General features: G+C 40.6%; 53 protein-coding genes and 8 tRNA genes (1 of these 61 running past the window's edge). 36 read left to right on the top strand and 25 right to left on the bottom strand.

Annotation, left to right across the window (positions count from 1 at the left end; translation table 11 throughout):
- From IMPJCBKJ_RS18465 to IMPJCBKJ_RS18450, 4 genes are all read left to right on the top strand, one after another.
- On the top strand, positions 1-433 hold the 3' portion of the coding sequence (locus IMPJCBKJ_RS18465) for a response regulator transcription factor (RefSeq protein WP_138600015.1). Its footprint begins 242 nt before the window's first position; 433 of the gene's 675 nt are visible here — the last part of the coding sequence; its start codon lies off the left edge, out of view; it ends in the stop codon at positions 431-433.
- Positions 433-1842, top strand: a complete 1410-nt coding sequence (locus tag IMPJCBKJ_RS18460; RefSeq protein WP_138600014.1) for an ATP-binding protein — start codon at positions 433-435, stop codon at positions 1840-1842. Before IMPJCBKJ_RS18465 ends, IMPJCBKJ_RS18460 begins: the two co-directional genes overlap by 1 nt.
- 75 nt (positions 1843-1917) lie before the next feature.
- Positions 1918-2106, top strand: a complete 189-nt coding sequence (locus IMPJCBKJ_RS18455) for a DUF3185 family protein (RefSeq protein ID WP_054553751.1) — start codon at positions 1918-1920, stop codon at positions 2104-2106.
- A 66-nt stretch (positions 2107-2172) separates the two neighbouring features.
- Positions 2173-4347 (top strand): exonuclease domain-containing protein, encoded by a 2175-nt coding sequence (locus tag IMPJCBKJ_RS18450; RefSeq protein ID WP_166341514.1) that lies wholly within the window; start codon positions 2173-2175, stop codon positions 4345-4347.
- A gap of 40 nt (positions 4348-4387) precedes the next feature.
- Here the strand turns inward: IMPJCBKJ_RS18450 and queC are convergent, their stop codons facing one another.
- A complete protein-coding gene (queC, locus tag IMPJCBKJ_RS18445; RefSeq protein WP_268795049.1) occupies positions 4388-5068 on the bottom strand; it encodes a 7-cyano-7-deazaguanine synthase QueC in 681 nt (226 codons plus the stop codon).
- 122 nt (positions 5069-5190) lie between these two features.
- On the opposite strand from queC, the gene queE reads away from it, so the two are divergent.
- Positions 5191-5856: a 7-carboxy-7-deazaguanine synthase QueE gene (gene queE / locus IMPJCBKJ_RS18440; RefSeq protein WP_138619883.1), complete on the top strand. Its 666-nt coding sequence runs from the start codon at positions 5191-5193 to the stop codon at positions 5854-5856.
- Between the two features lie 163 nt (positions 5857-6019).
- On the opposite strand, the gene bcp is transcribed toward queE, so the two are convergent.
- A complete protein-coding gene (bcp, locus tag IMPJCBKJ_RS18435; RefSeq protein WP_138600011.1) occupies positions 6020-6499 on the bottom strand; it encodes a thioredoxin-dependent thiol peroxidase in 480 nt (159 codons plus the stop codon).
- Between the two features lie 10 nt (positions 6500-6509).
- A complete protein-coding gene (locus IMPJCBKJ_RS18430; protein WP_138617785.1) occupies positions 6510-7043 on the bottom strand; it encodes an ACT domain-containing protein in 534 nt (177 codons plus the stop codon).
- A gap of 368 nt (positions 7044-7411) precedes the next feature.
- Between IMPJCBKJ_RS18430 and bamC the strand changes: the two genes are divergently transcribed.
- Positions 7412-8473, top strand: a complete 1062-nt coding sequence (gene bamC, locus IMPJCBKJ_RS18425; RefSeq protein ID WP_054553745.1) for an outer membrane protein assembly factor BamC — start codon at positions 7412-7414, stop codon at positions 8471-8473.
- A 71-nt stretch (positions 8474-8544) separates the two neighbouring features.
- Complete coding sequence (locus IMPJCBKJ_RS18420; protein WP_138600010.1) at positions 8545-9912, top strand: YjiH family protein; 1368 nt, start codon at positions 8545-8547, stop codon at positions 9910-9912.
- A 33-nt stretch (positions 9913-9945) separates the two neighbouring features.
- Here the strand turns inward: IMPJCBKJ_RS18420 and IMPJCBKJ_RS18415 are convergent, their stop codons facing one another.
- Positions 9946-10092, bottom strand: a complete 147-nt coding sequence (locus IMPJCBKJ_RS18415; protein WP_082389286.1) for a DUF2897 family protein — start codon at positions 10090-10092, stop codon at positions 9946-9948.
- A gap of 39 nt (positions 10093-10131) precedes the next feature.
- Complete coding sequence (locus IMPJCBKJ_RS18410; RefSeq protein ID WP_166341512.1) at positions 10132-10668, bottom strand: acyloxyacyl hydrolase; 537 nt, start codon at positions 10666-10668, stop codon at positions 10132-10134.
- Between the two features lie 234 nt (positions 10669-10902).
- On the opposite strand from IMPJCBKJ_RS18410, the gene IMPJCBKJ_RS18405 reads away from it, so the two are divergent.
- Both IMPJCBKJ_RS18405 and IMPJCBKJ_RS18400 read left to right on the top strand, forming a co-directional pair.
- Positions 10903-11496: an ABC transporter substrate-binding protein gene (locus tag IMPJCBKJ_RS18405; RefSeq protein WP_138600008.1), complete on the top strand. Its 594-nt coding sequence runs from the start codon at positions 10903-10905 to the stop codon at positions 11494-11496.
- Between the two features lie 300 nt (positions 11497-11796).
- On the top strand, positions 11797-13134 hold the full coding sequence (locus IMPJCBKJ_RS18400; protein WP_138600007.1) for an ankyrin repeat domain-containing protein: 1338 nt from the start codon (positions 11797-11799) through the stop codon (positions 13132-13134).
- An 84-nt stretch (positions 13135-13218) separates the two neighbouring features.
- On the opposite strand, the gene IMPJCBKJ_RS18395 is transcribed toward IMPJCBKJ_RS18400, so the two are convergent.
- Genes IMPJCBKJ_RS18395 through IMPJCBKJ_RS18375 form a run of 5 tightly spaced genes read right to left on the bottom strand, consistent with a single transcriptional unit; the run spans position 13219 to position 16754 of the window.
- On the bottom strand, positions 13219-13674 hold the full coding sequence (locus tag IMPJCBKJ_RS18395) for a DUF2069 domain-containing protein (protein ID WP_054553740.1): 456 nt from the start codon (positions 13672-13674) through the stop codon (positions 13219-13221).
- Complete coding sequence (gene wrbA, locus IMPJCBKJ_RS18390; RefSeq protein WP_166341510.1) at positions 13671-14225, bottom strand: NAD(P)H:quinone oxidoreductase; 555 nt, start codon at positions 14223-14225, stop codon at positions 13671-13673. Before wrbA ends, IMPJCBKJ_RS18395 begins: the two co-directional genes overlap by 4 nt.
- Positions 14225-14572 (bottom strand): arsenate reductase (glutaredoxin), encoded by a 348-nt coding sequence (gene arsC, locus IMPJCBKJ_RS18385; protein ID WP_054553738.1) that lies wholly within the window; start codon positions 14570-14572, stop codon positions 14225-14227. The genes wrbA and arsC overlap by 1 nt, the downstream gene beginning before the upstream one ends.
- Before the next feature lie 54 nt (positions 14573-14626).
- The gene (locus IMPJCBKJ_RS18380) at positions 14627-16087 is read right to left on the bottom strand and encodes a M48 family metalloprotease (RefSeq protein WP_054553737.1); all 1461 of its coding nucleotides are present in this window, start codon (positions 16085-16087) and stop codon (positions 14627-14629) included.
- Between the two features lies 1 nt (position 16088).
- The gene (locus IMPJCBKJ_RS18375) at positions 16089-16754 is read right to left on the bottom strand and encodes a hypothetical protein (RefSeq protein WP_054553736.1); all 666 of its coding nucleotides are present in this window, start codon (positions 16752-16754) and stop codon (positions 16089-16091) included.
- A gap of 155 nt (positions 16755-16909) precedes the next feature.
- On the opposite strand from IMPJCBKJ_RS18375, the gene IMPJCBKJ_RS18370 reads away from it, so the two are divergent.
- From IMPJCBKJ_RS18370 to IMPJCBKJ_RS18360, 3 genes are all read left to right on the top strand, one after another.
- Positions 16910-17128, top strand: coding sequence for a hypothetical protein (locus tag IMPJCBKJ_RS18370; RefSeq protein ID WP_054553735.1), 219 nt, complete (start codon positions 16910-16912; stop codon positions 17126-17128).
- The gene (locus IMPJCBKJ_RS18365; protein ID WP_054553734.1) at positions 17121-18188 is read left to right on the top strand and encodes an AI-2E family transporter; all 1068 of its coding nucleotides are present in this window, start codon (positions 17121-17123) and stop codon (positions 18186-18188) included. The genes IMPJCBKJ_RS18370 and IMPJCBKJ_RS18365 overlap by 8 nt, the downstream gene beginning before the upstream one ends.
- Positions 18189-18306: 118 nt before the next feature.
- The gene (locus IMPJCBKJ_RS18360) at positions 18307-20562 is read left to right on the top strand and encodes an aminotransferase class V-fold PLP-dependent enzyme (RefSeq protein WP_166341508.1); all 2256 of its coding nucleotides are present in this window, start codon (positions 18307-18309) and stop codon (positions 20560-20562) included.
- 72 nt (positions 20563-20634) lie between these two features.
- Here the strand turns inward: IMPJCBKJ_RS18360 and IMPJCBKJ_RS18355 are convergent, their stop codons facing one another.
- Positions 20635-21666 carry a LacI family DNA-binding transcriptional regulator gene (locus IMPJCBKJ_RS18355; protein WP_138600002.1) on the bottom strand — a complete coding sequence of 344 codons (1032 nt, stop codon included), beginning with the start codon at positions 21664-21666 and terminating at the stop codon, positions 20635-20637.
- Positions 21667-22014: 348 nt separating this feature from the next.
- On the opposite strand from IMPJCBKJ_RS18355, the gene pgi reads away from it, so the two are divergent.
- The 5 genes from pgi to IMPJCBKJ_RS18330 all read left to right on the top strand — a co-directional run bounded on the left by pgi (position 22015) and on the right by IMPJCBKJ_RS18330 (position 31121).
- Positions 22015-23661, top strand: a complete 1647-nt coding sequence (gene pgi, locus IMPJCBKJ_RS18350; protein ID WP_138600001.1) for a glucose-6-phosphate isomerase — start codon at positions 22015-22017, stop codon at positions 23659-23661.
- A 270-nt stretch (positions 23662-23931) separates the two neighbouring features.
- A complete protein-coding gene (gene zwf / locus IMPJCBKJ_RS18345; RefSeq protein WP_166341506.1) occupies positions 23932-25404 on the top strand; it encodes a glucose-6-phosphate dehydrogenase in 1473 nt (490 codons plus the stop codon).
- Between the two features lie 5 nt (positions 25405-25409).
- Positions 25410-26120 carry a 6-phosphogluconolactonase gene (gene pgl, locus IMPJCBKJ_RS18340; protein ID WP_054563611.1) on the top strand — a complete coding sequence of 237 codons (711 nt, stop codon included), beginning with the start codon at positions 25410-25412 and terminating at the stop codon, positions 26118-26120.
- Between the two features lie 818 nt (positions 26121-26938).
- Positions 26939-29533, top strand: coding sequence for a TonB-dependent receptor (locus IMPJCBKJ_RS18335; RefSeq protein WP_166341505.1), 2595 nt, complete (start codon positions 26939-26941; stop codon positions 29531-29533).
- A 76-nt stretch (positions 29534-29609) separates the two neighbouring features.
- Entirely contained in the window at positions 29610-31121 is a 1512-nt protein-coding gene (locus IMPJCBKJ_RS18330; RefSeq protein WP_166341503.1) for a tryptophan halogenase family protein, read from the top strand.
- A 37-nt stretch (positions 31122-31158) separates the two neighbouring features.
- Here IMPJCBKJ_RS18330 and IMPJCBKJ_RS18325 read toward each other — a convergent pair whose 3' ends face one another.
- Positions 31159-31869, bottom strand: coding sequence for a DUF6445 family protein (locus tag IMPJCBKJ_RS18325; protein ID WP_166341501.1), 711 nt, complete (start codon positions 31867-31869; stop codon positions 31159-31161).
- A 243-nt stretch (positions 31870-32112) separates the two neighbouring features.
- Here IMPJCBKJ_RS18325 and IMPJCBKJ_RS18320 point away from each other — a divergent pair, with 243 nt between their 5' ends.
- The gene (locus IMPJCBKJ_RS18320) at positions 32113-32817 is read left to right on the top strand and encodes a SapC family protein (RefSeq protein ID WP_138599996.1); all 705 of its coding nucleotides are present in this window, start codon (positions 32113-32115) and stop codon (positions 32815-32817) included.
- A 125-nt stretch (positions 32818-32942) separates the two neighbouring features.
- Positions 32943-33977, top strand: coding sequence for an isoaspartyl peptidase/L-asparaginase (locus IMPJCBKJ_RS18315; RefSeq protein WP_166341499.1), 1035 nt, complete (start codon positions 32943-32945; stop codon positions 33975-33977).
- A 68-nt stretch (positions 33978-34045) separates the two neighbouring features.
- On the opposite strand, the gene queF is transcribed toward IMPJCBKJ_RS18315, so the two are convergent.
- A complete protein-coding gene (gene queF, locus IMPJCBKJ_RS18310; RefSeq protein ID WP_166341497.1) occupies positions 34046-34891 on the bottom strand; it encodes an NADPH-dependent 7-cyano-7-deazaguanine reductase QueF in 846 nt (281 codons plus the stop codon).
- A gap of 59 nt (positions 34892-34950) precedes the next feature.
- On the opposite strand from queF, the gene syd reads away from it, so the two are divergent.
- A complete protein-coding gene (gene syd, locus IMPJCBKJ_RS18305) occupies positions 34951-35490 on the top strand; it encodes a SecY-interacting protein (RefSeq protein WP_166341495.1) in 540 nt (179 codons plus the stop codon).
- Between the two features lie 61 nt (positions 35491-35551).
- Here the strand turns inward: syd and IMPJCBKJ_RS18300 are convergent, their stop codons facing one another.
- The 3 genes from IMPJCBKJ_RS18300 to IMPJCBKJ_RS18290 all read right to left on the bottom strand — a co-directional run bounded on the left by IMPJCBKJ_RS18300 (position 35552) and on the right by IMPJCBKJ_RS18290 (position 36977).
- Positions 35552-36325 carry a Zn-ribbon-containing protein gene (locus IMPJCBKJ_RS18300; RefSeq protein WP_054553724.1) on the bottom strand — a complete coding sequence of 258 codons (774 nt, stop codon included), beginning with the start codon at positions 36323-36325 and terminating at the stop codon, positions 35552-35554.
- Positions 36325-36591, bottom strand: coding sequence for a hypothetical protein (locus IMPJCBKJ_RS18295; RefSeq protein ID WP_054553723.1), 267 nt, complete (start codon positions 36589-36591; stop codon positions 36325-36327). The genes IMPJCBKJ_RS18300 and IMPJCBKJ_RS18295 overlap by 1 nt, the downstream gene beginning before the upstream one ends.
- A 155-nt stretch (positions 36592-36746) precedes the next feature.
- Positions 36747-36977: a DUF2789 domain-containing protein gene (locus IMPJCBKJ_RS18290; RefSeq protein ID WP_036969581.1), complete on the bottom strand. Its 231-nt coding sequence runs from the start codon at positions 36975-36977 to the stop codon at positions 36747-36749.
- Positions 36978-37124: 147 nt separating this feature from the next.
- Between IMPJCBKJ_RS18290 and IMPJCBKJ_RS18285 the strand changes: the two genes are divergently transcribed.
- Positions 37125-37772, top strand: a complete 648-nt coding sequence (locus tag IMPJCBKJ_RS18285; RefSeq protein WP_166341493.1) for a GNAT family N-acetyltransferase — start codon at positions 37125-37127, stop codon at positions 37770-37772.
- Between the two features lie 697 nt (positions 37773-38469).
- Here IMPJCBKJ_RS18285 and IMPJCBKJ_RS18280 read toward each other — a convergent pair.
- Complete coding sequence (locus tag IMPJCBKJ_RS18280) at positions 38470-38769, bottom strand: DUF3301 domain-containing protein (RefSeq protein WP_062569953.1); 300 nt, start codon at positions 38767-38769, stop codon at positions 38470-38472.
- Positions 38770-39798 carry a DUF3549 family protein gene (locus IMPJCBKJ_RS18275; RefSeq protein WP_138617764.1) on the bottom strand — a complete coding sequence of 343 codons (1029 nt, stop codon included), beginning with the start codon at positions 39796-39798 and terminating at the stop codon, positions 38770-38772.
- 106 nt (positions 39799-39904) lie between these two features.
- On the opposite strand from IMPJCBKJ_RS18275, the gene IMPJCBKJ_RS18270 reads away from it, so the two are divergent.
- The 11 genes from IMPJCBKJ_RS18270 to msrB all read left to right on the top strand — a co-directional run bounded on the left by IMPJCBKJ_RS18270 (position 39905) and on the right by msrB (position 50409).
- On the top strand, positions 39905-40219 hold the full coding sequence (locus IMPJCBKJ_RS18270; RefSeq protein ID WP_166341491.1) for a YqcC family protein: 315 nt from the start codon (positions 39905-39907) through the stop codon (positions 40217-40219).
- A gap of 1 nt (position 40220) precedes the next feature.
- The gene (gene truC, locus IMPJCBKJ_RS18265) at positions 40221-40994 is read left to right on the top strand and encodes a tRNA pseudouridine(65) synthase TruC (RefSeq protein ID WP_166341489.1); all 774 of its coding nucleotides are present in this window, start codon (positions 40221-40223) and stop codon (positions 40992-40994) included.
- Complete coding sequence (locus IMPJCBKJ_RS18260) at positions 40981-41427, top strand: flavodoxin (RefSeq protein WP_166341487.1); 447 nt, start codon at positions 40981-40983, stop codon at positions 41425-41427. The genes truC and IMPJCBKJ_RS18260 overlap by 14 nt, the downstream gene beginning before the upstream one ends.
- A 117-nt stretch (positions 41428-41544) precedes the next feature.
- Entirely contained in the window at positions 41545-42276 is a 732-nt protein-coding gene (locus tag IMPJCBKJ_RS18255; RefSeq protein WP_063706992.1) for an RNA methyltransferase, read from the top strand.
- A gap of 60 nt (positions 42277-42336) precedes the next feature.
- Complete coding sequence (locus IMPJCBKJ_RS18250; protein WP_166341485.1) at positions 42337-45735, top strand: AAA family ATPase; 3399 nt, start codon at positions 42337-42339, stop codon at positions 45733-45735.
- 33 nt (positions 45736-45768) lie between these two features.
- Positions 45769-46497, top strand: coding sequence for a cell division protein ZipA (zipA, locus tag IMPJCBKJ_RS18245; protein WP_166341483.1), 729 nt, complete (start codon positions 45769-45771; stop codon positions 46495-46497).
- 82 nt (positions 46498-46579) lie between these two features.
- Positions 46580-48601, top strand: a complete 2022-nt coding sequence (gene ligA, locus IMPJCBKJ_RS18240; RefSeq protein WP_166341481.1) for an NAD-dependent DNA ligase LigA — start codon at positions 46580-46582, stop codon at positions 48599-48601.
- Positions 48594-48938, top strand: a complete 345-nt coding sequence (locus tag IMPJCBKJ_RS18235; protein ID WP_054553712.1) for a DUF3392 family protein — start codon at positions 48594-48596, stop codon at positions 48936-48938. Before ligA ends, IMPJCBKJ_RS18235 begins: the two co-directional genes overlap by 8 nt.
- Entirely contained in the window at positions 48935-49423 is a 489-nt protein-coding gene (locus tag IMPJCBKJ_RS18230) for a DUF2919 domain-containing protein (protein WP_138599985.1), read from the top strand. Before IMPJCBKJ_RS18235 ends, IMPJCBKJ_RS18230 begins: the two co-directional genes overlap by 4 nt.
- 9 nt (positions 49424-49432) lie before the next feature.
- Positions 49433-49885, top strand: coding sequence for a hypothetical protein (locus IMPJCBKJ_RS18225; protein WP_166341479.1), 453 nt, complete (start codon positions 49433-49435; stop codon positions 49883-49885).
- Positions 49886-49965: 80 nt separating this feature from the next.
- The gene (gene msrB, locus IMPJCBKJ_RS18220; protein WP_166341477.1) at positions 49966-50409 is read left to right on the top strand and encodes a peptide-methionine (R)-S-oxide reductase MsrB; all 444 of its coding nucleotides are present in this window, start codon (positions 49966-49968) and stop codon (positions 50407-50409) included.
- Positions 50410-50427: 18 nt separating this feature from the next.
- Here the strand turns inward: msrB and IMPJCBKJ_RS18215 are convergent, their stop codons facing one another.
- The 7 genes from IMPJCBKJ_RS18215 to IMPJCBKJ_RS18185 all read right to left on the bottom strand — a co-directional run bounded on the left by IMPJCBKJ_RS18215 (position 50428) and on the right by IMPJCBKJ_RS18185 (position 56223).
- Positions 50428-52377: an ATP-binding protein gene (locus IMPJCBKJ_RS18215; protein ID WP_054553708.1), complete on the bottom strand. Its 1950-nt coding sequence runs from the start codon at positions 52375-52377 to the stop codon at positions 50428-50430.
- Entirely contained in the window at positions 52374-53735 is a 1362-nt protein-coding gene (locus tag IMPJCBKJ_RS18210) for an extracellular solute-binding protein (protein WP_138599981.1), read from the bottom strand. Before IMPJCBKJ_RS18210 ends, IMPJCBKJ_RS18215 begins: the two co-directional genes overlap by 4 nt.
- Positions 53736-53755: 20 nt before the next feature.
- Positions 53756-55390, bottom strand: coding sequence for a response regulator (locus tag IMPJCBKJ_RS18205; protein WP_166341475.1), 1635 nt, complete (start codon positions 55388-55390; stop codon positions 53756-53758).
- Positions 55391-55723: 333 nt separating this feature from the next.
- Positions 55724-55799, bottom strand: a tRNA-Val gene (locus tag IMPJCBKJ_RS18200).
- Between the two features lie 101 nt (positions 55800-55900).
- A tRNA-Val gene (locus tag IMPJCBKJ_RS18195) sits at positions 55901-55976 on the bottom strand.
- Between the two features lie 52 nt (positions 55977-56028).
- Positions 56029-56104 (bottom strand) — tRNA-Val (locus IMPJCBKJ_RS18190).
- A gap of 43 nt (positions 56105-56147) precedes the next feature.
- Positions 56148-56223, bottom strand: a tRNA-Val gene (locus IMPJCBKJ_RS18185).
- A gap of 643 nt (positions 56224-56866) precedes the next feature.
- Here IMPJCBKJ_RS18185 and IMPJCBKJ_RS18180 point away from each other — a divergent pair.
- The 4 genes from IMPJCBKJ_RS18180 to IMPJCBKJ_RS18165 all read left to right on the top strand — a co-directional run bounded on the left by IMPJCBKJ_RS18180 (position 56867) and on the right by IMPJCBKJ_RS18165 (position 57508).
- Positions 56867-56942 (top strand) — tRNA-Ala (locus tag IMPJCBKJ_RS18180).
- A 39-nt stretch (positions 56943-56981) separates the two neighbouring features.
- A tRNA-Glu gene (locus IMPJCBKJ_RS18175) sits at positions 56982-57057 on the top strand.
- Between the two features lie 130 nt (positions 57058-57187).
- Positions 57188-57263, top strand: a tRNA-Glu gene (locus IMPJCBKJ_RS18170).
- A 169-nt stretch (positions 57264-57432) separates the two neighbouring features.
- Positions 57433-57508, top strand: a tRNA-Glu gene (locus tag IMPJCBKJ_RS18165).
- The last annotated feature ends 163 nt before the right edge of the window (positions 57509-57671 follow it).

The raw sequence follows: 57671 nt of genomic DNA, 5'->3' as shown, positions 1-57671 counted from the left end.
GCAAGAACCAGAAGACAGAGTGAAAGGGTTACTCACCGGGGCCGATGATTACCTGACCAAGCCATTTTCGTTTGATGAGCTGCACGCAAGGTTATTAAATTTAATGCGTCGCGGCGGCCTGAAAACAATCAGTGATGTGATCCGCATCGATAACTTGGCTTTAAATTTACAATTAAAACTCTTGCAAGTTGATGAAACTGTAATCGATTTAACCCCCAACGAATATAAAATAGTCGAGTGTTTGTTTAGTAACCAAAATAAAGTGATCACTGCTGAAAAGTTAAGTACTTATATTGCAGGGCAATATGACCTAGTTTCAAAAAACTCTATTGAAGCGCATTTATCCTCAGCGCGTAAAAAGGTGAGGGCAGCAGGTAGTGAACTACCTATTCAAACTAAGCGTGGTTTTGGTTATATCATTCAAGGAAAATAATGAAGTCAATTCGCAGTAGGTTAGTAACCACATTATCGATTACTATAACGGGGCTAGTGCTGAGTATTTTAGTTGCTACTGATATCGCCGTTGATAGTTGGATTGATAACGAATTTAATCGTGGTATGAAATCCAAAGCCGGTATGCTTATGTCATTGATTGATATTGACGAAGAAGGAATTGATTTTGATTTTTCAGGGCTGTTTATGCCTGAGTTTTCTGGAAATACAGAAACTGAGTATTTTCAACTTTGGTCGCAGTCTGGCGTGTTCGCGCGTTCAGAAAGTTTGGATCTTTTCTCACAAAAGAGCTTACCTTTAGAAAAAATTAAACTGGGCGAGACAAAAATCATCAATATCGAGTTACCTGATGGTCGAAATGGCCGGGTTATTTATACTCGCTTTATACCGCCTTTAGACCTAGATGATGATGAAGACCTCACTGAAGGTGTTAACACCTCTTTGCAACAACCCATCACGTTAGCTTATGCGGCTTCATCAGAAGAAGTTGATTTTGTTTTATGGCTAATCGACGTTATTTTTGTTGTTTCTACTGTGTCGGTAATTGTATTCATTCGTCTATTTGTGCGTAAATCAGTCGACAGTTCTCTAGCGCCGCTGAATAAACTAAACCGGGATATTAGCCAGCTGAGTATTGCTGATAAAAATGCTGTAATCGCAATAGAAGAACCTGTCAAAGAGTTGCAACCCATTGTTGATAGCTTAAATGCTTTTATCCAAGAAAACCGCCAGCTTTATTTTCGAGAAAAACGCTTAACCTCAGATATTGCTCATGAGTTAAAAACGCCGATTGCTGAGCTTATAAATATGGCTGAAGTGGCCATTCGTTTTCCAAATGAAAAAGAGCTTGAGGAAGACTTCAAACCCGAAGTGCTAAAAATTAGCCAGCGCTTAAAGAGTATTGTGTCGAACTTATTACTACTGCATAAGTACAGTGATGAAGCACTCCCAAAGCAAGATGCATGTGATTTAAATCAGGTTATTTTGCGCACCTTAGAAAAGTGTGATTTAGAGCGGGTTAAGTTTGAGTTTCAAGATGATATTCCTGCCGTTGTCAGTAACTTATTTGCCCTTGAATCAATTATCACCAATCTTGTAAATAACGCAAAACAATACAGCCCCGATGAGAGCATCGTGACTGTAAGCACGCTATTGAGTAAAGATGATAAGTTGTATCTCTCTGTTACAAATGAATTAAAAGTCCCATTAACAGAAGACGATTTGAGCCAGTTATTTGATCCACTCTGGCAAAAAGACAGTGCCAGAACCTCTAATGATAACTTTGGGTTAGGCTTATCTATTGCCAAATCGTTAAGTAAAGCAATTGATGCTGAACTTCAGGTGTCGTTAAGTGGGCAAAACATAACCTTTAGTTTGATTATTTCTTAAGGCTTTGCAGGCGTTTAATATGTGTGCAACACTGAGGTTATCAAAAAGAAATTAATAACAATAAGGAACAACACGATGGGAAAAATTATAGGTATTGCTTTAATCGTTATTGGTGTGGCGCTAGCCGTATGGGGATATAACGTTTATGATTCTGCAAGTGCGCAAATTAGCCGTACTTTTAGTGGTGATACACCAATTGAAGCTTGGCTCGGTATGGTCGGGGGCGCAATTTGCGCAATTGTGGGTATTTTAAAAGTTAAATAACCGCAAACATTGAAATCAATTAGCTAATACCTGATACTGTGTTTATATACAGTGTCGGGTTTGGCTATGAAAACACAATTACCAGCAAAATATTATTTAAGTCACTTCTTTGAGCTTGCTGAATTTATACAATCTCAGTGCAAGCATCTGCTTTTAGAAGAGCAGCAGTCATTTCTTGAAAAACTCCTTCAGCTTGATGAGCAAAGCTTATGTACTTTGCTGCGTATTTTTTCTCGAAAGCCAAAAATCGTTGCGTTATCATCTTTAAATTATGAAGAGATACCCAATCTGCACGGTGCTATTTTTAAGCTAAAGCAGCAAGGGCTGGTGGCACATCCTAGCAGCGATGAATTAGATCTATTGCTTGAGCATTTAACCAAACCAACCCTGTTAACCTTATTAGCGAATGATGAGTTAATGGCGACTAAACCTGATTACAAAAAGTCAGCCAGTAAACAGCGCTTGACCCAACTGTGTAAAGAGCATATTGATCGCAACCACAGTGAATTAGAGGCGTTGTTTAGTCAGTTCGTGGTCAATAGCCGTTGCCAGTATTATGAATACTTTGAGTTTTTACATAGCGGCCGACTAAGTGGCGGCGATATCAATCATCAAAATCGTTTTGTGATGCGTGATTTAGGGATTGCAAAAGTGCGAGCTGATGTGAATGAGAGCATCTCTCGTTTTCAAACGCTAGCCGAAGCACAAACGCATTATCAATTAAATAAGCTGCGAATGCAGTTCAAAGAAAGTGACTCAGAATCACAGTATCAAAATTTAGCCCAAGCGCTTTTAGCCATTAGCTGCGAAGATGAATTAGCCCAGAGTATCAAAAACAAGTTACTGATCCGCTTGTATAAACAGCTTAAAGAGCATGACTTAGCATTTGCATTTGAATTACTTGAGCACAGTGAAGGCAGTAGTGAAGCGCAAGAGCTTGCAATTCGCCAGCGTTACAAACAAGGTGATAAAAGCTGGGTTGAACAAAAGCTTGAGCAAATTATTCAAGACCCACTTGATGATGGCATTTTGTATTTTGCAGAGGACTTTTTACAGCGTAAATATAATAAGCGACAACGCTCACGTTTAACACAAATGCTCATTGATACCGAGCATCAATTAGAGGTTGATGATATTTACCGTGGCGATGTAGAGCAAGGAGTGTGTGAGCATTATCAACAGCTTGGTAATACGGTATTTTTTACCGAGAATAATCTTTGGTTGAGCTTCTTTACCTTAACGTTTTGGCAAGAGCTCTTTATAGAGACCCCGCACCCGCCATGTAATGAATTTGATCTTTATCCAAAGGTGTTGCTGGCTGATTGTTTTTACACAGTGCAACAAACACAAATTGAGCAAAAGCTGGCAAAATTCACTAGTAATGAAGCTTTATATAAATATATTTGCAAAAACGCAGGGCAGTTTTATGAAGCCCCCAATGGTGTTTTCATGTGGCACAGCGATATGTTAGAGCCGCTAGAGGTATTAATAAAACACAGCTCCCTTACAAATTTAAAAGCGCATTTATTGCAAATGACAAAAACCTTTAAGCAGCTCAAAGATGGCTACCCAGACTTGATGGTGTTAAAGGGGGATACACTCACCTTTGAAGAAGTGAAAGCCCCTGGCGACAAATTAAGACGCAACCAACTTGTCAGTATTGAGGTGTTAAAACAACATGGCTTTGCAGTAAATATCGTTGCGGTAAATTGGTTTAATGATCCGAATCGTATTTACAGTGTGGTGGATATAGAAACCACCGGCGGCGTACAAGGTAATAATAAAATTACCGAAATAGCGGTTGTGCAGTTACAAGCGGGTGAAGTAATCAATCAATGGGCGAGTTTAATCAATCCTGAGCGTAGTATTCCTGCTTTTATCACCAAGTTAACGGGGATAAACGCCGCTATGGTTCGTGATGCGCCACGCTTTGCAGAGGTTGCCGATACACTGCGCTCACTATTAAAAGGCAGTGTATTTGTTGCTCATAATGTGAATTTTGACTTCGGCTTTATTCGCAAAGAATATGGTGCACTTGGGCAAGGCTTTAAAATGCCAAAGCTATGTACTGTAGTTGAATCACGAAAGGCATTTCCAAAGCTTAAGTCATATTCGCTTGGTAACTTAGCGGCACATTTTGAATTGAAGTTAACGAATCACCATAGAGCGTTAGCTGATGCAACTGCCACAGCAGAGCTGTTAAATCTGATTCAACAAACACAATCAAAAAAGGCGAGTTAAACTCGCCTTTTAAACTTAACCTGTCCTATTCTAAATAAGATTATTCGTATTCGATAGGGTCAGTAACGTTATTTAAAGCAAAGGCTTCTAAGCGCTCTTGGCAAGCACCACATTTACCACAGGCCTTGTCGCGGCCGTTGTAACAGGTCCACGTTTGGCTGTAGTCAAGACCCATTTTTAAACCGTCTGTCAAAATGTCGATTTTGGTATTGTTTAAGTATGGGCTGAAAATTTCAACAGCGTCGTAGTTGGCAATACGGCAAACATCATCCATTTTTTGTACGAACTCAGGGCGACAGTCTGGATAAATTGCATGATCGCCTGAATGGGCACCGTAATAAACTTTACTAGCTTTTAAAGACACCGCATAACCCACAGCCAGTGAGAGTAAAATCATGTTGCGGTTAGGCACAATTGTGCTCTTCATGCTTTCTTCTTCGTAGTGACCTTCTGGTACTTCGATATCATCAGTTAGTGATGAGCCACCAATTAATTGGTTGATCGCTGAAATATCAACAATCTTGTGAGAAACACCTAACTTTTCACATACTTGAGCAGCTACTTTAAGCTCTTTAACATGACGCTGGCCGTAGTCGAAAGACAGGGCATACACTTCGTGGCCTTGTTGCAGGGCTTTATTTAATACGGTAAATGAGTCCATACCGCCGGAATAAATCACAACTACTTTTTGCGTCATATCTGTTTTGCTCTTACTTTTGATAGAGGTTTACTTCAGGGCGCGATATACTACACGGCTCGGGCCTAAATAACAATTTTTGCGCGTGTTTTTGGTTTTTTTGATGGTATGTATTTTATACCCTTGCGTCGTAAGTGAGATGTCTTTTGTACAAAATTAACGAAGTGTTTGAAACAATTCAAGGTGAAGCGAGTTTTACGGGTACACCTTCAATCTTTTTACGTTTACAAGGCTGCCCAGTGGGTTGTGCTTGGTGTGATACCAAACAAACATGGGACGTTGATAATGTATATAAAGTGTCACTTGATGACACCGTTGAGAAAAAAGCAGACTCAGATCATTGGGCAGAAGCAACTGCGGAGCAAGTGTTAGCGCTATTTAAAGAACGTGGCTACAACGCAAAGCATGTGGTGATCACCGGTGGTGAGCCTTGCATGTACGACCTAAATCCAGTGTGTGAATTATTACACGCAAATGGCTATTCGACTCAAATTGAAACCAGCGGCACATTTGAAATTTTAGTCCCTGAGCAGACATGGGTGACTGTATCCCCAAAAATTAATATGCGTGGTGGCTATAAAGTATTACGTAGTGCAATGCAGCGCGCTGATGAGATTAAACACCCAGTGGCAATGCAAAAGCATGTGGAAGAGCTCGAAGATTTATTCTTAAAAACAGGTGTGAATCCACGTTTAGTGTATCTACAACCAATTAGCCAAAAGATCTCAGCAACTAAACTTGCTATTGAAACCTGTATTGCAAAAAACTGGCGTTTATCGGTTCAAGTACATAAATATTTAGGAATTAGCTAGGGTTTAGCCGTCAGCCGTCAGCCGTCAGCCGTCAGCCGTCAGCCGTCAGATCTGTGATCTGACCCCGATAAAGTAGACACGGGGTTTAATATTTCCAGTTAAAAACAAAAAAGCGTTGCACCATGGCAACGCTTTTATACTATGTTTTTGTAACTCGTAACTATCAATTCTGCGCTAAATAGTCCAACACCACCTGATGATGGTCTTTGGTTTTGAACTTATCAAACACATGTTTGATTTTACCGTCTTGGCCTACAAGGAAGCTAATACGATGAATTCCTTCGTATTCTTTACCCATAAACTTCTTGTAACCCCAAATACCAAAGGCATCAGCAATCGCGTGATCTTCGTCGGCTAATAAATCAAAGTTAAGCTCTTTTTTGGTTTCAAAATTCTTTAAACGCTTGATTGGATCAGGGCTGATACCTACAACACGTGTATTTAATTTAGCTAGCTCAGCTTTTTCATTACGTAAGTTTTCTGCTTGCACAGTGCAACCTGGTGTTGATGCTTTAGGGTAGAAATAAACCAGCACTTGCTGCTCTTTTAAAAGATCAGCGAGTACGATAGTTTCGTCATTTTGATTTTGTAAACTAAAAGCTGGGGCTGTGTCGCCTGCTTGTAATGGATTAATTGTTTTCATGCTTTGCTCCTTAGCGAATGCGTCTGAAAATATAATCTACGTTCAAACTACGAGAAAGATCTTCAAAGCTCACTTTAAAGTTATCAATATCGACTTCAACAGGAATATTAAACTCAAGTTCACAGCGCATTTTAAGCTCGTTATCTTCATCATAAGTGTCTGATTTAAGAGAACAAATGCTGATGTTGTTATCAGCAAAAAAGCGCGTAACTTTACTTAATGTTCCTGGTGTATCAATACCTGTGTATTCGAGGGTGTAACCGGCACAAAATTCACATGCAACATGACTTGCAGTGCGTTTCATCATGGTTAAAAGGCCTAGCTCCATTCCTTTAGTTGGCAAAGTATGTTCAATGCGGCTAATTGCCGACATATCACCTGCTAGTAGCATGATAAAGGTGAACTCGTTGCCCAAAATAGCAATGCGACTGTCAATTATATTGCAATGGCAATCACTCACTAACTGAGTTAATTCGCTGACGATACCGGGTCTATCTTCGCCAATCGCAGTGAGTACTATCTGATGATTTGTAAAAGCAGTCATGGAATTTTAAATACCTAGTAATTAACAATACCAATGGATATAAGCTTGATTAAGCTTTAATTTCACGTGAGTTTAATACCGCACGGCGGCGAAGTTTAACATAATTTGCTTAGTTAACGATAGCGACGATTAATTAAGCCGTGAATAAAGTGCGCTCTTTCTTGTTTTTAGGGGCATCAGAAAGTACCATAGTTAAAATTTTGCAAGGCGATAAGCATTCAAACACGTTACGCTAGCCCAATCTATTCGGGTTTTTTGCATAAAAACAAGAAATGTAAAGTTAAAAGTGATTTTACAGTGAACCAAATCGGTATTACCCACTCATATATTTGTTAAAAGAATTAAGGGTTTGCTAAGGAGAAATATCTGTGCAGTATTGGATCTCAAAGGCGCTTGCTGTAAGCGTAGTGGTAAGTTTAACTGGGTGCGGTGTATTTACCGACGAAGCGCACCACAAACGCAATTATCGTGCTAATCAACCAGTCAAAGCACCTGAAGGTTTAGCGCAACCGGCTCAAGATCCGACATATAAAATGGACGTTGCGCAATATGACAATAACCCTGAAGCGAAAAACTACCGTCCGCCAGCACAGGTTATTACCATTGCTCAAGGTAGTTGGGTAGAAGAGGGTGACAAAGATGCGCGTGTTTATTTTGATAAAAACGACGGTATTGTTGATTTAGACGAGTTTATTTGGGACTCGATCCACGCCGTGTTGAACGAAAAAAATACTTCTGCAATAAAAGAAGATAAGCTTTTAGGAAGTGTTGAAACAGATTGGTACACAATTATAAAGCCAGAAGATGGTTGGTTTTGGGAAAGCGAAACCGAAGTATCACAACAACGTTTCTTATTTACTATTGAAGAAAAATCGCACCAACGTACTGCGTCATTAAATGCTAAGTTAGTAGATTATAAAAGCGATAGTCAACCACTTACACCGCTTTTACAGCAACAGTTAGAAGTGCGTGCGTTAAACCAAGTTGTCGCTGAATTTGATTATCGCTATCGTCAACTTGAAGTTGAAATGCGCAAAAAGCAAGGTGTTATCTCGTTAGAGATGGGGTTTGATGACAAAGGGAATGCAGCTTTAGTGACTGAGCAGGACTACTTTGCTGTGTTTGAGCGTTTTTCAGGTTTCTTAGAGCGCTTATCTTTCACTATTGTAGAAATTGACCAAGATCGTGGTTTGATCACGGCTGATTATAAAAAGCCAGAATCAAGCGTATGGGACTCAATTTGGGGTGAAGAGTTAGCTGAGCTGCCAATTGAAGATGGCCAATATCAAATTCTTGTTAGTCGCACTAAAGAAGGTGGCACAAGCTTAACGTGGATGGATTCTGCAGGCACAATTCTTGAGCCAGGAACAATGAATGATCTCCAGCAAGCATTAGAGAATGCACTGCGTCAGCGCGGTATTAATATTTAATAATTATAATAGTTAAAACCACCACAAAAAGAGCTTAGCCGCTCTTTTTGTGGTTTTTACAGGTTGAAAATATGTCTAACTTAAACACAGCCCATCGCAGTGACTTGCGAACCTTGTTTACCTTTTTCGTTCCCTCACTTATAGGTGTCTTCTTGTTTATGACGCCGGTACCCATAGGTGAGGCAATGACCATTCCGATTGCTGTTATGGCAAAAGCTGTGCAGGCGTGGATAGCTCCTTTCGCGCTTGGTTTAATTACGAGCATTGTTTGCATTACCGGTATTTTATCTTTAGTGATAAAGTTGTTTAAACCCCAGCCATTACTTAAGTTCTTTATAATTAAACATTTATTTGATGTTAGTTGGTTGTGGTTGAGTGTTCGTTTATTAGGCATGGTTTTTATCGTTTTGACCTACACAAAACAAGGGCCAGAAATGATTATTTCCGGTAATACCGGTGCACTGGTTTTAAACGACTTGTTGCCAGTGTTGTTTTCTGTGTTTGTTTTAGCGGGCTTACTATTACCGTTATTATTAAACTTCGGCTTGTTAGAGCTAGTCGGTACCTTATTAACTAAAGTGATGCGTCCACTTTTTGGTGTGCCAGGTCGCAGTGCGGTTAACTGTGTAGCATCTTGGTTAGGTGATGGTAGTGTGGGTATTTTGATGACCGCTCGTCAGTATGAAGATAAACACTATACACAACGCGAAGCTGCCATTATTGGTACTACTTTCTCTGCAGTATCAATCACCTTTTGTTTAGTTGTTATTGGCCAAGTAAAGCTTGAACACTTGTTTGCACCGTTTTATTTAACAGTGTGTTTGGCGGGTTTTGTTGCGGCATTAATTGTGCCTCGCTTACCACCATTACGCTTCAAAAAAGACCTATATTTTGATGGCTCAGAGCCAGATAAAGACGCAGAATCAGTGCCTGAAGGTAAAACATTAGTCTCTCATTCACTTGATGTGGCGCTTGCTAAAGCACGCACTGCACCGGGTTTTGCTGGTACAGTGAAAGAAGGTCTACATAACGCCTTTGATATGGTATTCGCTGTGTTACCTGTCGTTATGGCTGTGGGCACATTTGCCTTGATTATTGCTGAATATACGCCAATTTTTGAATATATGGGCAAGCCGTTTGTGCCATTTTTAGAGCTATTACAAGTACCTGAAGCTGAGGCCGCAGCACAAACAATTATGGTTGGATTTGCTGATATGTTTATTCCGTCAATTCTTGCAGCGGGTAGTATTGAAAGTGATGTTACACGGTTTATTATCGCAGCAATGAGTGTGACGCAATTGATTTATATGTCGGAAGTGGGAGCACTGCTTTTAGGTAGTAAAATTCCGGTTAATATTATCGAATTGTTCTTCATCTTTATTTTAAGAACTTTAGTGACATTACCGGTGATTGTCTTAATGGCACATTGGTTAGTTTAATCTTAGCTAAAGCATTAAATAGAAAAGCCCTGATTATTCATCAGGGCTTTTTTTATCTTCATTATCATCGCTTTTAGGTACTTTGAAGTCCATTTTTGCTGCATGTTTTAGCAACATAAGGTTACCAATTACTACACCAAACACAGCAACAACAATGGCTATAATTTGCCAAGTTTCCATCTTGAAATCCTGCCGATATACACAGCGATATAGTAGCACTTAAAATCGTCTTGCATAAGACAGTGAAATAAAATCAAGGCCAGGGTTAGGGCTCTTGAAACCCGCATTTGAGTAATGTAAATATCTAAGTGCTAAGGTTGAGTTGTCACCTAAATCTGCAACTAGACCCAATCTATCTTCAAACTGATAGTGAGTACTAACGTTTTTGCCTGCAAAACGGGTGTCGTCCAACAGTGAAACGCCAATCCCAAACTCCACATAAACAGGCATGTTTTTCACATTAAACACAGGGTATTGGATCACCGGAGACATAGCTAACACGATATTAGTTTGATGTTTGTTGTCTTTGCCATACTGCCAAATATTAAAACTAGATTCGAAGTACAAACGGGCGTGTTGCAAGGGCAACTTTTCATTGGGTACATGGTACTGATAGGCCAGCTTTAGGCCTTTTACATCACCTTCACCTTGAATGTAATCAATGGCATAACCATGAATTGATGCAGAATAACTTGGTGCTGCTAAAAGAGCAGCTGCACTCAAAATAAGTGTTTTTAATGGCTTTTTAAATTTCATTTCGGTACTTCTCATTATGTCGATGAGCAAGTAAATAAGGTGGTGCTTGGGGCTTTTCAATGTGCAAAAAAACACAGAAGCTGTGCACATTCTTATATTTCTTAGCAATTAGCTGAAAACTATGGAAAAATTCGATTGGTGCTTAATTGGCATTAAAACGGTGTCGGATTGTTTCTTTTTTTATGGATTTAATATCGGTATATTAGCGAAAATTTTCGTTTAGAGGTGAATACGATGACCAAACTAGTTAACTCATTTTTGCTAATTGCAGCATTTTTTGCCGCATCTGCTTTTGCCAGTGAAGACCGCTCGCCTAAGCAATTATTAGAATCAGTCACTGCTGATTTATTTGTTGATATCGCAAATGTAAATGCGAAAGGTGATGCAAGCTCAGAAGCAATGGCGAATATTGTTGAAAAACGCTTATTACCACACATGGATATTAAGTTTGTATCGTATAAGCTTTTAGGTAAGCACATTAAAGGTCTGCGCCGTGAACAAGCCGTTGATTTTATTGCTGCGGTTGAGCATTACTTAACAGTGACTTATGCTGGCGCGCTAATGAAATACACAGGCCAAAAAGTAATTTTTGATCAATCACAACTAATCGACGATGGTTATGCAACTGTTAAGACACAAATTGTTGATGACAATGCGCCAGCCATTGATTTGCACTTTAAATTACGCCAAGGCAAAGACAAGCAGTGGAAAGTATACGATATTGTTGCTGAAGGTATCTCACTGTTAAGCGCAAAGCAAAAAGAAGTGCTGCAGCGCATTAGCCAAGTTGGCATTGATGAAGTGACACATGAATTAGCAAGTAAGTAAGTCAGCTAAAAAGCGCGATTACCTTCACCTCATCGGGCTTTTTAGTTACTTTCAGTCTCCAACCAAGCAGTGAGTACCGTCCATGTGCCGCTGCTTTTCTATTTTCTTTAAAAATCACCTACTTTGCGCTAGCACCTGTAACCCTCTGTGGTAGAATCATACTACTTTTCTTGTTTACCAGAGTATCTGTCAGATACTGTGTTATTGATGACAATATTAAGCAAACTGTCAGTTAAATTTTGCTATAACTAATTGCTTAATAAGACATCGAATAATGTGCAGCGGAGTTGTGTTTTTTTAATGGAAAATGTACTGATTTGGCCAAAGGAATACCCGTTACTGATCAAAGGATTAGCTGAGCAAAACGGGGCTTATATTTTAGACGCTTTAGAAGCTTGGCCGGCATGTCGTTCTACTAATGAAGATGACGGTGTGTGTACGACGGTTCTTCCGCCTATTTATTACCTTACTTGGTTGACTCCTCTTGAACCGTTTGAAGAGTGTTATTTCCAACACATCTCTGAATTTGATGAAGCTGCGCTGCATTACATTAATGCTATGAAAGCGCACTTTTTAGAAAACGACTACACCCCTGAGAGTCTTGTTTTAATGTTATGCCAGCGCTTAGAGAAATACGCTAGCGCATTTGCTCAATCGGCTGTTAAAACACCTATAACTTTGATTCACCAGTTATTTAATCGGCGCTATTTCACTGTGATAGAACATGTGCTTAATCACGGTGCAAAAATGTCTGCGGACGATGTATTAGAACTGTGGACCGAAGTTGACTTTAGAGAGCGCTTTAGTGGTTTTATCCCTGATTCAGTGGCTGATCTTGAATCATTAACGGCGCTTGCAGCTGAAAAAGTTGCTCACGGTGAAGATTACTTCACCTTACTAAAACTTGTATCACCTGATGTTGATTCCGCATCGTTACTTGAACAAGCTTTACTTGCTCATTTAAGCCACGAAAATGCAAAACAAACCATGGCAAAGCGTTTTATTGAGCAAGGCGCAACAGGTGCATTAGCTGACGAAAACGGTAAAACAGCCTTTATGTGGGCAACCGAAAAAGGCTATGTGAATGTGGTTGAGACAATACTTGAACATCAAGATAAGAAGGCCCAAGACAACAAAGGGAATACAGCATTACATTACGCCGTATTAGCCGAGAATGGACCTTTACTGGTGTTGCTTTTAAAAGCGGGCTATGACTTTAGAGTTCGTAACAACGATGGTCTAAGTTGCTACCGATTAGCTGTAAGCATTAAAGCAGATAACTTAGTTAAATGCCTTGAGCATGACTTTGGTATTAAAGAGCTTTCGCCAGAAGGGCAGTTTGATCGCGTTAAAAAAGTGCACTTACTCCACGCGATTGTAACTGTGTTACTACCTGTGCAGTTGTTCTTCTTTTTTGACAATAGCATTGCTATTAAAAGTGAGTTAACGCTGGGCTTTACATTAGTTTCTATCTTATGCTTTTTCTTTGCTACAAGTTTAAAACGCTGTGCGCTGTACCCGCATATTCGTCATCCATGGGGGCTGTTTATTTTAAGACTGTTTTCACTATTTAGCTTAATTGGCCAAGTGGGTCTGGCAAGTATTGTCGCGCTAGCCACCTTAGCAGAGTTGGTGTGAACGCATAAAAACTAAATAAAGTGACATAAAAAAACGGCAACCTTGGTTGCCGTTTTTTGTTTTACTTAAGCTAAACGAAAGTGCTTATTTATCGTGCTCATGTGCCGCTTTTTCTTCGGCCAGCTCTTCTTTTAATTTACGTATCTTAAGGCCAAGCTCTTGTCCGCGATGGCGAGCATAATAAGTGCAACCAATAAACATCAGACTGGCAAAGATTAACTCAAGTAATACCCAAATCAGCTGTTCTTGTGCGACCCATAGTAATGTAAAACCATGGATAAAATAGAACATCACGATAAAGTTTGCCCACGCGTAGGTATAAGGCTTATCTTGAATAATCCCTTTTAGTGGTAATAGAAGAGGGAGTATATAAACAACAAAGATAAAGCCGTTACTGTGGCCTTCTCTTGGGGCAATTAAAAACAACCAAACTGGCATTAAAATTAATAAGCCGATATAACCAATCAGTGCAAAACGTTGGAATCGTTTAGTAATTGGCTTTTTGGCAACAGGCTGATTTAGCTTTGGTTCCAAGCTCATTGTAATTTACTCGTAATCAGTGCCAAGCGTTTTCCAACACTTTGGCAAATTTTAATTTCGTCTTTACTTAACACATTGCTGTTATTGCTACCGGCCACATGAGTCGCACCGTATGGCGTACCACCAGTTTCTGTTGCTAATAATTCAGGTACCTCATAAGGCACACCGAGTAACATCATACCGTGATGTAACAACGGCAGTGATAGATTCAACAAGGTAGCTTCGTTACCACCGTGCATACTGCTCGATGACGAAAATACACAAGCAGGTTTATCTATTAGCTGACCTTTAAGCCATAGATCACTGGTGGTTTCCCAAAAGCTTTTTGCTTGTGAGGCCATCATGCCAAATCGAGTAGGGGTGCCAAAGGCCAAGCCATCACAATTAATTAGATCATCTTTGCTGATCACAATATCGTGTGGCTGACGCTTTACAAACGTGCGCAATAAAGCAGTTGCTCCTTGTTGCTCAATCGACTCGGCTATCTCATGTGCCATTGCTTCTACAGAGCCATGGCTTGAGTGGTAAAGCACAACAATGTTTATAGTCATTAAAGTACGCTTAATACGTTTTCTGGTGGACGACCTAGAGCAGCTTTGCCATTATTTTCAACAATTGGGCGCTCGATTAGCTTTGGATTGGCAGCCATTGCAGCAATTAATTTGTCTTCGTTTTGCTCGTTTTTAAGCTCAAGCTCTTTGTAGATGTCTTCTTTAGTACGCATTAATTCACGCGCTGAAGTAAAGCCCAATTGGCTAATTAAGGTCGCAATTTGCTGCTCATTAAGTGGTGTTTTTAGGTATTCAACAACACTTGGTTGTACGTTATTGTTTTCTAGTAGGGCAAGTGTTTCACGCGATTTTGAACAACGTGGATTATGATAAATAGTCACAGACATGGTGTGTTCTCACATTTAATAATTTGGCTTATTTTAGGGCAAGCGCCGCGAGACTTAAAGTCTCGCAAGCTCTTTTTGTAATTGACGGTATTGCGTGAGTAGGGCTTTTAAACGTTGTTGTTTAACTAATTCTTCAGGCTCAACAAAGTTTAGTGCTTTTTGAATTTCATCAGCTGCCTTTAAATAAGCACCATATTGGGCCAGTACATTGGCATGCGCTTCATGATAAGAAGCCATATTCTCTTGCTTTTTGTAGACATCAGCAATCAGCTCTTTGGCAAGGTTGTTCTCAGGTTTTGCTAACAAGTAAGATTTTAAAATACGTTCAGCAAGGTCAAATTGTTTTGCTTCCATCGCAGCATTTGCATAGTTTAAGGCAATTACCTGATTGTTAGGTCTATCGATATCTAATTTAGCTAAAAATTCCACCGCTTCATTCGCTTTACCTTGCGCAATGAGTAAGTCGGTGTGTGTGTCTATATAAAATAAGTTCTTTGGATCTTGCTCTAGTAATGGGTTCAAAATGCTGGCTGCTTCATCAAGCTTTTTTTGATCCAACAAGCTAATACCCAAACCATATTTAAGTGCAGTGTCGTTATGAACGGTATTTTCACGCATTAATTTACGAAACAAATCTTCAGCTGCTTTGGCTTTTTGATGATAACGAGCAATAACACGGCTCTTAGCTAAGTTAAACTCTAGGCTATCGGAGTAGTGCCTTTTTGGATACTGCTCGGCACGTAAGCGCACATCAGAGACACGGCTTTCTGGCAATGGGTGAGTCAGCAAAAATGCGGGCGGCTTATATTTGTAGCGAATTTGTGCAGCAAGTTTAGTTAAAAACTCGCTCGATTGGCGAGGATCAAACCCAGCATTATTTAAGGTCTGCATACCAATACGGTCTGCCTCTTGTTCAGCAGCACGACTATGAGTTAATTGACTAAACGCCGCTTGTGTCTGGTTTGCTGAGATAATTGCAATACCAGCATCAGGTGCAACAACGGTAGCTAAAATACCAGCAATCATACCAGCGATGGTTAACGCGCTGTTATCTTGCTGTTGTTGAATACGACGCGCTAAATGGCGCTGTGTTACGTGGGCAATTTCGTGCCCAAGTACTGAGGCAAATTGACTTTCGTTATCGGCTTGTGCCATGAGCCCTGTATGCACACCTACATGACCACCATAGAACGCAAAAGCGTTGATTTCAGGGTTATTAACCCAGAAAAAAGAAAATGGAAAACGAACATCGTTGGCGTTTGCGACTAAACGGCGGCCCAAAGTGGTCAGATACTCATCAAGAACAGGGTCATTGACAACGGGTGATGAGCCACGAATTTGCATCATCATCACTTCACCGATTGCTTGTTCTTTTTCAATCGGTAAGGCTTGTAATGCCGAGGTCCCTAAATCGGGCAGCTTAAAGTTAGTTTGTGCCTTCAACGGCTCACTGTGCAATATCGAAAATGTCAGTAATGCACTACACAGTGTAATAAAGGCTAATTTTAGTCGCATCTTATTCCTTGTTGATTTGCTCACCTAACATGACTTTTGCTAAATCTATTTCGTCGCTGCATGCTCGGCTGTCTTTTTCGCACAATTGATAGAAATCTTTTATTGTGACTCCATCTAGCTTAACAACGTTCAACTCCCGTTGTAAAAAAGTTATGATTTTATGCGCTACTTTATGAGCATGCAGAATTAAGGCTTTGTCAGCTTTGTCACCTCTTTCAAAGTAAAAAGCGATGAATTTATGAAGCTGGTTAAAACGAATAAGGTTTTTCATGGTGTGCGGATCCCACACCTTAAATTCCATAAAGCGGTTGTCTTTGATGTATTGGTCTACCGTCACATCTTTTGCATAAGGGTAGGCCCATAATTCGAAACCTCGGTCCGTAAAGCTTTGATGCAAAGCAATGCGCGGTTTTTGCTCACAGACAATTTCGCCCATGTCGGTTTCATGGCCACCTAATAAATCAAGGTTCCAGTTGCGTGGGTCAATTAATTGTTTAACGGCATTATCAAAACCGTGGTCTAAAATCCCTTCAGATTCGCTAACCGATGATGCGACCATATGATAAAAAGGCGGCAGCTCGCCCCAGTTTATTTGTTTTTTATACCAGTTTATCTCTTTAAGAGTTGGATTCGCAGGTAATTGCGCTTTATTATGCGAGCCAGGCATCAGGTTTCCTTTACTACCAGTTATTGAATAAGGATAAACTATTGTTTTGCGTGTTTTAAGAAAAAAATGAGTTGTTTCTCATTATAAAGACTTATTTTAGCAAGGTGCCTACATCTTATACTTATTATTCATATTAATAACGCAGTTGATTCGCTATGTTAACGGTTGATTTAAGGGACTATAAGTGCCCTCAACAATTTATTCAGTTTAAATTAGGGTTGAATAAGGCAGTATCGGCTCAACAAGCCGTGACTTTTACATTTAATGCTGCTGAGGCAACGGACGATATGCAGCGATTTTTAGAAAAACATCATTACCATTTTAAAATTGACCTAGAATTAGGTGTGCTAACAGTGGAGCCCATTCGTGTTTGAGTATGTAAAAGCCTGGTACGAAAATAAATTTTCTGATCCCCATTCAGTAACCTTGTTGTTATTGCTTATTGCAACCTTTGCATTTTTCTACTTTTTTGGTTCGTTAATCGTTCCAGTTTTAGTTGCCTTGGTGATTGCCTATTTACTAGATTGGCCTGTTGCTCACTTAGAAAAGCTGGGTTTGAAACGGTTTACCGCAACGATTCTAGTTATGCTGGTATTCAGTGGTTTGATGATTATGATTATTGTCGGCATGGGGCCTGTGCTTTGGCAGCAAACCAGCAATCTAGTTCAAGAAACGCCTTATATGATCGAAAAAGGTAAAGCACTGCTGTTACATCTTCCTGAAGATTACCCAAGTTTGATTACTGAAGATCAGGTTAAATCAATTGTTACCAGTGTTGAGACCAAAGCTATTGAGTTTGGTCAGTTGGTGCTATCGGTGTCATTAACTTCGATAAAAGACGTTGCAGCTTGGCTGATTTATCTTATTTTAGTGCCGCTCTTAGTATTCTTTATGCTTAAAGATAAATTAGAGCTCACGCAAAGTGCTGAGCGTTTATTGCCTAAGCAACGTCGCTTGATCATTCAAGTTTGGCAAGAAATGAATCAACAAATCATGAATTATATTCGCGGTAAGGTATTTGAAATTTTAATTGTTGGTACTGCATCTTTTATCGCTTTTGCAGTGCTTGACCTTCGCTATGCGGCTTTACTCGGCGTATTAGTTGGCTTGTCTGTGCTTATTCCATTTGTAGGGGCGGCATTGGTAACCATTCCTGTCGCTGCAGTGGCGTTATTCCAGTTTGGTTTAGAAACACAATTTTGGACTATTTTAATCATCTATGGCGTGATCCAAGCACTTGATGGCAATGTGTTAGTGCCGTTATTGTTCTCTGAAGCGGTAGATTTAAACCCAGTGTTCATCATCGTTGCAGTATTGTTTTTTGGCGGTTTATGGGGCTTTTGGGGCGTGTTTTTCGCAATACCGCTGGCTTCTTTAGTAAAAGCGCTTATCAATGCCTGGTCTTCTAAGCAGGTTGAGCTAATAGAAAATTAGCTTAGTCTTAAAAAGTATAGAAAACGCACTTTACTGACTAATTGATTATTATAATTTAGCCGTGAAAAATGTAAAATAGGTTATAAGATATATCTTTTAGTAATATGGTGCGTTTTTCATGGCAAATTTTTACCTTCCTGACGATGCTAATCAGCAAATTTATTTAGATGCGAATGCAACGACTCCTGTACTTCCTGAAATTGCCGATGTGGTTTCGCACACGATGCAAGTCTGTTTTGGTAATCCATCAAGCTCTCATATTACGGGTATTCAAGCAAAACACTTATTAGAACAAACACGTAACAAAGCACGTGAAGTCATTGGCGCTACCGACGGCGATATTTTATTTACCTCGGGTGCAACAGAAGGTATTCAAACGGCGGTTGTTTCAACGCTTATTGCTGCAAAAAATCATCAAATCGAGAATCCGGTATTACTTTATGGGGCAACAGAGCATAAAGCGGTGCCAAATACCCTAAAACATTGGAACAGTGTACTTGATATCAACGCGCAGGTATTAGCTATTCCAGTAGATAAAAACGGTATTTTAGATCATGAGTTTATTCGTAAACATGCTGCGAATGCACTGATGATTTGTACTATGGCAGTAAACAACGAAACCGGTATATTCCAAGATTTAAGCGCTATTGAGCAAGTTATTCGTAGTGAAAACAATAATGTGGCTTGGATGGTTGACTGTGTACAAGCATTAGGCAAAACCAACTTAGCACTAAGCCAAACAACCATTGATTACGCCCCATTTTCTGGCCATAAATTGTATGCGCCTAAAGGCATTGGTGTACTTTATATTCGTAAAGGCAGTGCATATACGCCATTTATTGCTGGCGGCGGCCAAGAAAGCGGTATGCGATCTGGTACCGAAAATTTACCGGGCATTGCCGGTTTGAATAAGCTGTTCTCGTTATTGCTTGATAAACAAAACCAGACTTTTAAGCCAATTGAGCAGCTACATGCTTTTCGCGAGCAATTATTAGCTGCATTAACAGACACCTTTGGTAGCATTACGTTCAATCACAGTTTTGAGCATTCGGTGCCAACAACGTTGAACTTTGCGGTGAACGAATTAACCAGTAAAGAAGTGATGGACTTATTTGATGCTGCGGGTATCCGTGTAAGTGGCGGCTCGGCATGCAGCTCAGGTGCAAATCGTAGTTTTGTTTTAGACGCGATGGGAGCCAGTGATTGGCAAAGTGAAAACGCGATACGTATGTCGTTTGGCCCAGCTGTTAACCAACAAGAGATTGATTTTGCTTGCGACAAAATACGTTCTTTAAAACCGATTCTAGAAGCAAACTGCTTAGTGGTATCTGATAGTACATCGCCGCAACACGAAGTGTGTGCGATTGGCTTAACACAACTTCGCCATCAAGCAGCGTGCTGCTGGCTTTATGTCGACAGTGATAAAAGCGCTGTGGTGATTGATCCTATCATTGAGCTTATTCCACGTATGGCGAAAATTGTCGCGACACAAGGCCTAACAGTAAAAGCGATTATCGATACCCATAACCACCAAGAACGTTTATCGGCCCGTTGTTTATTATCAAAAGAGCTCGCAGAACGTTATGTTGCTAATGAGATAGACGAACTTGGCTGGCCAAAAGATTCAGCAACCATCGAATTAAGCGATGCGCGCTTAACTAAAGTAGCAACACCAGGTCACAGTGACGATAGTGTTAGCTATTTATTATCAGATACGCAAAGCGGTGACATCAGCTATTGCTTCTGTGGTGATTTAATCTTACCAGGCGGCTTAGGTAACACTGCAATTAGCGGTGGTGATGCTGTGAAAATGGCTCAGTCTTTAAAGCAGCTTGCTATGGTAATACAAGATTCAACGGTGATTTGTTCTGGTCATGATTATCAGCAGTGTTTTGCTATGGATTGGCATGCGCAAAAAGCAACGACGCCGTTACTTGCGCAACTATTAAGTGAGCTAGTATCAGATGATGAGTTTGTTGAATTAAAGCAACAAGCTGATGAGCAAAAGCATACTGTAAGTCATTCTCTATGTGGCTATGTTGAAACACTTGAAAGTGCGCCGATGAAACAGCTAGTCGCAACCGATGCGAAATCAATGTTAGATGATAAGGCAACTTACCTAATTGATACACGTGAACCGTATGAGCATGGAGCGAATAATTTAGCAGAGTTATTCACTGTTGCTGAGAGCAAAGTGATTAACATTCCACTCAGTCGTATGGCAAACGCTATCGTGCAAGGACAGCTTGAGAAAGACCATAGTTATATTTTGGTTTGCCGAAGTGGTAATCGTTCTAAGCAAGCGGCAAACAACTTGTCGCAGTTAGGGTTTGAAAACGTTTATAACTTAAATGGCGGTTTAGCATTGCTTTAATGTTTAGTAATTAGATATAAATCAGTCATTAAAAAAGCCGCTATAGAGCGGCTTTTTCGTAACTTGTATAAATTAGGCCGTTGTAGGGCCTGAGCTTTCCCGTACTACTAATGAAGGGGTAAAGGTCGTGATGATGTCTTTATCTTGATTACGTGCACCACGGGTTTTTCTAAACAGTAAACGGGCTGCATGCTGCGAAATTACATCATTCGCCTGATGTGCTGTGGTTAGTTTAGGCCAAGTCTGACGCGAGAACGGTGAATCTTCGAAGCCCGTAATTGATAGCTGCTGTGGAATTTCGATACCCATTAAGCGTGAGGCGAATAACGCGCCCGCTGCCATTTCATCGTTACCGCCAAGTAGGGCTGTGATGTTTTTCGGGTTATTCTCACCTAACAATGCTTTTGCGCCTTCTACACCTGATTCAAAAGAATACTGGCCTTCGTAGATGAGCGCGTCATGCAATGGAATGCTGTGATCTTTTAACGCGGCCTGATAACCCTCTAAACGTTCAGTTGTTGATTTATGCTCTTTGTCACCGCATAAAAAACCAATATTTTTATGGCCAAGCGACAGTAGGTGAGCGGTGATTTCGTACGCTGCTGCGTAATCGTTCACATAGATACAAGTGTCTTGGTCTTCTTCAGTAGGGCGGCCAGAGAGTACGCGTACATAATGAATGCCCATTTCATCTAGCATATCGATAATGCTATTTTGCTCTGACAGCGGTGGCGTTAATACAAGGCCAGCTAAGCGAGAGCGCTTGATCATGGTTTTAAAGTCTTCTTCCATGTTGCCATCCAGATAGTTACATGGATGAATAACCAGCTCATAGCCTTCTTCTTTACAACGCGATAACACACCGTTTTGCATGTCGATGACATAATAAGCATTCGGGTTATCATAAACTAAACCAACAGTAAAAGACGATGTGCCTGCTAGGTTACGAGCAGCAAGGTTTGGTTGATAGTTTAACGTGTTAACAGCGTCCATCACTATATCGTACGTTTTTTTTCTGACCGATGGCTCTTTATTAATCACTCGTGAAACGGTTTTCATTGAAACACCTGCGAGCTTGGCTACATCATTAATGGTTACTTTCATACTGTTGCTTTATAGTTGGTTATATTTGTATTATAATATTATCGGTCAGGTGTTCACCAGACGCTTTTTCTTATATGTACATCTATATTTAATATAAGTTAGTTAGTGTATCTAATGTTCTACCAAATTAGCAGTAAAATAATTGAGATAATTTTTATGATACCGGTGTCAAAAGAGAAAAATTGCGCTATTATCTCGACTATAGAATGTAAAAGTAGAACATTGACAGCGTTGTCATTTTAACTTAGTGTTGATTTCACACCGTGTTTTTAATTGCTGTCTTTATTCAATATAATAAAAAGATAGTTAAGAATCAGTTTGTTGCAAGTTTTGAAGGGGATTAAATATATGAGCAGCCGTTCGCAATTAGCTAGTTGGCAAGCACTATCTGAAAGTGCCAAGAAGATGAAACAAATTCATCTTAAAGATTTATTTGCCAAAAATAGCACGCGTTTCGAGCAATTCTCTGCTCAGATCCCGGGTGTATTATTCGATTACTCGAAACAACAAATTGATAAAACTGTTTTTGAACAATTAATTGCTTTAGCGAAAGAGTGTGATATTAGCGCATGGCGCGAAAAAATGTTCAGTGGTGAGAAAATTAACATTACTGAAGACCGTGCTGTACTTCATACTGCTTTACGTAACCGCGCTAACACAGCTGTAATGGTTGATGGTGAAAACGTAACAGATGCTGTTAACGCTGAGCTTGCTAAAATGAAAGCCTTTGTTGGTAAGGTACGCAGTGGTGAGTGGTTAGGCTACACAGGAAAAGCAGTAAAAGATGTGGTTGCAATTGGTGTCGGTGGTTCAAATCTAGGCCCACAAATGGCAACAGAAGCGCTTGCTGCTTATGCTGATGGCACATTAAATGTTCACTATGTATCAAATGTTGATGGTGTTCAGATTGCATCTGTTTTACAAGGTTTAGACGTTGAGACAACGTTATTTGTTATCTCGTCAAAAACGTTTACCACCTCAGAAACCATGACTAACGCTAAATCGGCTGTTGAGTGGTTTTTACAAACGGCACAAGCGCAAGAGCACATAGCTAAGCACTTTGTAGCTGTAAGCACCAATTTAGAAAAAACAGCGGCCTTTGGTATCGCTGATGAAAACGTATTCACAATGTGGGATTGGGTAGGCGGTCGCTTTTCTTTATGGAGTGCGATAGGATTACCAATCGCCCTGTACCTAGGCTTCGACGCGTTCGAAGAGATCCTAGAAGGTGCGTTTGAAATTGATGAGCATTTTAAAAATGCTGAATTTGAAAATAACGTACCATTATTAATGGCGCTTTTAAGTGTTTGGAACACAAGCTTTTTAGGTTATACAGCGCAAGCTATTTTACCGTATGATCAAGCACTACACATGTTACCCGCGTATTTACAGCAAGGTGAGATGGAAAGTAACGGTAAGCATGTTACTTTTGCAGGTGAAACGGTTCCTTACACGACGGTTCCAATTATTTGGGGTATGACAGGTATCAATGGTCAACATGCTTTTTACCAATGTCTACACCAAGGTAATGTAATTGTACCTGCTGACTTTATTGCTTCAATTGAGCCGCAAGTCAATGTAGGCAAGCATCATGATATTTTATTATCAAACTTCTTTGCACAAACCGAAGCGATGATGGCCGGTGTTGATGCAGAGCAAGTAACTGCAGATTTAACCGCGAAAGGTAAATCTGAAGCAGAAATCTCAGAATTATTGAATCACAAGATTCACCAAGGCAATCGCCCAACAACGTCAATGTTATTAGATAAAGTTGATGCGAAAACGGTAGGACGATTAATTGCGCTTTATGAGCACAAGATCTTCTGCCAAGGCATTATTTTAGAAATCTGTTCATTTGACCAATGGGGTGTAGAGCTAGGTAAGGGACTTGCCTCTAAAATTGAAGCTGAATTATTTGATGATGCAGTCAGTCATCCACATGATAGTTCAACCAATGGACTGATCGCTTACTATAAGACACATCGTAAGCAGTAAAAGATTCGCAGTATTAGCTGCAAACCGAATACCTTTGAACGGGTAGCGCTGGAGTTCTTAGGGCCTGTATTTTTGTGAGAGGATTTACAGAGCCCCTAAGACTCATTTACTTCAGCCAACATAAAAAGAATGAGTAAGCTACTTACAAACAAATTCAACAGGCTTTGTTAAAGGATATTGTCTAACAGGCCACATCAACCAGATAACAACACGCACTGCCATATTGCATGAATTGGATGAACATGGCATTGCCAATGTAGAGAGTGATATATGTTAAATCCATTTGATATCGTAATTTTTGGGGGCGGCGGTGATCTTGCGTTACGTAAGTTACTTCCTGCAATGTATCGCGCTTATCAAGAGGGCAACCTTCCTCAAGGTTCTCGTATCCTTCCTACGGTACGTGAAGAAAGCAAACGTAAAGAATACATCGAAACAGCACATAAAGCGTTACAAGACTTTTTAGGTAAAGGTGAGTACAACGCAAAAGATTGGAAAGCGTTTTCAGCTTACCTTGTGCCAGTTGTATCAAATGTGACTGAAGCAGATGATGACTGGGACAAATTAAGAGATATTCTTGATGAACACGACGCTGACAAGTCTCGTGTTTTTTACCTTTCTTTACCACCTGCAGTGTATGGTAGCTGCTGTGAAATCTTATCAAAGAAAGGTCTAATCACAGAAACATCTCGTGTTGTTGTTGAAAAACCGATTGGTTACTGTGGTGAATCTGCTGAAGCAATCAATGCAAAAATTGCTGAATACTTCAAAGAAGAGCAAGTATTCCGTATTGACCATTACTTAGGTAAAGAAACAGTACAAAACTTAATGGCACTACGTTTTTCAAACTCATTGTTTGAAAACCTGTGGGATGCAAAATCAATCGATAACATCCAAATTAGCTTATCAGAAACAGTAGGCTTAGAAAGCCGCGCTGGTTTCTACGATAAAGCGGGTGCATTACGCGATATGGTACAAAACCACTTGCTACAATTACTTTGTTTAGTGGCAATGGAATCACCAAATAAACTAAACGCAAACAGCATCCGTACTGAAAAACTAAAAGTACTTGAGTCGTTACGTCCGTTAGTGGCTGAAGATGTTGATGCAAACATTGTACGTGGTCAGTACGTACCAGGTAACTTAGACGGTAAAATCGTCCCAGGTTACTTAGAAGAATTAAACGAAGGTGCGAGTAAAACAGAAACTTTTGTTGCTATTCGTGCGCACATCGATAACTGGCGCTGGGCTGGCGTGCCTTTCTATCTTCGTACTGGTAAACGTATGAAAAAGCGTTGTGCTGAAATCGTTGTTGAATACAAAAAAGTATCTCACAACGTTTATACCGATAACGTAGGTAAAATTGAGCCAAATCGTCTTGTTATTCGTCTGCAACCAGAAGAAACAATTCAATTAACACTGATGTCTAAGCGCCTTGATAACCTTGAGATGCAATTAGAACCAGTAACCATGAACATTGAGTTATCGCAAGCGTACAGTAATGGTTTTCATTCAGATGCCTATAAGCGCTTAATGTTAGATGCCGCAGCAAACAACCCGTCGCTGTTTATTCACCGTGATGAAGTGCGTCAAGCATGGAAATGGATTGACCCAATCATTGAGCGTTGGCAAGAAAAAGGTGCACCATCGTTATACCGTGCTGGTACATGGGGCCCTGAAGATGCAGATGAGCTTTTAGAAGAAAACAACCATGTTTGGTTTAACACAGGCGATAAGGCGTAATTAAGATGGCAACAATTGTTGAAAAATTCTTTGCAAACAAAGACGAATTAACAGCTGAGCTTTCTTCAAGCCTTGAGCAAAGCCTTGTTGCTGGTATTAAAGAAGATGGTCGCGCGGTATTGATGGTATCGGGTGGTTCATCGCCAGCACCTGCTTATAAGCACTTATCAAACCTTGAGCTTGATTGGGCAAACATAGATGTTGCTATGGTTGATGAGCGTTGGGTTGATGCTGATCATGAAAAAAGTAATGAAGCATTTATCAAAAGCACGCTATTACAAAACCATGGCGCAGCAGCTAATTTCGTGACAATGAAAAATGACGCATTAACGGCGCAAAACGGTGTAGCTGAATGTGAAGCTGCATACAAAGCATTAAAGCGTCCTTTTGATGTGACGATTTTAGGCATGGGCCCTGATGGTCATACGGCTTCTCTTTTCCCTCATGCCGAAGGTCTTGAACACGGTCTAGCAACAGATGATTTAGTATGTGCAATTAATGCCATTGAAAGCGATGTAACAGGTAAAATCACTGAGCGTATGACGTTAACTTTATCTGCGATTGCAGATTCTAAAGTTGTGAAGCTTTTAATTAGTGGTGAAGAAAAACTCGCTGTTTACAAGCAAGCGAAAGAGGGCGGTGCAGTTGCTGACATGCCTTTACGTGCAGTATTGAATCACCCACATATCAATATTGAAGTTTATTGGGCACCTTAATCGCTCAATAAAACTCTATGCCAAAAGCGAGCTATTATGCTCGCTTTTTTGTTTTTAAATACTTACCTTGAATACCAATCCGCAATAATACTTAATCATTTTGAGGGATTAAACCTGTCGCTAACGGCGTTAAAAATTTCTGATTTAGAACAACTAAATAACGAAATTTTGCCTTGTTATCAACGAGGTTTTATTGCCTAAAAATAGGTCACTTAATTAAGCGAATTGGTATAACAAACAGTATTGAATAAATACACTTTCTTTAAATAGCCGATAAAGTGTTAGACAAGTACAAAGGGGCTCTATATAATTAAAAATGACAACGCTGTCATTGTTATTGATTGTTATTCTCAATATTCCCTTTAACTCATTCTGCCCAGAAAAAGTTAAAAATAATTTGTACATGACAGCGCGCTTTTAGAAACACGTTAGTTTTGTAAGCTAATTTATTGTTAGATAACAGGTTTTATATAACTTTTAGTTATGGTTAATAAATGCCCAGTGGAAACTAAAGCTTACAAAAATACATGTAATTTTTAGCTAATTTCAAAAACTCATCCTTTTGGTCTTTTCATCTGCAATATCACTCATGCTATATTTGCGCCGTTTATTTGTAACAATTCTTAAAAACTCAATATTAAATATTAGTTATATCAATAACTTGATTATTTCGTTGTAAATTTTTTGCACAAATTAACCAAAAAGATGTAGCACAAATGTAATTTAGAGTGTATGGTTTGTTACTAGATGACAGCGTTGTCATCATCACTGGGCAGAAGTGATATAAAAAACCAACAAAATGATTCAAGGGGAATCCTGTGTTAGCTAAAAATTTTAAGAAAAGCTTATTAGCAGTTAATATCGGCCTCGTAATGAGTGCTGGGTTCACTGGCGCTGCATACGCAGCAGATGAAACTAAAGTTCAAGAAGATGTTGAAGTAATTGAAGTTCGCGGTATTCGCCGTTCACTTGAAGCTTCAATGAATACTAAGCGCTTTGCTGACAGCGTTGTCGATGCTGTATCTGCAGAAGACATCGGTAAGTTTCCTGATGGCGATGTAGGTGAAGCACTAGGTCGTATTTCAGGTGTTGCTGTTAACCGTCAATTCGGTCAAGGTCAGCAAGTGTCTATCCGTGGTGCTTCAAGCCAATTAACACGCACACTTTTAAACGGTCAAACTGTTGCATCAACAGGTTGGTATGACCAACAATCAATCGACCGTAGCTTCAACTATACGCTTTTACCACCTGAATTAGTTGGTGAAATCCAAGTTTATAAATCTTCTCAAGCTGACGTTGTAGAAGGTGGTGTTGGTGGTACTGTTATTGTTAACACTCGTAAGCCACTTGATCTTGACGCTGGTACAACTTTCTTAAGTGCAAAAGCCGACTACGGCACAATCTCTGAAGAAACAGACCCTCAAGTTTCTGGCTTATTTAGCTGGAAAAATGACGAAGAAACATTCGGTTTATTAGGTTCAGTATCTTGGGCTGAAACAAACTACCAACGTAACGGTATCGAATCACTGATCGGTTGGGGTGATATTGTTCCTACTACGTTCCAACAAGAGCGTGAACGTACAGCATTAAATGCAACTTTCCAGTATCGTCCTACAGAAAACCTAGAGCTAGGTTTAAACATCATGAGCCTTGAGTTAGATGCAAACAATGCAAATACCTCAAACTTCGTAATGTTCCCTGACGACAAAGAAGCAGCTTGTGAGCAAACAAATGCATCAGGTACATGTGTTTTCTACCGCCGTACTGGTGAAGGTGTAAATCCAGGTTGGACTCAAACTTGGGCACGTATTGCGAGCATGTCATCTGACACAGCTGATTTCAGCCTTAAATACGAAGGTGAAAACTTCACATTAAAAGGTCGTTTCGGTACAACTGAATCAGAAGGTGGTACAGACCTTACTGCAAACTACGGTAACTTCATTGGTGTTCCATCTGATTACGCGGGTACTTATGATGCAACTGGTGATGTGATCAAAATTGATATCAATAACAAATACTTTGAAGCATCAGATTTTGCAGGTCCATTATCTCCAGCTGGTTGGGCACTTAAAAAGCAACCTAACACAGATGAAGAAACTTACGCACAGTTAGACCTTTCTTTCCCTGTTGATTTTGGTGCTATCACAGCAATCAAAACAGGTTTCCGTTGGGCTGACCATGAAGTAAAACAAGAGACTTACTCAACTACTTTAGTTGATACATTACCAACTGGTGATGGTGAGACTTACTACTCAGGTACTATGTCATCAGGTGCTGGTTTCACTTTACCAAAGCCAGATTTTGACAAAATGGTAGCAGATGCACGTGCTGCAATTGTAAGCTTCGATAATGATTCAGCTGTATACCGCTCAGGTTACGGTACAATTGAAGAAGAGAACTTTGCAGTTTACGCAATGGCAGAGTTCTCTGCAGAATCTATCCGCGGTAACTTCGGTTTACGTTATATCTCTACAGATGCAGAATCAGATTACTACGGTTTTGCAAACGGTGAGTACGAAAGTTCTCTAAGCACAGATAAAGCGAGCTACAACGACGTATTACCTAGCATCAATATCGCTTTCGATTTAGCTGAAGATGTAATTTTACGTACCTCTGCAGCACAAGTAATTGCTCGTCCTAACTACACAGATATGTTCTCTGCATCATCTTTTGCAGGTTACGCTGATGGTACAGCAAATAACGAAGTACTAACTAAAGGTAACGTAGGCCTTAACCCATTCAAAGCAACTCAAGCTGATTTAGGTATTGAGTGGTACTTTGATGGTGACGGTATGGTAAGTGCAACTTACTTCTTCAAAGACATCACATCATTTGTTACTTCAAGCCAAATCTTGAATCAACAAATCGGTGTTGTAGACCCAGATACTCAAGGTGATAACTGGACGCTATCTACTAAGCTTAATGCAAGTGGTGGCCAAATCGAAGGTATCGAGCTACAAATTCAAGATGGCTTTGACAGTGGCTTTGGTTACTCAGCAAACTACACATTCGTAGATGCACCATCAGAAGCTGAAAACTACCCAGATATGATCCCATTATTCTCAGATTCGTCTAAGCATACTGTGAACTTAGTGGGTTACTATGAAACAGATACTTACTCAGCACGTTTAGCTTATAACTGGCGTTCAGAGTACATGATCCGTGAGCTACCTGGTTTCTATGGTAACCGTGAGCATCAATCATACGGTACTCTTGATTTCAGTGCTAACTACAGCGTAACTGATAACATTGACGTAACGTTTGAAGCTGTTAACTTAACTGAAGAAGACAGCGTACAAATCGGTGTTGCTCCTTCTGATGCAGAAGTAGTTCCTGAGCTTCGTAACGGCTACCCAGCATGGAGCTTTGAAGGTGAAGCACGCTACAAGCTAGGTGTATCACTCCGTTTCTAATTTGATTTAGATAACGAAATTAAGAAAGCCCAGCTCGCACTGGGCTTTTTTGTGAGTAAAAAGTGGGCGAGTGAAAATGATAAAAAAAATCGCAATTGTTGGTGGCGGAACAGCAGGTTGGTTAGCCGCTAACCATTTAGGCCATGCGCTTTTGCAAAGCGGTATTGAGATCACATTAATCGAGTCTCCTAATATTGCCAGCATAGGTGTCGGTGAAGGTACTGTTCCTTCGATGCGCAACTCTTTGCAAAAGTTTGGTATCAGTGAAAGTGACTTTATCAATGAATGTGATGTTACTTTTAAGCAGTCAATCAAGTTTGTAAATTGGCTAGATAAACACAAACATGGTGCTAACTTTTACCATCATTTATTTGATCACCCACATATATTCGGTGAGGAGTTAACGCAGCAGTGGCTTGCTGAGGGTAACGGTAATGATTACGCAGACTTTGTTTCTAAGCAACATGCGTGTTGTGAAAATAACCTAGCACCGAAAACAATTTCGACACCGCAATATGCAGGTATCAATGGCTATGCCTATCATTTTGATGCTAAAAAGTTTGCTGCTTTCTTAGGAAGCCATGCCACGCAACATTTTGCTGTTAAACACCTGCTTGCAGAAATAAGGGATGTTAGCTTTGATGAGCAAGGTTTTATTACACATCTAATCGACTCAGAAGCTAACGCCTTAGAATTTGACTTTATTATTGATTGCTCCGGTTTTTCGGCTGCCTTTATTGGGCAAAAACTAGGGGTGGGCTTTGTTGATAAGTCAGCTAGTTTATTAACTGATACTGCAATCACATTGCAAGTACCGACACAAAGCGATGATGAAATACCACCTTATACTATTGCTACGGCACACCAAGCTGGTTGGATCTGGGATATTGCGCTCACAGAGCGAAGAGGAGTGGGGTTTGTTTATTCATCTAAGTATATGAGCGATGAGCAAGCAAACGCTAAATTGCATCATTATTTAGGTAATAAATTTGAGCACTTAACGCCACGAAAGATCCCGATGAAAGTAGGGCACAGAGAAAAAATGTGGCACAAAAACTGTGTGGCTATCGGGTTGTCGCAAGGCTTTGTTGAGCCTCTTGAAGCAACTGCCATCTTAATTGCAGACTTTTCTGCGGGGTTATTAGCTAAACGTTTTCCGCGTACCCGAGAGGACATTAACTTAGTTGCTGATGAATACAATCAGCAGGTGAATTATGTATGGCAACAAACGTTTGATTTTATAAAAATGCATTACTGTATTTCGGATAGAACTGATTCGGCTTTTTGGCGTGATAACAAAAAAACCGACCAGTTATCAGAAAAACTAAAAAATAACCTAGCACGCTGGCAGCGCTTTACACCGGTACGCGAAGACTTTGCCAGTAAGTTCGATTTGTTCGACTTAGAAAACTACTTATACGTACTGTTTGGTATGCATTATGTACCTGGCAAACAGCAATCTAAGCAGAGCGACAATCAACAAGTTGCTGAATTTAAACAGCAGCGCGTCAATCAGCTATTAAGCGAGCTACCTAAGCACAGAGAACTGTTAGATAAAATAAAGAAATTTGGCTTACAGAAGTACTAATTTTATTAACTGAGCTGGCTAATACGTATTAGCCAACTCAGTCGATTCTAAAAAATGAGGAGATAGATAAACGACTGTTATTTAAATCATTACAGTACTTTTTGTGATTTAAAAGAGCTGCGCTATGCAATAGGTTGCTCTTATAAATTACGAGCCTATTGATCTTCGCTTCAATATCCACCACTTTTTCAAAAAGCGCTGTTGTTTCATTTAAATAGCCTGGATGAGTTGCGCTGTGTTTTTCTGTATCAGCAATCATGTTATGTACGCTATTTTGGTTATCAGCCGTCACTTTAATAATGTTCTCAGGTAGGTATTTATATATGCCTGTGCCACCCCATTCTTTGTCTGACAAATAATGCACTGCTGCAAATGTTTTATCATCCGTTGAATCAATATGTGGCATACGCTGCAAGGTATTTAATTCATCCGCATTTTGAGTCACTAATGAAAGTTTACAGCGGTGAAGATATAAATTATTTTCGCCGCTAGTAATGATCCCTTGCTCTAAAAGTTCTTTAACTAGCTGCTCAAAAGCTCGGTAGTAGGGCGCAGGCATTTCATCTCGTTTGCCTGGGTAGAGTGTGCCATCGCTGCCAAAAGGCTGGAAGTAGGCTGTCTCTGTGGCAAATTGATAAACTGGCTCAAGGTTGTGCAAAAAGTCATCAACAATAATAACGGTTTCATTAATTTCACCAATAAATACTTGGCTTACTTTATAGTCTTTATTTAATCGATAGCCTTCCATTATTTGCCTCAGTCATTCCGTGTTTGTTGAATATACTAACAAAAATAGTGGCTTATGCGTGATAATATTTACTTGATCGCAGCTTGTTTTTTCATCACTTAAGGTTAATTAGCAACATGGGTAAATTTGTTAATTTATAATGTACAAACTGCCACAAAATTTTCACTTCCTTTTTGTTGCCAAAACCTATAGGCTTTGGGCACTAACAGCAAAAACATATTATAAAATTAACGGAGCAGTATCATGGCGGAGCAACAAGTACAGCCTTTACATAACGAAAAACATGCCAACACTAAAATTCAAAATGGCATCAACATTGAGTTCATGAAAACTCAGCATTTAGTACCTGTGGTTGCACACGAATTTGCACGTATCGCAAATGAATTCCCAATGGCATTTGTTAAAAACAACGAATCAGGTAAATTTCAAGCAGTTGCTTTATTTGGTCTAGAGCCAGGCGAAAACCTTTTCATTCAAGACGGCAAATGGACAGCAGCATTTGCGCCTATGTCTATGACTCGTTACCCACTTGGTCTTGTTAAGCATCCAGAAGCTGACCAATTTGGTATCGTAATCGACGAAGCAAGCCCACTTGTAAGCGAAGAAACAGGTAATGCACTTTTCGAAAACGGTGAAGAAACTGAATACCTTAAGCGTCGTAAAGAAGCACTTGTTTCTTTCATCGAGTTCTCTCAGGTAACTGAAGCATTCACTAAGTACCTTGCAGACAAAGAACTACTAGTAGCTCAAACGCTAACTGTAGAAATCAAAGGTGAGAAAAAAGACATCAACGGTATCTACCTTGTTGACGAGAAAAAACTTAACTCACTAGGTGATGAAGAGTTCTTAGACCTTCGTAAGCGTGGCTATTTAGCACCAATCTACTCTTTCTTAACGTCTACTCACCAAGTAGCACGTTTAGCACGTTTAAAAGCAGCTCAAGCTTAATTTTAAACTGATGAAAAAAAGCGCCATTAGGCGCTTTTTTTGTTTCTTTCGTCTGTTAAAGCTTGAAAACCAGCGACGAATTATTCACATTGGGCTTACAAACTAAAATAAATATAAGTGCCCCTATGTTAAAAACATTACTCACCTCAGCCATTGCCCTTAGCGCATTATCATTTAGTACTTTCAGCCATAGTAGTGATCAACCTTTCGCTATTGCTATTCATGGTGGTGCTGGAACAATTGAAAAAAGCCGCTTCACGCCAGAGCAAGAAAAAGCTTACCGTGCAAAACTAAAAGAAGCCGTTGAAACAGGCTATGCTGTGCTCGAAAAAGGCGGTGAGAGCCTAGATGCCATTACTGCGGCAATTAATGTGCTTGAGAACTCGCCGTATTTCAACGCTGGTCGCGGTGCTGTATATACTTATGACGGTGCACATGAGCTTGACGCATCGATTATGGATGGTCGTACACGCCAAGCAGGAGCTGTTGCTGGGGTTAAACACATTGAAAACCCAATTAACTTGGCGCGCTTAGTGATGGAAAAATCAGTGCATGTTATGCTCAGCGGCGAAGGTGCTGAAGAGTTTGCAAAAACTCAAGGTATGCCGCTGGTTGAAAACAACCTATTTGATACTGAGCACCGTTATAAAGCCTTATTAGAAGCAAAAGAAAAGCTCGATAAACAAAAAGTAACTAGCAAAGACTACCAAGCTGCACACAAAGCCCTGCCAGTTAATTACAAAATGGGCACTGTCGGTGCAGTTGCACTTGATAAAAACGGTAATATCGCAGCAGGTACCTCTACAGGTGGCATGACAGCAAAACGTTTTGGCCGTGTGGGCGATTCACCAGTGATTGGTGCGGGGACCTTTGCTGAAAACGAATCATGTGCAGTATCTGCGACAGGCCATGGCGAGTACTTTATTCGCTACAATGTGGCAGCTGATATTTGTGCTCGCGTAAAATACCAAGGTAAAACCATTGTGGAAGCGGGGAACGAAGTGATCCACGATGTATTAATGCCTATAGGTGGCACAGGCGGTGTGATCATCATTGATGCTAAAGGTAACATCAGCTTGCCGTTTAACACCGCAGGTATGTACCGTGCGAGTAAATCAAATACATCACCAACGTATGTGGGTATTTTTAAAGACGAGTAATTATCTGAAACGAATCTTCAGACAATAAAAAACCGAGTTCACAACTCGGTTTTTTATTGTCACCAAAGTTATTGGCGATTAATTTTTACCTTGAAGGGTGTTTCATCTTGATTCGTTGAGCGATAAGGGTTGATATCTAAACCACCACGGCGTGTATAACGGGCATACACTTCTAACTCTTCGAGGTTTAACTGCTGCATTAAATCGCAGTAAATACGCTCTACACATTGCTCATGAAATTCGTTATGAGTTCTAAATGAAATTAAATATTTTAATAAGGCTTCATGGCAAATCGCTTGGCCTTTATAACGAATAATCACACTCGCCCAATCAGGCTGTGAGGTGATCAAACAGTTCGATTTTAGTAAGTGACTGTGTAGGGTTTCTGAGACAATCTCATCACCATTATGGCGAAGTGAGCTTGCATCAATATCATAGCTGGTGATTTCGATATCCAGATCATCAATACATTCGCCCGGTAACGATGAAAATGGCAAACAATTGAAATCATCTGCTTGGTATAAAGTAACGACTACCGGTGCATTAACTGCATCTGACAAGTCTTTGCTCAGTGCTTGATGTACGCCATCTAGCGTCTCAAAACGTGTTTGATTAAAGCTATTTAGGTACAGTTTGAATGACTTAGACTCAATGATATGGCTGCTCTGACAAGGAAATACAAACGTTGCCACAGCGACCATTGGCTTACCCTTGCTATTTAGCCACGATAATTCATAGCCAGTCCAAATATCTTGCCCTTTAAACGGTAAGTTATCTTCGCTAACACCTAATGCATCACGGTTTAATTTACGGGCAATAGGAAACAGTAAACTGGGTGTGTAGGTATCTACATACTCTGTGCTTTTACCAAGAACACTGTTTTTTAGTTCGGGTGAGTTGCTGTAATCTGTCATCTTTACACTTTTGTAGTTACAATGGCGGCATTATACCTAAAGCCAATGAGTTTCGCAGTATGTCTGTTTCTACAAAACTAGATAAGTTACATCAAGCATTTAGTGAAAAATGCCTCGAACGCACAGGAAAGCTTCCTGTTATTGAACATGATACAGCATGGCCAAGTCCATGTGAGCAGGGCGAAGTAGATGAGCAGGGGCTTATTCAGTGGTGTGCAACCCCACAACAACCTGCTGGCAGTTTAGAAGACTTAGCCAAGGCACTAGAGTTATCGTTTCCTGAAGATTTAAGCCCATTGTTTGGTCATGTCTATGCGGGTAATTTGTTATTGAGTATTGATGATCATCACATTGAACTGCTACAAGCATGGAATGAAGATGATTTTAGCCGCTTACAGCAAAATATTACCGGTCACGTGTTAATGAAGCGCAAGCTAAAGCAGCCAGAAACCGTATTTATTGGTCTTACAGAGCAAGATGATCTACTGATCACTGTATTAGTCGAAAGCGGTGAGGTTTGCTTAGAGTATGTGGGTAAAAAACCACATCATGTGCTAGCGAATAGCATCAGTGAGTTTTTAGACAAAGTAACGGTGTAAATTCAATAAGTAAAAAGGGGCGGTTGCCCCTTTTGTGTATCTGGTTATTACCTTTATTAGGTTATTGAAAGTCCCACGAGATATTCGAAACAATGCCACAGGGCTCGCAACGAAAATCAAATAAGCCAAACCATGGCTCTGGTAATTTCCACTCGCCATCGCAGCTTGGGCAGCGACGTTTAAGCTCTGACTCTTTGTCAACGCCGCCTACACGGTATAAATAGTAATAAACCGGCTTCTTGGTTAGAAAACTAATACGTTTCGTGATATCACGACCACGGCGGTATAAGTCACTCTTGATGCTAGTTAGCTCTTCAAGCGCAGGAAATTCACAACGGGTTGCACCATTGATCTGAATTTGATCGCACGCTTGCCAGTCTTCTTGCCATTTAATGAGTGTTTTGTAATCGCCATTGGCAATGGCTGGAATGCGAAATAACGGTACAGGCAAAAAGTCATCACCACAATAAAGCGGGCTACAGGTGTGCACGTACGTGGTATACAAAATATAGCATGACGGATCATGACACATGTCTGCGCCATTTGAGTGAATGTCTTGGCCGACCACTTTAACTTTTGGTGCCAGTAAGCCTGCAGTGTTTAATTGCTCAATGCTATGTTTTACAAACGGGCTATGGTTGAGCGGATGCATCGCATCTTCGGTTGGGCACATTACACGAGTAATGAAAAATCCATCTTTTAAAACCGTTGGAAATTCATCACCAATTATTTGGCCGTTAAAACGAAGCGCATTCACTAGGCGGTTTATCGCCTGCTCAGCAAGCTCTAGGGTAGTATCTTGGTAGCAATCAAAAGTCAGATCGACAACAAACATTATTTTTTCTCAAGCAGTGCTAATAACCTATCTAATTTAGCTTCAATACGATCCAATTGACTTTCTTTTGGTGTACTCAGTTGTTCATTTGACGGGTTATTGATGAAATTATTAATTGAATCCGGATTGTTTTTATATTGGCTAACCGCAGCGATGATCACAGGCATCGGCATAGGTTGGGTTAACTTACTTTTAGTTAAGGCAACTGTTGGGGTTTTACCTTCATCAAGAAGGGTTTTAATTGCATCAAATACAACGGCATTCATTTTTGTATAAACTCTTTTATAAAGACTAAAAAGCACCGCAGTATATGGGCTGCAGTGCGCGCGTATGGTAGCAATAATAGATGTGGAGTGAAATTACTTTCCTAATTAACGAGCTAAAAGAATGTTATTTAAGCTTGTCAATTAGCTCGCAGGCGTTACTGGCGTAACCTTGCGTCTAATTCATCAATCACCTCGCTCCAAGCACCATCTTCTGCAAGTGATTCTGCCAAAAAGTGTTGCTGAGCTTCATCCCAAAAAGGCGCTTCCTGCAATAGGGTTGTATCAGACAGTTGATGAGATGCTATAAAAGCATCTATTTCACTTTCTTTGCTCGGTAAACCAAGTTGTGCAAATAGGGTCGAAATATCATGTTTTGTCGTATCCATAGTTCTGCTCCTTGTGTATGGCGATAATTATTACTTCTTGAACTTAATGATGATGAACCGCAGTTTAACTTACGCTGAATTTGTCTTTAATCACCGTTGGGTATATACCTTATAGTCTAGTACGAAAATAATAAAACAAATAAAAGGATGAGTATTTTGACAGTTGTTGAACCCGAAACCTTAAGTGTGCAATACCTGAGTGCTGAAGATATCAGCACTGCTGCAAGCCTTATTTATCAAGCCTATCATGATGATCCCGTTCTTCAGAATGTATTAGGTTTTCAACAAGATAACCCAAGTAAATATGAAACTAAATTACGTGCTTTAGTACGTGAAGAGCTAGCAAGTTTCTGGCAAGAAAAACAGCCTCTAATAGGTCTTTACTCACAAAGTAGATTAAAAGCCATTGCCTGTGTATTTGATTCGGCAAGTGAACTACAAGCTGAGCGATACTGGCATTGGCGCTTAAAACTGATGCTCAGTGCAGGTTACTTGCAAACCAATCAGCTTATAGAAAAAGAGCGTACTATTCGCGAAGCGCTTTCAAGCAAAGGCCATTATCTGTTTTTAGCCTTTATAGCCGTTGACCCACATTTTCAGGGGCAAGGTTTAGGCAGATATCTGCTACGAGGGCTTGATGATTTAGTTGAGTCAAGCAATCAAGCAAGTGGTTTAGCTGTATTTGTTACCCGCTCTGAACAGCGTGAATTCTTTAGCTCTGAAGGGTTTGAGGTGTTCAAAGCCTTGAGCTTTAACCAAGTTGAAGGTGACTTGATGTTCAAAGCTGCAAATTAAGCAAAGGACGTTTTGGAAATAGCAATGTGCGATAAGTCTCACATTGCTGTGCGTTTTATCAGTTTAATGCCTTTAAATTTGTACCTATAATTGCTTATTGTAATGATTTTAAAGGATTTATTGTTTTTGTCATTTTTGTGACTTAGAAAAAATTACTTTTTATGCCTACCAAGATATCCGCATTTCTCTAAACTTAATCATGTCAAGAAGACGCAGGTTCAATGAATGAACTGATGCCAAGGATTAGGATTATGGCAACAAAGCAAGATGCTTAGCAGGAAGCAAAGGGACAAGAGCTAGGGAAGCAAGGAAGAACGAGGACACTGCCAGGATGCAGTACAATCGCGGAGCGATTGAAAAGGACTGACCAAAGGATGATTTTAGCAGGAAGCTAAAGGAGCGTTTGGAAAACGAAGTGGATAGCCATTGACGGCAAGAGGACGGCACTAGGATGTGTTAAATGTTACATGAAGTAGCATGGTGGGTGTATCGGATGTATACCCGTTCAGGGGAAAGATAAAAAGGCAGCTTCGGCATAAGTAAGGATACTTAATCATGGAAGTAGCAAGATTGGGGCGTGGCTATTAGCTACGCCTTAGTTCTTTCTGGAGGTTGCACTTCTCGCACTTGCAATTATTCTTGTATAACTCGCAACTCGCAACTCGCAACTCGCAACTCGCAACTCGCAACTCGCAACTTAAATCTTATGTGGCGGTATTACGACACTTTTAAGTAATTCATTTTCCATGATCAAAACGCCTTGATACACGCTTTGCCCATCACTCGAAAACTCAAAAATAAATTCGCTTTTGATACCTGGTTTGCCGCTTTTTAAAATACCAAGTCGGCGTTTATTGCAAGCAACACTCATCAATTGCACATTTAATTGCTCAATTTGTCTTTGTGCATGAAGATTAGCTGCTTCGGCTACTTTTCTGTTTAACCAAAAAAAATAGATGATGCTGCCAATGATGATGAGTGTCCACAAGCCTGCCATTTACGAGAATAACCTTCCAATTGCGCGAGCGAGAGTTTCGCTACGATTTTCTTTTCTTAATAAACCTAGTAGGTGAGGGCGAATACTAGGAATTGCAACTAAATCGGTGAAAATACTCACAAACAGTTGTTCAATTTCAGTGTGGTGTGCACAGCAATCCATAAACACATGTAAGCGTTCTGGGTCTTCAAGCGTGCTAAAACAACGCCCTGCAATTGTTAATAGGACATCTGACTGGGTGTTCATATCAGAGCGTAATACAGCATCTACAAGTTGCGCAGTTAAACCTTGTGCTGGTGTTTTTGATAAGCTTCTGAGGGCTGCTACAAGGGCGATGTCGTCTTTTTGCTCTATCGCCTTTAAACCATAGGCTAACAATTGCTCTGCAAACACGGGTTCGATTGCAACATGTTCAAGCATTGCACTTAGCGGCTGTAATACTTCGACTGGTAATTGCCCCCAAGCGGCTTGTAGATTTGCTAAATTGTTGTCGTTATCTAAACGCATCGCAAAGTCTGCAATACCTTGTACTGCAACACTTTGCCAATTATCAAATCCTAGTTTGCCTGAAAAATACAGCTGCGCATATTCGTAATACTGTGAAGCACTTTGTTTAAGCAAACATTTAACCTGTGCATTAAATGCCGCTAACTTGTTGGCGTTTGGCGTAAATACATACGGGTTGTTGTCTAATTTGCCTTCGGCATTTTCACCGGTAATTTCTGTACCAAGCGCTTCAATTACCATGTTTGCGAAATGATCGCGGCTTGCGCTTACAAGACGGCTTTGCTCATCTAGTGGGAATTTTAAAAACCATACATAAGGTTCTTTAGACGCTTTTACATCCCAAAATTGAATAGCAAGCCAAGCATGACCTGCAAGCGGGTATGGGTAAGGGATTTTTGTTTCTTCAATGGCAAGAAATTGTTTTTTGTCTAATTTCGTGATGTGTCTGCCAATATCGAAGGCACGCCAAGTGGTACCTGCTGCATCCAGAAGTTGCCCTAAGGTGGCGATCTGCTCAGTCATAAAATCTCAATTACCGTAATTAATCTATATCAGCCGCGAATTATACGCCATACCATGGCGCCTTGGAACAGGGTATACTAAGCACAAAGGTATTAAGAGTTTTACAATGCATCAACAGACTTTGGCGCTGCTGCGCGAATTAGAATCCACATTACAACGCCATTCACTTTGGCAAACAACACCGATTGACCCAAGTGCACTTAACTCAAGTGTGCCGTTTTGTCATGACACTATGGCTTTTGAGCAATGGCTGCAATTTGTTTTTCTTGAAAAAATGCATACCCTCATTGCACATGCTCAGCCTTTACCCCGTAATTTTGCAATTGCGCCTATGGCTGAAATGATGCTGGTACAACACAGCGGTGCTAATGATGTGATTAACGTTTTACAAAAACTCGATCAACTTTTGAGTGATGACTAAGATGCAAGAGATTGTTAAGCCACAATTTGACGAGTTAACGATTCTGTACCGCGATGAAAATTACATTGCGATTGATAAACCATCCGGTTTATTGGTTCACCGTTCGTTTTTAGACAAACACGAAACCCAATTTGCAATGCAAATGCTGCGTGACCAAATTGGTCAACACGTGTTTCCTGTACATCGTTTAGATAGACCAACCTCAGGCGTATTATTGTTTGCGTTAAGTTCAGAAGCAGCCCGTGATATGAATCAGTTATTTATTGATGGGCAAATTGAAAAGCGTTATTTAGCTCTAGTAAGAGGCTTTTTAAACGAATCAATCTTCTTAGATAAACCTTTAAAAGAAGAGCTTGATAAAATCGCCGACAAGTTTGCTGATCAAAATAAAGCACCGCAAGAAGCACAAACGCAATTTCATTGCTTGCACCAAGCAAGCTTGCCTATTCCAATTGGTAAATACCCAACAGTTCGTTACTCGCTGGTGGAGTGTTTTCCAAAAACTGGCCGCAAACATCAAATACGCCGTCATTTAAAACATTTATCATTGCCAATTATTGGTGATGTAAATCATGGTGATAATCAGCATAATCAATTTTTTAGAGAGCATTTTCAGCTTCGTCGTTTAATGTTATTTGCCTCTGAATTAAAGTTTGTGCACCCTTATAGCAAGCAAGCAATAACAATTAGAGCGCCTTTAGGCGATGCAATGTTAACGATTTGCCAGCAACTTGGCTGGCCAACAGAAGAAAAGGATTATTATGGCAACCATTAGTATTTTTGTCGGCAGTGTTTACGGCGGTGCTGAGCGTTTAAGCGAACAAGTTATTGAAGTTATTGAAAAGTCAGAGCATCAAGCGAAATTAGTTGAAAATGGCACGGTTGATGACATGCTGGCTGCGTCACATATTTTAGTGATCACTTCAACGACGGGTCAGGGCGATATACCTGACAATTTAATCGCTTTATATAGCCAATTAAATGATCAATTCCCACTGTTAACGGGCAAGCAATACGGCATTATTGCTATGGGTGACCGCAGCTATGGCGATACGTTTTGTGGTGCAGGTCGCAGTTTTGATGAGCTGTTTCGTGATTTACAGGCAAAACCTGTCGGTCATCGTTTAGAAATTGATGCCTGTGAAGATTTTGAGCCTTGGCCTGTTACTGAGCCATGGTTAAATGAGTGGCTGACGAAAATTAGTTAATGCCTCTTATTGGCAAGTGTCTCTTAAAAGTGCTGATTGAATAAGCAATTGGCACTTTCCCCTTGGTTTTTCGAGTACAGAATCTGATATACTAAACCATCATTTTATGAGGCTGTTATGATTTCAAAAAACCAACTGAAACTAATTCGTGCATTAGGTCAAAAGAAATACCGTAAGCAATACAATCAGTACCTTGTTCAAGGCGAAAAAAATGTACTTGAATTACTAAACAGTGGTTTAAGTATTGCTCATATTTTTGCGACCCCAGCATTTATTTCTGCGCATCAAACAGCGCTTGCAGCCCATCAAGTCATTGAAGCAGATGAAGACAGCCTAACTAAAGCCAGTACACTTGTTAGTAACAACGCCGCAATTGCTGTTGTTGATATGCCAAGTCAGCAAGCATTACCCACATCAGGGCTTATTTTAGCCCTTGATGGCGTGTCGGATCCGGGGAATTTGGGTACGATTATTCGTGTTGCTGACTGGTATGGTATTAAGCATATTGTTACCAGCACAGACAGTGCCGATGCTTATAACCCGAAAACCATCAGCGCAACCATGGGTTCATTTGCTCGTGTGAGTGTCACACAAACCGACTTAACCAGTTACTTACCTAGTTTAAACCTTCCTGTGTATGGCGCATTTTTAGAAGGTGAGAACATTCACAAAACTGCTCTTAAGCAAGATGCCGTATTACTCATGGGCAGTGAATCCCATGGTATTCGTGCTGATTGCGAAAGCTTAGTTACTGATAAAATCACTATTCCGGCTTATGGCCAAGCAGAATCGCTTAATGTAGCAATGGCAACGGGTATTATTTTAGATAATTTTAAGCGCCACGCTTAACCTTTTACCCTAAAATGGGTTAAATTGAAGAATAACAATAAAAATCGGTAAAACAATTAGATGCGCTTAAGCACCATAAAATTAGCGGGTTTCAAATCGTTTGTTGAACCTACTAAGATCCCATTTCCTGATCAGATGACGTGTGTTGTCGGCCCGAACGGCTGTGGCAAATCAAATGTCATTGATGCAGTGCGTTGGGTACTAGGTGAAAGCTCAGCTAAAAACTTACGTGGCGATGCCATGACCGATGTTATTTTTAACGGCTCAACTAATCGAAAGCCAATTTCACAAGCCTCTGTTGAGTTGGTGTTTGATAACACCAGTGGTCATTTACCGAATACCTTTGCTGATCGAAACCAAGTGGCGATCAAACGCTTAGTGACTCGAGATGGCCAGTCAATTTATTTTCTAAATGGCAGCAAATGCCGTAAGCGTGATATTACCGACATCTTTTTAGGCACAGGTCTTGGCCCGCGCAGTTATGCGATTATTGAGCAGGGCATGATCTCGCGTTTAATTGAGAGTAAACCGGCTGATTTACGTGTTTTTTTAGAAGAAGCTGCGGGGGTTTCAAAATACAAAGAGCGTCGTCGTGAAACTCAAACCCGCATTAAAAGTACCCGCGAAAACCTTGAGCGATTGCTTGATGTAAGGCAGGAGTTGCAAACACAGCTCGATAAACTTGCAGTGCAATCAGTCGATGCAAAAAAATACCGAGAGCTAAAAGCCACTGAGCGCACCTTAAAAGGGCAAATTGCGGTTTTAAAATGGCAGAAGTTACACCAACAACAAATCGATAAAGCTGAGCAAATCAATAAACTTAAAGAGCAAATTCAGTTCTTTAGAGAAGCGCACTCTGGCCACGATGATGTTTTAGCAAGTCTTGAAAATCAGGTGCAACTTGAGCAGCAAAAACTGCAAGACGCCCAGCAGGCTCAGCATCAAACTCATACAGAGTTAACCCGCAAAGAACAGCAACAGATCAGCTTAAAGCAGCAACAGCAAACACTTAGCCAAAACCTTATCAAACAGCAACAACTGCAGTTACAAAATAAAGAGCTGCAAGAAGAGCAACACGCTTCAGCCGCCATTTTACAAGAGCAGCTACAAGAAGCGATTGAGCAAAGTTTACTGTGCGCTGAGCAAGTTGCAGAGGTTGAAGAGCAAGTTGCTCTACAGCAGCAACAAACGCAAAGCGCCAATGAGCAATATCAAAGTACCTTACAGAAAAGCCAAGCTCATAGCAGTGATATTAATGTTGCAAAGAATCAACAGGCTCACTTTGCCCAGACTGTTGCGCAACTTGAGTCTCAGCAGACACAACTTGCCGCTGAAATTAGTGAACTCGAAGCGACCCCAGTTGCAGCGCAAATTGCAGAGCAACAACAGCATATTCAAACACTGACGAAGGAGCTTGCGCAGCAACAAAGTGCGCTAAATAAGCTCACTCAAAACCTAGAACAAGCGGATAAAGAACAACAGCACTTAGAGCAGGATTTAAAGCGGGTTCAGCAGCACAGTAATGAAAATAGAGCCAGCATAGCTGCGCTTAACTCTTTGTTATCAGAGCAAACCGACAACGAAAGTGTCTCTCTATTGGCGCAGTTAAAGGTGGCTTCTGGCTTTGAGCCGCTAATTGAACAAGCCCTACTTGGCCTTGAGCATCTAAAGGTCAGTCAACATAAAGAGCCTAACAGTGTTTGGCCTGCACCTGATGATGAGTTACCAAAAGAGTCATTAGCTAATTATATCGAATCGGGTGCTTACCCTGATTTATTAGCACGGTTTGCATTTCAACCTTGTTTTGATGACGCTATTTTGGCGGATCCATATTGGCTGGCTGTGATTGATGAAGAGGGCTGTATGCATGGTCGTAACTTTCATACCGATGCCAATAAAGACGCCGACAATTCTTTGCTCTTAAAGCATGCTCAGCTAAGTGATGCACAGCAGTTAGATGAAGAACTCAACGAGCAATTAGAAACTAAGCAGCAATTGCTAAATGAGCACCTAGCTCACAAAAAAACACTTATCGCCGATAAAGAGCAATACAGAGAGCGAATTCACCAAGCGGCTCAGCAGATTGCATCGGCCAGCACTCGACGCGATATGCTATTAGAGCAGCAAACCCAGTGGCAAAACCAGCTTGTTAAGTTACAACAGCGTCAAACCTTACTGGCTGAACAAAAGCAAAATGCCGATGAGCAGCAACAAACGCAGCAGTGTTTACTTGAACAACTGTTAGAGCAGCAATTAGAACTTGAAACTGAGTTAGAGCAAGCAAAACACCAACAAGCTGAGGCAAATAACCGCTATCGCCAAGTGGCTTCTATGCTTGAGCAATATAAAACGCAAGCACATCAAGCAAATTTGGCTGAACAAAAAGCTCGCAGTGAATGTCAACTTAGCGAAACCAAACTTCAGCATGCAAATGCCGCCCAAAGTGCTGCCAGTGAAGCTGTATTAGAGCTCAACGAGCAACTAGAAGAGCTAGTGATCCCGCTTGAAGAAGTAGCAGAGCAGATTATGCTATTGCTTGAAAAGCATCAACAAAGTGACGTTGAGCTGAAAAACTTGCAAGCGGCCTTGAGTCAAGCTAAAAAGGAGCTTGCTGATAAGCAAACAGCACTGAAATCATCGCAATCTGAGTTGGTGACGTTACAAGAGCAGTTGCAAGCATTGGCGCTGGATGAGCAAAGTTTAATCGTGAAGGCGCAAGCTGCGTTAGAGCCACTTGAAGAACTGGAACAAAATTTAAAAACAGTACTTGAAGAACTGCCTGAAAATGCCAATTTAAATAGCATGCAAACGAGGCTTACAAAAACCACGCAAGCATTAAATGAACTTGGCGCGGTGAACTTAGCGGCAATAGATGAGTTTGAGCAGGCTAAACAGCGCAGCGATTATTTAAATCAGCAGCTTGATGACTTAACGCAAGCATTAAATACCCTTGAAGGGGCGATTCAAAAAATCGACCGAGAAACAAAAAATCGTTTCAAGGCGACCTTTGAACAAGTAAATACAGACTTTGGGGAGTTATTCCCAAAAGTGTTTGGTGGCGGTAGTGCTTACCTTGAATTGACCAGTGATGATCTACTTGAAAGTGGGGTGAGCATCATGGCAAGGCCACCAGGCAAGAAAAATTCGACAATTCACCTGCTTAGTGGTGGAGAAAAAGCGCTGACCGCATTATCATTGGTGTTTTCAATATTCAGGCTCAATCCAGCTCCATTCTGTATGCTAGATGAAGTGGATGCGCCATTGGATGATGCGAACGTGGGTCGTTTTTGCCGTTTGGTAGAAGAGATGTCACAATCAGTACAATTTATTTATATCAGTCATAACAAGATTGCCATGGAAATGGCAGGCAGATTGACCGGTGTAACTATGGCCGAACCAGGTGTATCACGTATGGTCGCTGTAGATATAGAACAAGCTGTGCAAATGGCACATGCATAAAATTTAGGCATATCAAATAATAAAGGTGAGGGGATGGCCGAAGAATTAAGATGGGCTTTAATCGTAATCAGTGTATTTGTCATTGGTGGTTTATTAATTCACGGCTTATGGTCGGTGCGTAAAAAGGACAACCCAGATACGCCTTCAGTTGAACGGGTTGAACCGAACGAAACAACCAGCGAGGTTCAAGAGGCTGCAACTGCAAAACCGCAAGAACGTGATGAGCCAGAGTTTGGTGATTTAAGCTTTTCAGCAGAAAGTCACGACGAACCAGCTGTTTCAGAACAGGTTGTTGAAGAGCCTGAAGCTGAGCAACAAGAAGTTGAAGAAGAACCTGCTGATGCACAAGCTCCAACCGATTTCATTATTGTGCATTTACAAATGCCAGAAGGTTTAACAATGGATGGCAGCCAATTATTGCCAGCTGTTAATATGTTAGGCTTTAAGTATTCTGAAGAAGGTTTCTTTAACCGTCACTTAGACCCAGCAGGTACAGGCCCGGTGTTATTCCGTTTAGTGAATATGTACAACCCAGGCACGTTCGATATTGATAATATGGAACAGTTTAGTACGGCAGGTGTTAGCTTATTTATGACCTTACCATGTGATGGCGACGGTCTAAGTGCATTCAACATGTTGCACAGTGCAGCTAAAAAGCTAGCAGATGAATTTGGTGCAACGATTTTAGATAGCAACCGTGAAGAAATGACGGTTGAAAGCGTTCGTGAGTATGTTGAGAAAGTTCGCTGCTTTTCATCATAATCGCACACACAGAGTATAAGTATTAGGCCACTTGGCGTTAAGTCGTCTAAGTGGCTTTTTTATGTAGATTTTTGAGGTTTTCATGTCCAGCCCTATCTTTGAGCAAATTAGCCAACTTCGTGCCCAGTTAGAAGAGCATAACCATAATTATTATGTGCTGGATGCACCGAGCATTCCTGATGCTGAATATGACCGTTTAATGCGCGAATTAAGCGCCCTTGAGCAAGCTAATCCTGAGTTTCAAAGCCCAGACTCACCAAGCCAAAAAGTCGGTGGCGCAGCACTTGATAAGTTTGAGCAAGTTACTCACCAAGTGCCCATGCTGTCACTTGATAATGCCTTTTCAGAAGAAGAGTTTGCCGCCTTTAACCGCCGTATCAAAGAGCGTTTAATGGACAACAAGGAGCTGACTTTTTGTTGTGAGCCCAAGCTTGATGGTTTAGCGGTATCAATTATTTACCGTGATGGGGTTTTAGTTCAAGCAGCTACCCGTGGCGATGGCATGGTAGGTGAAAACATCACCCAAAACGTGAAAACAATTCGTAATGTGCCGCTTAAGTTACGTGGCGATGACTTTCCAGCAGAGCTTGAAGTGCGCGGTGAAGTATTTATGGACAGCGCTGGTTTTGCCAAACTAAACAGTGAAGCCGAAAAACGTGGCGACAAAGTCTTTGTTAACCCGCGTAATGCTGCGGCTGGTAGCTTACGACAGCTTGATTCTAAAGTAACAGCAAAACGTCCACTGATGTTTTATGCCTACAGCACTGGGCTTGTTGCCGATGGGCAGTTACCAGAAGATCACTATCAACAACTGGCTAAACTGACCGATTGGGGTTTACCACTTTGCCCAGAAACAAAACTGGTTGAAGGCCAGCAAGCTGCACTTGATTATTACCAAGATATATTGACGCGTCGAAGTAGCCTTGCCTACGAAATTGACGGTGTGGTAATAAAAGTTAACGACAAAAAACACCAAGAGCGTTTAGGCTTTGTGGCACGTGCGCCGCGCTGGGCAATTGCTTTTAAATTCCCTGCGCAAGAAGAAATCACCCAATTACTTGATGTTGAGTTTCAGGTAGGGCGCACTGGCGCAATTACCCCTGTAGCACGATTAGAGCCGGTATTTGTGGGGGGCGTAACGGTATCTAACGCAACGCTGCATAATGGTGATGAAATTGCCCGTTTAGGCGTTAAAATTGGCGATACGGTGATTATTCGCCGTGCGGGTGATGTTATTCCGCAAATTACCCAAGTTGTCCTTGAGCGTCGCCCTGACGATGCGAAAGACATTGAATTCCCTGCTACCTGCCCAATTTGTGACTCACATGTGGAGCGCATTGAAGGTGAAGCGGTTGCCCGCTGTACCGGTGGTTTAGTGTGCCAAGCGCAGCGCAAGCAAGCAATTAAACATTTTGCGTCACGTAAAGCCCTTGATGTTGATGGTTTAGGCGACAAAATTGTTGATCAACTCGTTGACCGTGAGCTTATCAAAACACCTGCTGATTTATTTATCCTTAAACAAGGGCATTTTGAATCACTAGAGCGAATGGGTCCAAAGTCTGCTAAGAACTTAGTTAATGCGCTGCAAGATGCTAAGCAAACAACCTTAGCTAAATTCCTATACTCGTTAGGTATTCGCGAAGTGGGTGAAGCAACCGCGCAAAACTTAGCAAACCACTTTTTAACACTAGAAAAAATCACTCAAGCAAGCGTTGATGCGTTAACTGAAGTAAGCGACGTGGGTGAGATCGTTGCCAAGCATGTACGTGGCTTCTTTAGCGAAGAGCACAATATGGCAGTTGTAAATGCGTTAGTTGAGCAAGGTATTCACTGGCCAGAATTAACCGCGCCAAGTGCCGATGCGCAGCCATTAGCGGGCTTAACTTACGTGCTGACTGGCACATTAAGCGAGCTTAACCGTAATGATGCAAAAGCGCGTTTACAAGCGTTAGGTGCAAAAGTATCGGGTAGTGTATCGGCGAAAACAGATGCGCTGATTGCAGGTGAAAAAGCGGGCTCAAAATTAACCAAAGCACAAGACCTAGGCATTGATGTGTTAACTGAGGCTGATCTTATTGCGCTTTTAAGTGAGCACAATGGATAGTCTCTTGCAGGCACTGTCGTCAGTTGCTTTAACAATCGGCAGCTGGCTGCAACCACACCTTTACAATATTTCATTACTGCTGGTGGTGTGCTTTTTATCCTTGTATGCAAACGACATTATTAAAGTGACCAAGCGCTTTGTCGCGCGTCGTCACTTTATTATACGCGTGCTTTGCTTTGTGTTGGTCACAGGGTTTGGCATGGGCTTACTTGTGGTGTTTGTAACTCCATTTTTAAGTAAGCTGCTAATGCTACTCGGAGTTAAATGGCTGGCGCTTACACTTACCGCTGCGTTTTTGGTACTCGGCATCATTGCTGATAAGAAGAACCAAATATGAATCGCTACGGGCCAGAATACTGGGATAAACATGGCGCTTATCGAACCCCAGTGGCGTTTCATTTAACGTTGTTAGTATTGTTACGCAGTTACTTTATATGGATTATGGCGGCGCTCAGCCGTCGCCCTGATTTAGATATCATGTCGCTGTTTTTTAAGTCGAAAAGCGATTTCTTTACAGCCATTGCTATAGCAGCAATCGCCTTATTACCGGCGGTGATCTTTTGTTTACGCCGACCTCAAGAAAATGCTGAAAGTGCAAAACGTCTCGCGTCTATATGGCGCTTTATGCGCTGGCCATTAATTTTGTGTGCCATCACAGATTTAAGTTGGTTAACCTATCAGGCTGCGCACAGTCATTATCAGTTTTCGTTTTTTTTAGCCTGTCAAATGGTACTGGTGTTATGGGTACTGTTATATTTATTAAAAAGCAGATATCTGTCGGTCTTTTTTAATGATTGGCCAGATCCAATTGAAAAAGAGTAGGGCTGCAATATGTTGGCAATTAATAAGCTTTTAGCAAAAATTTCACTCACTATCGCGCTGGTATTAATTGCTTTATGGGTATTTACGTCACTTTGGCACAGTGCTGCATTTTCGTTGTTTGTGATGTTATGGGGCTTTATTACGTTATCAAGCTTATATCGAGTGACTCCGTTATTTGTAGCGCGTAACCCCATTACTGATTTACTAAAGCGTGATGTAAATCAGCTAGCGCTGATAAGTCTGGCTGGTTTATTCGATTTTAAACGCAAAGCTGAGTTTGTTTTAATTGGCCAAATTAAGCAGATTGAAATCGGCGAAGGTATAATCCATGTAACGGATGTCAACGACCAGCAAATAACTGCAGTATTGAGTGTTGCTAGCAGCCAAATTAATAGCCATTTAGCACAGCTACTTTCTGAGCGTGAACGTGCACAAATAGATATCCGGCTGCAAACACATTAATCACTAGATGCGTGCTGCTTGCCCTTAGTAGGGCTTGTGATGTACTGTGCAACTGTTGTATTCAACCCTGAGGGAGCACTATGTTAACTTGGCAAGATATTTTAGAGTTTGCCCATAACGGCAACCCAACACCTCCACGTCGAGTCGAAAAATCGCCATCTGAATGGCAAGCCGAGCTCGAACAAGATGTATTCTATGTTACCCGCTTAAAAGGCACCGAACGTCCTCACAGCTCTGATTCATGTACGATATTTGAACCTGGTCAATATGCATGTATATGTTGTGACAACTTACTATTTGACGGTGATGAAAAGTTCGATAGTGGCACCGGCTGGCCGTCATTTACTCAGCCAAGCAGTGTTGAAAGCATTGCCTATATTGCGGACTTTAGCCATGGTATGCAGCGAATTGAAGCCGTATGTAATGTTTGCGATGCACATTTAGGACATGTATTCCCCGATGGCCCGCCGCCAAGTGGTTTACGCTATTGCATGAATGCCATAGCGATGAAAAAACGCGACTAATGCGTGTTTAACCCATACTTAATCTAGGTACTGGGCAATGATGAAAATAAGGTGCTCACGGTGAATTGGCTTACTAATTATGTAGTCTGTCAAAATACTGGATTGCGCCTTATCGTCTTTTAATACCGATGCTGTAACCGCAATGATTGGAATATGCTTAAAGCGATCATCACTACGAATTAGCTGACTTGCTTCTAATCCACCCATCACTGGCATCTTTAGATCCATAATGATCAGATCAGGTTGGTTCTCTTCTACCTTTTTCAAGGCCTCTTCACCGTTTATTGCTGTATCTATTGTAAAGCTCCAGCGTGATAGAAATGACTCCAAGTACTCTCGGTTGTATGGAATATCATCAACTATCAATATACGAGCTGGATTAAAATGATAGCTAGAAATAGCAGGGTAATTTCGATGTTTAACCTCTGTTTTTGATTCGGCAAATTCTATATTTGGTAGCAATACAATAAACTCGCTACCTTTATCTTTTTCACTAATTACAGATAGTTCACCACCCATCAATTTTATAAAGCGATGAGATATAGCTAAACCGAGCCCAGTGCCACCAAATTCAGAACTGCGTTGCCCTTGAACTTGCTCAAAATCATTAAAAATCAGCGCTTGTTGATCGGTTGGGATCCCCTTGCCAGTATCTTTGACATGAATTTTTATATTAATGTGGCCATCATTTTCACGTTCTTCAAAGTCAAAGTGAACTTTAACGCTACCATGTGAGGTAAATTTAATCGCATTACTGATCAAGTTTGTCAGTACCTGTCGAACTTTATTGCTATCAAGTAAAACAGGGGTTTTAAATTCAGGGTGTGAAGTGATCTGTAAATCTAGATCCTTTTGAGCGCTGAGCTGCAAAAACATCATACTTAGTTCATGGCACATCGTCGGAATTTCGACCCTTTCCATGTCCAGCTGCATTTTTCCTGCATCAATTTTAGATAAATCAAGAATATCATTGAGGACGTTTAGCAAAGAGCTGCCAGAGATCGAAATGGCTTCTAAATAGCGGCGTTTATTTTTATCAGTTTCACTGTCTTGGAGTAATTGGCTGAAGCCTAATACTGCATTAAGCGGTGTTCTTAGCTCATGTGACATATTCGCTAAGAACCTGCTCTTAGCTTGGTTTGACTGCTCGGCTTGCTCTTTGGCATCCAAGTATTCTTGAGTTCGTTTTGCAACGGTTTCTTCTAATTGACTATGTTGCTCATGCATGCTGTTTATTTGTTGTCTTACTGCAGCACGCATCATTTTAAAACCACTGGCAAGAGTGCCAATTTCATCACGACTTTTAATATTTATTGGGCAATTTAGATCGCCAGTGGTAACTGCATGCGAAAACTCAACTAATTGCTCAATAGGCTGTAAAATAATTCGGCGTATAATGATATAAGCAATGAGTAATGCAGTAAGTAAGTAAATTGCGAACAGTGATACAGCATTGCTGATAATTGATTTAGTTTTTAATGTTAAATCAATATCTGAAAAACTAACAATAACATAGCCAATATTTTCATCTTGGGCGTTATTGATTGGAACTGCTACAGCATATTGTTGATCTAAAGTGATGATAGAATTTTGTTTTGGATTGAGCTGCTTTATTATCGTTTGATTTGTTTCTAAGGTATCGACTTTGCTGTAATCAGGGTGAGCGGCAATAAAGTTATTCTGATCGATAAAGTAGATTGTCTTTAAATCATCAAATGTATTATTTGCCAGAATACCTTTAAGAGTGATGCCTTGAATTTTTAAAACCCAACTACCTACTGTATTGTCTTTTGTAAGGGTCTTTATCTCTGAGAGCATAGGTGAGACGATGGCATTAGCTTTTTCACTCATATTCAGCAAGGTTTGCTCTTTTAACTCAATAACATGTAAAGTTGTACTTACCCCTAAAATCAACGTAATAGTAAACCCAATAATGAGTAGGATTTTATGAGCAATACTGACTCTCATTGTTTATTTTCACTCCTTGTCTGTAATGCCCGCATATTAACATTAATTTTTGCATCAGTAGCTTTTATTGATTGCTTTATGTCTGCTCCATAAAAAATTTGACTAAATGTTTGCGATATAAGCTCACCGACAACTGGAAACTCAACCATCCCAGCTTGCAAACGGTCAGGAGTAGCATGCTCAAATACCCATAACATGGCTTTATTAAAGCCTGGTTTGTTTACGAGAGTAAATAGTTTCTCGTGCCACACCTTTTGTCTTGGCGGTGAGCCGCCTGTACTTAATAATGCCGCTGTTTGCTCACTGGTTGCCCACTGAATAAATAACCACGCTGCTTTTTTTTGATTTGATTGGTTATTAATTGCGAATGCCCAAGACCAAGGAGATGTTTCACGGGCGACTGGACCGGCTGGTAACGGCGCGGCTTCCCATTTATTCCAAATATCTGATTCTTCGGCGGTATCTATTTCATTATAAAAATGAGAGGCTAAAAACGCCGAAGCAAGTTGACCTTCTTTAAATAGTCGACGAATTTCATAAAAGTGCAGCAAGCGACTGTTATCAGGATTGCCGAATCCCGTTACAAGGTCTCGGTATGCTTGCAGACTTTGTGCTGTTTGAGGGCTATCAAAAACAGACTGACCTTGCGCGTCAATTACTTCAGCACCATAAGCACGCATAATGGGTAACACTGTCCAAGTGTTTAATCCTGCACCTGGCAGAGTTCGGGAGGCAAATGCGTGCATGCCATTTAAAGATGGGGTGCGGTCAATTGCCTTTTGAAGCTTAATTTTAGTCTCTTGTAGTTGCTCGTACGTGTCGGGTACCGCTAAGTTAAAGTGCTCGAACAGATCTTTACGATAAAAATAAATCGGTGCAGAAAAATCAAATGGTAACGAGTATAAAGCGCCATTGATTTTACAAAGAGCCAAGCTACGTTCGCTAATATCTTCTAACTGATACCAAGCTTTGTCTGTGAGTTTTGGGTTATCAATATAGGGTTGTAGGGGATCTATCCAACCTCGACTTTGTGCTTCACCTAAAAAGGTTATACCCATTGGCAGCACATCATAGAGACCTGTATGCATACTTAAATCTTGGTGGCGACGAACACGCATTTGAGATTGTTCTAAGGCATGAAAACCTACAGATATCCCTGTTAACTCTTCAAATAGAGGGATATATGGTTTTAGGGCCAAAAATGCAGGCTGCTCATCTGCTAATATGTTGATATGTGTACCAGACTCACTTTGCCAGTTTATTTTGGCTTGCTGCCAATATTGCAACATTGCAGAAGCTGAACAAATAGGGCTTGTAATTATGAAAGATGCAATAAGGAGATGCTTTATTAATTTCAAAAAGATGCTCCACGAAGAGGTTATTCAGAAAGCTTGATATTTAACTTGGCAGCTTGTGCTTTTATTTTATCAAACCTCATAGCTTGTTCATCTTCTAAAGACTGAGACGCTAAGAGGGTGTAGCACTTTCTTGCAAGCATTAAGTTGAAAGACTGCCCTTGACTGTTTGTGTCAAATAAACACTGTAGCAGATTTAACGCAATACTGGCATTTTTAGGCATAATTCTAAATGCTTGTGTGAATGCCTCAAGCGCAGTATTGAGTTGGCCTTTATTAAACTGCGTTACAGCGTGGTTATTGAGCTCTTTCGGGCCAAGCTTAATATCACGTCGCTCAGTTTGCTGTTGTTGAATATAACGTAAATACACCGGATCGCTTACTGACGGGTGGCGTTCACAGTGAGTTATTATTTGGTTAAACAGCATCTGTGCTTTATGGTGAAAACCAAGCTCATGAAACGCTTTCGCTTTATCGAGCGCTCCATCTACAGAACGAATCTGAGTGTCACTTTCATCAAGTTGATTGATAAGTGCTTTAGCTTTTTGATGTTCATCTTTTAAATAATGTAAACGTGCGTTAAGAACATCAATTTGTGTTTGATTATTACTATTCGGAAATTGTTTTTTTAAATCACTCAAATATTGATTTGTTTGTCTTGAAATGCGATTAACTTGATCGGTTTGATCTGTCGTTAAGGCAAAATCAATCCCTGCACGAGCCGCATTTAGGTACACATCAGGGTTGTCGTGAATTGAGTGTTTAGCATAACTAGCTATATCTTTTTGGGTTAAATAATTTTTCTCGTAGTCATGATTAAGTAATGAAACATGGCTAAGCGTTTTTTGCCTCTCGATATTGCGAGGTGCAATTTCAACAGCTTGGCTGAAAAAAAGCTGTGCATCATCAAATTTATTGAGCTTTATTTCTAACTTTCCGAGTAAATCCAGAGCTACTAAGCGTGTTTCACTCCTTTGTAGCATAGTCCTCAACATTCTATGAGCGAGAGTATGCTCATTATTTGCAATTAAAGCTTCCACTAAACCAACTTTTGCCCATGTAAATTTTTGAATATCGAGCACAGATTTGAAAAATGCTTTGGCTTGTTCATTTCTGTTTAAACGAAGTAGGGCATCGCCTTTTAATCTCAATAAAATCGCACTGTAACTATTCGATTTGTTTTGTAGTAATTGATCAATGCTCTTTATAGCTTTTGAGTCGTTTTCATCATCAATCAACTGGTATATATTTTTTAGATGATGCTTTCGCAATAAAACTTTTTCAATTCTATTTTTTAAGTCGTAAATAGTAAAAGGTTTAACAAGAAAGTCATCCGGCTGCAGCTCTAAAACACTATGAACCAAAGAACCACTGGTTTCTGCAGATATAAATATAAAACCTGTGGAGTTTTTAATTAGGCGTTTAACTTTAAGTTCTTCATAAAGCTGATAGCCATCCTGGTGTTTACTTAGATTAAAAGAACAAACAATGAGATCAAACTGTTCTATTTGACACTGTTCTTTGGCAGCAATAGCGTGTTCTGCAAATCGCAACTGACGAAACCCCAATCCCTCTAGAGACTGCTTCATATAGCTCTGAGCAAGTGCTTGCTCTTCGACTATTAATATTTTGGCTTTCGAAAAAATCTTTGCGGGCATTAGACTTGCGACCGAGTATTGTTAACAGTGACTATAATAAACAGTCTAGCTGCTGACAAGGCAAATTACAGCTTTTGCAACGATTTAAAGTTTAGCTTTGGGCTATATCAATAAAGTGAGAAGTGAGTAATAGACTTTAGAAGTTAGATATTAGAAGTTAGATAGTAGAAGTTAGATAGTAGAAGTTAGATAGTAGAAGCGGTTGTTATATGTGGTGGGTCGTACTGGACTTGAATCATCGAGCCTGTGTTTTGTAAAGGGTGGCGATGCTTTTGAAAACTAGAGATAAAACAAGGAAGCTTTGAAGAAAGTATTTAATGAAGTGTTTATATGTGGTGGGTCGTACTGGACTTGAACCAGTGACCCTCGCCTTGTAAGGGCGATGCTCTCCCAACTGAGCTAACGACCCACATATAAATTTTTTGAAGATTAAATGGTTGGTCTTACTGAACTTAACCACCGAGCCTTTTCGTTGTAAAGAGTTGCGATGCTCTTTGCTCCAAAAAGTAATGGTGGGTCGTACTGGACTTGAACCAGTGACCCTCGCCTTGTAAGGGCGATGCTCTCCCAACTGAGCTAACGACCCATATAATCTTTTTCTTCGCTACCATTTTTAGCTTTTTGCTTTAAAAAGTAAATGGTGGGTCGTACTGGACTTGAACCAGTGACCCTCGCCTTGTAAGGGCGATGCTCTCCCAACTGAGCTAACGACCCGCGAAGAATAATCTAAATGAAAACACCATCAAAGTTTATTTAATGGTGGGTCGTACTGGACTTGAACCAGTGACCCTCGCCTTGTAAGGGCGATGCTCTCCCAACTGAGCTAACGACCCATATCTAAAACAACTCATTGCTGCGTTGTTGTGGGGCGCTATTATAGATAGAGTTGTAAATGTGTCAACACTTGAATGAGTAAAAATGTGTTAGATGCAGCTTTTATAAACAATGACATGGCATTTAAGCATTTTTTGGCGAACAAATATGCAATTTGTATTCATAAGCTTATATTCAGAGCTTGATCTATAGCTCTATGACCTAGGTAAATCATTCTAAAATGAAATGAATACAGCAAATCTTTAAAACGGTTTTTCATATCAATAAATTTGCATCAGTTAATTGCACTCTACTTAGCACTATTAAAAACAAAGCAGGGTAGGGTGAAGTCGTTTTATTTAAAGCTTTAGGTAATGAATTTTATTTTGCATATAAATGTATACCTTTTTAAGGGAGTAAATTAAAAAAGCAAAGAGCCTTTGATAACAAACCAGCAATGAAATTAGCCCAAAATAACCAATTTGATAGCACTTTGTATAAAATACCTCCGCAACGGATTGATATTTAGTCAGCTTGTTGAAATTTAAATCATTTAAATAAACTTAGATAAAAAACTGTTGACTTTATTTGGGGGGCTGCATAGAATGCGCCCCGCACTCAGCGATACACAACCAACATTAATTGGTGGTGTGTATGCAAGTCGGGGCTATAGCTCAGCTGGGAGAGCGCTTCGCTGGCAGCGAAGAGGTCTGCGGTTCGATCCCGCATAGCTCCACCAGATTTGCATAGTGTTTGTCCTAGGGTTGCAGTTTTCTGCGTCCCCATCGTCTAGAGGCCTAGGACACCGCCCTTTCACGGCGGTAACAGGGGTTCGAATCCCCTTGGGGACGCCACTTACTTTAAGTAAGTGAGCAAGTGCCAAGAAAATAAATATGTTAGTCTCGAGTACTTACATGTTATTTTAGTAACCTTAACTCCGATATGAGTCAAACTATCATTTAATGTCCTAGTGACACACACTGTGTCCCCATCGTCTAGAGGCCTAGGACACCGCCCTTTCACGGCGGTAACAGGGGTTCGAATCCCCTTGGGGACGCCACTTATCTAAGTAGGTTATGTGTAGTGGGGCGGTGAACACCGCGCAATCTATGCACGACGTTATCAAGAGTACGAATCTCTTGCTGAAGCCACTTACTTTAAGTGTTGTGTTATTAAAAGCTCGTCTGAATCGAGTTTAACTATTCAGTTGTCCTAGTGACACATTTTGTGTCCCCATCGTCTAGAGGCCTAGGACACCGCCCTTTCACGGCGGTAACAGGGGTTCGAATCCCCTTGGGGACGCCACTTATCTAAGTAGGTTATGTGTAGTGGGGCGGTGAACACCGCGCAATCTATGCACGACGTTATCAAGAGTACGAATCTCTTGCTGAAGCCACTTACTTTAAGTGTTGTGTTATTAAAAGCTCGTCTGAATCGAGTTTAACTATTCAGTTGTCCTAGTGACACA

The organism is Pseudoalteromonas sp. MB47 (assembly GCF_011319765.1).
In the GTDB taxonomy this organism is placed as follows: Bacteria; Pseudomonadota; Gammaproteobacteria; order Enterobacterales; family Alteromonadaceae; genus Pseudoalteromonas; species Pseudoalteromonas simplex.
This window is presented reverse-complemented; position numbering and strand designations above follow the sequence as displayed.

Bases quoted from the DNA above. Each gene is read 5' to 3' on its own strand.
- IMPJCBKJ_RS18215 (WP_054553708.1), bottom strand. From the start codon at position 52,377: ATGAGAGTCAGTATTGCTCATAAAATCCTACTCATTATTGGGTTTACT.
- IMPJCBKJ_RS18450 (WP_166341514.1), top strand. From the start codon at position 2,173: ATGAAAACACAATTACCAGCAAAATATTATTTAAGTCACTTCTTTGAG.
- IMPJCBKJ_RS18325 (WP_166341501.1), bottom strand. From the start codon at position 31,869: ATGGAAGGCTATCGATTAAATAAAGACTATAAAGTAAGCCAAGTATTT.
- IMPJCBKJ_RS18400 (WP_138600007.1), top strand. From the start codon at position 11,797: ATGGAAAATGTACTGATTTGGCCAAAGGAATACCCGTTACTGATCAAA.
- IMPJCBKJ_RS18285 (WP_166341493.1), top strand. From the start codon at position 37,125: ATGAGTATTTTGACAGTTGTTGAACCCGAAACCTTAAGTGTGCAATAC.
- IMPJCBKJ_RS18395 (WP_054553740.1), bottom strand. From the start codon at position 13,674: ATGAGCTTGGAACCAAAGCTAAATCAGCCTGTTGCCAAAAAGCCAATT.
- IMPJCBKJ_RS18320 (WP_138599996.1), top strand. From the start codon at position 32,113: ATGGCGGAGCAACAAGTACAGCCTTTACATAACGAAAAACATGCCAAC.
- zipA (WP_166341483.1), top strand. From the start codon at position 45,769: ATGGCCGAAGAATTAAGATGGGCTTTAATCGTAATCAGTGTATTTGTC.
- IMPJCBKJ_RS18230 (WP_138599985.1), top strand. From the start codon at position 48,935: ATGAATCGCTACGGGCCAGAATACTGGGATAAACATGGCGCTTATCGA.
- IMPJCBKJ_RS18360 (WP_166341508.1), top strand. From the start codon at position 18,307: ATGGCAAATTTTTACCTTCCTGACGATGCTAATCAGCAAATTTATTTA.
- IMPJCBKJ_RS18260 (WP_166341487.1), top strand. From the start codon at position 40,981: ATGGCAACCATTAGTATTTTTGTCGGCAGTGTTTACGGCGGTGCTGAG.
- IMPJCBKJ_RS18205 (WP_166341475.1), bottom strand. From the start codon at position 55,390: ATGCCCGCAAAGATTTTTTCGAAAGCCAAAATATTAATAGTCGAAGAG.
- IMPJCBKJ_RS18410 (WP_166341512.1), bottom strand. From the start codon at position 10,668: ATGAAATTTAAAAAGCCATTAAAAACACTTATTTTGAGTGCAGCTGCT.
- arsC (WP_054553738.1), bottom strand. From the start codon at position 14,572: ATGTCTGTGACTATTTATCATAATCCACGTTGTTCAAAATCGCGTGAA.
- IMPJCBKJ_RS18255 (WP_063706992.1), top strand. From the start codon at position 41,545: ATGATTTCAAAAAACCAACTGAAACTAATTCGTGCATTAGGTCAAAAG.
- IMPJCBKJ_RS18235 (WP_054553712.1), top strand. From the start codon at position 48,594: ATGGATAGTCTCTTGCAGGCACTGTCGTCAGTTGCTTTAACAATCGGC.
- ligA (WP_166341481.1), top strand. From the start codon at position 46,580: ATGTCCAGCCCTATCTTTGAGCAAATTAGCCAACTTCGTGCCCAGTTA.
- IMPJCBKJ_RS18270 (WP_166341491.1), top strand. From the start codon at position 39,905: ATGCATCAACAGACTTTGGCGCTGCTGCGCGAATTAGAATCCACATTA.
- truC (WP_166341489.1), top strand. From the start codon at position 40,221: ATGCAAGAGATTGTTAAGCCACAATTTGACGAGTTAACGATTCTGTAC.
- IMPJCBKJ_RS18455 (WP_054553751.1), top strand. From the start codon at position 1,918: ATGGGAAAAATTATAGGTATTGCTTTAATCGTTATTGGTGTGGCGCTA.
- IMPJCBKJ_RS18300 (WP_054553724.1), bottom strand. From the start codon at position 36,325: ATGTTTGTTGTCGATCTGACTTTTGATTGCTACCAAGATACTACCCTA.
- IMPJCBKJ_RS18225 (WP_166341479.1), top strand. From the start codon at position 49,433: ATGTTGGCAATTAATAAGCTTTTAGCAAAAATTTCACTCACTATCGCG.
- IMPJCBKJ_RS18330 (WP_166341503.1), top strand. From the start codon at position 29,610: ATGATAAAAAAAATCGCAATTGTTGGTGGCGGAACAGCAGGTTGGTTA.
- IMPJCBKJ_RS18290 (WP_036969581.1), bottom strand. From the start codon at position 36,977: ATGGATACGACAAAACATGATATTTCGACCCTATTTGCACAACTTGGT.
- IMPJCBKJ_RS18250 (WP_166341485.1), top strand. From the start codon at position 42,337: ATGCGCTTAAGCACCATAAAATTAGCGGGTTTCAAATCGTTTGTTGAA.
- IMPJCBKJ_RS18370 (WP_054553735.1), top strand. From the start codon at position 16,910: ATGTTAACGGTTGATTTAAGGGACTATAAGTGCCCTCAACAATTTATT.
- pgl (WP_054563611.1), top strand. From the start codon at position 25,410: ATGGCAACAATTGTTGAAAAATTCTTTGCAAACAAAGACGAATTAACA.
- msrB (WP_166341477.1), top strand. From the start codon at position 49,966: ATGTTAACTTGGCAAGATATTTTAGAGTTTGCCCATAACGGCAACCCA.
- queF (WP_166341497.1), bottom strand. From the start codon at position 34,891: ATGACAGATTACAGCAACTCACCCGAACTAAAAAACAGTGTTCTTGGT.
- IMPJCBKJ_RS18315 (WP_166341499.1), top strand. From the start codon at position 32,943: ATGTTAAAAACATTACTCACCTCAGCCATTGCCCTTAGCGCATTATCA.
- IMPJCBKJ_RS18415 (WP_082389286.1), bottom strand. From the start codon at position 10,092: ATGGAAACTTGGCAAATTATAGCCATTGTTGTTGCTGTGTTTGGTGTA.
- IMPJCBKJ_RS18405 (WP_138600008.1), top strand. From the start codon at position 10,903: ATGACCAAACTAGTTAACTCATTTTTGCTAATTGCAGCATTTTTTGCC.
- IMPJCBKJ_RS18355 (WP_138600002.1), bottom strand. From the start codon at position 21,666: ATGAAAGTAACCATTAATGATGTAGCCAAGCTCGCAGGTGTTTCAATG.
- IMPJCBKJ_RS18420 (WP_138600010.1), top strand. From the start codon at position 8,545: ATGTCTAACTTAAACACAGCCCATCGCAGTGACTTGCGAACCTTGTTT.
- IMPJCBKJ_RS18280 (WP_062569953.1), bottom strand. From the start codon at position 38,769: ATGGCAGGCTTGTGGACACTCATCATCATTGGCAGCATCATCTATTTT.
- zwf (WP_166341506.1), top strand. From the start codon at position 23,932: ATGTTAAATCCATTTGATATCGTAATTTTTGGGGGCGGCGGTGATCTT.
- wrbA (WP_166341510.1), bottom strand. From the start codon at position 14,225: ATGACTATAAACATTGTTGTGCTTTACCACTCAAGCCATGGCTCTGTA.
- IMPJCBKJ_RS18380 (WP_054553737.1), bottom strand. From the start codon at position 16,087: ATGCGACTAAAATTAGCCTTTATTACACTGTGTAGTGCATTACTGACA.
- syd (WP_166341495.1), top strand. From the start codon at position 34,951: ATGTCTGTTTCTACAAAACTAGATAAGTTACATCAAGCATTTAGTGAA.
- IMPJCBKJ_RS18275 (WP_138617764.1), bottom strand. From the start codon at position 39,798: ATGACTGAGCAGATCGCCACCTTAGGGCAACTTCTGGATGCAGCAGGT.
- pgi (WP_138600001.1), top strand. From the start codon at position 22,015: ATGAGCAGCCGTTCGCAATTAGCTAGTTGGCAAGCACTATCTGAAAGT.
- IMPJCBKJ_RS18375 (WP_054553736.1), bottom strand. From the start codon at position 16,754: ATGCCTGGCTCGCATAATAAAGCGCAATTACCTGCGAATCCAACTCTT.
- IMPJCBKJ_RS18295 (WP_054553723.1), bottom strand. From the start codon at position 36,591: ATGAATGCCGTTGTATTTGATGCAATTAAAACCCTTCTTGATGAAGGT.
- IMPJCBKJ_RS18460 (WP_138600014.1), top strand. From the start codon at position 433: ATGAAGTCAATTCGCAGTAGGTTAGTAACCACATTATCGATTACTATA.
- bcp (WP_138600011.1), bottom strand. From the start codon at position 6,499: ATGAAAACAATTAATCCATTACAAGCAGGCGACACAGCCCCAGCTTTT.
- IMPJCBKJ_RS18430 (WP_138617785.1), bottom strand. From the start codon at position 7,043: ATGACTGCTTTTACAAATCATCAGATAGTACTCACTGCGATTGGCGAA.